49 protein-coding genes and 1 tRNA gene (2 of these 50 running past the window's edge) are annotated in these 56,637 nt (G+C 71.8%); 19 read left to right on the top strand and 31 right to left on the bottom strand.

Annotated elements, in window-relative coordinates; all coding sequences use genetic code 11:
- Positions 1-26, top strand: the 3' end of a protein-coding gene (locus ACQPZZ_RS32215) for a HesB/IscA family protein (RefSeq protein WP_432925292.1). The gene continues 250 nt to the left of window position 1, outside the view; 26 of the gene's 276 nt are visible here — the last part of the coding sequence; the start codon falls outside the window, past its left edge; its stop codon occupies positions 24-26.
- A gap of 19 nt (positions 27-45) precedes the next feature.
- On the opposite strand, the gene ACQPZZ_RS32210 is transcribed toward ACQPZZ_RS32215, so the two are convergent.
- A complete protein-coding gene (locus ACQPZZ_RS32210; protein WP_363646649.1) occupies positions 46-348 on the bottom strand; it encodes a hypothetical protein in 303 nt (100 codons plus the stop codon).
- Between the two features lie 33 nt (positions 349-381).
- A complete protein-coding gene (locus ACQPZZ_RS32205) occupies positions 382-5,859 on the bottom strand; it encodes a non-ribosomal peptide synthetase/MFS transporter (protein ID WP_432925290.1) in 5,478 nt (1,825 codons plus the stop codon).
- 506 nt (positions 5,860-6,365) lie between these two features.
- Here ACQPZZ_RS32205 and ACQPZZ_RS32200 point away from each other — a divergent pair.
- The 5 genes from ACQPZZ_RS32200 (at position 6,366) to ACQPZZ_RS32180 (ending at position 12,863) form a co-directional block, all read left to right on the top strand.
- On the top strand, positions 6,366-7,292 hold the full coding sequence (locus ACQPZZ_RS32200) for a TauD/TfdA family dioxygenase (protein ID WP_432925288.1): 927 nt from the start codon (positions 6,366-6,368) through the stop codon (positions 7,290-7,292).
- A gap of 25 nt (positions 7,293-7,317) precedes the next feature.
- Positions 7,318-9,390: an HAD-IIIC family phosphatase gene (locus ACQPZZ_RS32195; RefSeq protein ID WP_432925286.1), complete on the top strand. Its 2,073-nt coding sequence runs from the start codon at positions 7,318-7,320 to the stop codon at positions 9,388-9,390.
- Positions 9,391-9,395: 5 nt separating this feature from the next.
- On the top strand, positions 9,396-10,679 hold the full coding sequence (locus ACQPZZ_RS32190; protein ID WP_432925284.1) for a glycosyltransferase: 1,284 nt from the start codon (positions 9,396-9,398) through the stop codon (positions 10,677-10,679).
- Between the two features lie 28 nt (positions 10,680-10,707).
- On the top strand, positions 10,708-11,532 hold the full coding sequence (locus ACQPZZ_RS32185; RefSeq protein ID WP_432925282.1) for an SDR family oxidoreductase: 825 nt from the start codon (positions 10,708-10,710) through the stop codon (positions 11,530-11,532).
- 68 nt (positions 11,533-11,600) lie between these two features.
- Complete coding sequence (locus ACQPZZ_RS32180; RefSeq protein ID WP_432925280.1) at positions 11,601-12,863, top strand: GAF domain-containing protein; 1,263 nt, start codon at positions 11,601-11,603, stop codon at positions 12,861-12,863.
- Here ACQPZZ_RS32180 and ACQPZZ_RS32175 read toward each other — a convergent pair.
- Positions 12,856-14,010, bottom strand: a complete 1,155-nt coding sequence (locus ACQPZZ_RS32175; protein WP_432925278.1) for an NAD(P)/FAD-dependent oxidoreductase — start codon at positions 14,008-14,010, stop codon at positions 12,856-12,858. The genes ACQPZZ_RS32180 and ACQPZZ_RS32175 overlap by 8 nt on opposite strands.
- 156 nt (positions 14,011-14,166) lie before the next feature.
- Here ACQPZZ_RS32175 and adh point away from each other — a divergent pair, with 156 nt between their 5' ends.
- Positions 14,167-15,690 carry an aldehyde dehydrogenase gene (gene adh, locus ACQPZZ_RS32170; protein ID WP_432925276.1) on the top strand — a complete coding sequence of 508 codons (1,524 nt, stop codon included), beginning with the start codon at positions 14,167-14,169 and terminating at the stop codon, positions 15,688-15,690.
- On the top strand, positions 15,690-16,070 hold the full coding sequence (locus ACQPZZ_RS32165) for a DUF779 domain-containing protein (RefSeq protein ID WP_432925274.1): 381 nt from the start codon (positions 15,690-15,692) through the stop codon (positions 16,068-16,070). The genes adh and ACQPZZ_RS32165 overlap by 1 nt, the downstream gene beginning before the upstream one ends.
- A gap of 196 nt (positions 16,071-16,266) precedes the next feature.
- On the opposite strand, the gene ACQPZZ_RS32160 is transcribed toward ACQPZZ_RS32165, so the two are convergent.
- Entirely contained in the window at positions 16,267-17,784 is a 1,518-nt protein-coding gene (locus tag ACQPZZ_RS32160) for an RICIN domain-containing protein (protein ID WP_432925272.1), read from the bottom strand.
- Between the two features lie 266 nt (positions 17,785-18,050).
- Between ACQPZZ_RS32160 and ACQPZZ_RS32155 the strand changes: the two genes are divergently transcribed.
- A complete protein-coding gene (locus ACQPZZ_RS32155) occupies positions 18,051-18,695 on the top strand; it encodes a TenA family protein (protein ID WP_432925270.1) in 645 nt (214 codons plus the stop codon).
- On the opposite strand, the gene ACQPZZ_RS32150 is transcribed toward ACQPZZ_RS32155, so the two are convergent.
- Both ACQPZZ_RS32150 and ACQPZZ_RS32145 read right to left on the bottom strand, forming a co-directional pair.
- The gene (locus tag ACQPZZ_RS32150; RefSeq protein WP_432925268.1) at positions 18,692-19,132 is read right to left on the bottom strand and encodes an SRPBCC family protein; all 441 of its coding nucleotides are present in this window, start codon (positions 19,130-19,132) and stop codon (positions 18,692-18,694) included. The two genes, ACQPZZ_RS32155 and ACQPZZ_RS32150, sit on opposite strands and share 4 nt — an antisense overlap.
- Positions 19,133-19,175: 43 nt before the next feature.
- The gene (locus ACQPZZ_RS32145) at positions 19,176-20,279 is read right to left on the bottom strand and encodes a winged helix DNA-binding domain-containing protein (protein ID WP_432925267.1); all 1,104 of its coding nucleotides are present in this window, start codon (positions 20,277-20,279) and stop codon (positions 19,176-19,178) included.
- A gap of 46 nt (positions 20,280-20,325) precedes the next feature.
- On the opposite strand from ACQPZZ_RS32145, the gene ACQPZZ_RS32140 reads away from it, so the two are divergent.
- Positions 20,326-21,528, top strand: a complete 1,203-nt coding sequence (locus tag ACQPZZ_RS32140; protein ID WP_432925265.1) for a hypothetical protein — start codon at positions 20,326-20,328, stop codon at positions 21,526-21,528.
- Between the two features lie 57 nt (positions 21,529-21,585).
- Positions 21,586-23,592, top strand: coding sequence for a phosphocholine-specific phospholipase C (locus ACQPZZ_RS32135; RefSeq protein ID WP_432925263.1), 2,007 nt, complete (start codon positions 21,586-21,588; stop codon positions 23,590-23,592).
- Between the two features lie 21 nt (positions 23,593-23,613).
- Here the strand turns inward: ACQPZZ_RS32135 and ACQPZZ_RS32130 are convergent, their stop codons facing one another.
- Positions 23,614-24,174 (bottom strand): Dps family protein, encoded by a 561-nt coding sequence (locus ACQPZZ_RS32130; RefSeq protein ID WP_432934622.1) that lies wholly within the window; start codon positions 24,172-24,174, stop codon positions 23,614-23,616.
- Between the two features lie 116 nt (positions 24,175-24,290).
- Between ACQPZZ_RS32130 and modA the strand changes: the two genes are divergently transcribed.
- Entirely contained in the window at positions 24,291-25,031 is a 741-nt protein-coding gene (gene modA, locus ACQPZZ_RS32125; RefSeq protein ID WP_432925261.1) for a molybdate ABC transporter substrate-binding protein, read from the top strand.
- Here the strand turns inward: modA and ACQPZZ_RS32120 are convergent.
- Positions 25,012-26,475: an MFS transporter gene (locus ACQPZZ_RS32120; RefSeq protein WP_432925259.1), complete on the bottom strand. Its 1,464-nt coding sequence runs from the start codon at positions 26,473-26,475 to the stop codon at positions 25,012-25,014. The genes modA and ACQPZZ_RS32120 overlap by 20 nt on opposite strands.
- A gap of 81 nt (positions 26,476-26,556) precedes the next feature.
- On the opposite strand from ACQPZZ_RS32120, the gene ACQPZZ_RS32115 reads away from it, so the two are divergent.
- On the top strand, positions 26,557-27,393 hold the full coding sequence (locus ACQPZZ_RS32115; RefSeq protein ID WP_432925257.1) for an alpha/beta fold hydrolase: 837 nt from the start codon (positions 26,557-26,559) through the stop codon (positions 27,391-27,393).
- A gap of 8 nt (positions 27,394-27,401) precedes the next feature.
- Here ACQPZZ_RS32115 and ACQPZZ_RS32110 read toward each other — a convergent pair whose 3' ends face one another.
- From ACQPZZ_RS32110 to ACQPZZ_RS32095, 4 genes are read right to left on the bottom strand one after another with little or no spacing between them, the layout of a single operon-like run.
- On the bottom strand, positions 27,402-27,773 hold the full coding sequence (locus tag ACQPZZ_RS32110) for a hypothetical protein (RefSeq protein WP_363648037.1): 372 nt from the start codon (positions 27,771-27,773) through the stop codon (positions 27,402-27,404).
- 22 nt (positions 27,774-27,795) lie between these two features.
- The gene (locus ACQPZZ_RS32105; RefSeq protein ID WP_363648039.1) at positions 27,796-28,164 is read right to left on the bottom strand and encodes a roadblock/LC7 domain-containing protein; all 369 of its coding nucleotides are present in this window, start codon (positions 28,162-28,164) and stop codon (positions 27,796-27,798) included.
- A 38-nt stretch (positions 28,165-28,202) separates the two neighbouring features.
- Positions 28,203-29,033: a MarR family transcriptional regulator gene (locus ACQPZZ_RS32100; RefSeq protein ID WP_432925255.1), complete on the bottom strand. Its 831-nt coding sequence runs from the start codon at positions 29,031-29,033 to the stop codon at positions 28,203-28,205.
- A 14-nt stretch (positions 29,034-29,047) separates the two neighbouring features.
- Positions 29,048-29,419 (bottom strand): roadblock/LC7 domain-containing protein, encoded by a 372-nt coding sequence (locus tag ACQPZZ_RS32095; RefSeq protein ID WP_432925253.1) that lies wholly within the window; start codon positions 29,417-29,419, stop codon positions 29,048-29,050.
- A 213-nt stretch (positions 29,420-29,632) separates the two neighbouring features.
- Between ACQPZZ_RS32095 and ACQPZZ_RS32090 the strand changes: the two genes are divergently transcribed.
- Entirely contained in the window at positions 29,633-30,172 is a 540-nt protein-coding gene (locus tag ACQPZZ_RS32090) for a DUF523 domain-containing protein (protein WP_432925251.1), read from the top strand.
- Here the strand turns inward: ACQPZZ_RS32090 and ACQPZZ_RS32085 are convergent.
- Entirely contained in the window at positions 30,147-31,373 is a 1,227-nt protein-coding gene (locus tag ACQPZZ_RS32085) for a DUF4032 domain-containing protein (protein ID WP_432925249.1), read from the bottom strand. The genes ACQPZZ_RS32090 and ACQPZZ_RS32085 overlap by 26 nt on opposite strands.
- A gap of 56 nt (positions 31,374-31,429) precedes the next feature.
- On the opposite strand from ACQPZZ_RS32085, the gene ACQPZZ_RS32080 reads away from it, so the two are divergent.
- A complete protein-coding gene (locus tag ACQPZZ_RS32080; protein WP_432925248.1) occupies positions 31,430-33,004 on the top strand; it encodes a DUF885 domain-containing protein in 1,575 nt (524 codons plus the stop codon).
- Positions 33,005-33,013: 9 nt separating this feature from the next.
- Here the strand turns inward: ACQPZZ_RS32080 and ACQPZZ_RS32075 are convergent, their stop codons facing one another.
- Positions 33,014-33,673, bottom strand: coding sequence for a class II aldolase/adducin family protein (locus tag ACQPZZ_RS32075; RefSeq protein WP_432925246.1), 660 nt, complete (start codon positions 33,671-33,673; stop codon positions 33,014-33,016).
- Positions 33,674-33,720: 47 nt separating this feature from the next.
- On the opposite strand from ACQPZZ_RS32075, the gene ACQPZZ_RS32070 reads away from it, so the two are divergent.
- A complete protein-coding gene (locus ACQPZZ_RS32070) occupies positions 33,721-33,993 on the top strand; it encodes a 4a-hydroxytetrahydrobiopterin dehydratase (RefSeq protein ID WP_432925244.1) in 273 nt (90 codons plus the stop codon).
- A gap of 152 nt (positions 33,994-34,145) precedes the next feature.
- On the opposite strand, the gene ACQPZZ_RS32065 is transcribed toward ACQPZZ_RS32070, so the two are convergent.
- Entirely contained in the window at positions 34,146-34,574 is a 429-nt protein-coding gene (locus ACQPZZ_RS32065; RefSeq protein ID WP_363648055.1) for a nitroreductase family deazaflavin-dependent oxidoreductase, read from the bottom strand.
- A gap of 357 nt (positions 34,575-34,931) precedes the next feature.
- Entirely contained in the window at positions 34,932-35,489 is a 558-nt protein-coding gene (locus ACQPZZ_RS32060) for a hypothetical protein (RefSeq protein ID WP_432934705.1), read from the bottom strand.
- Between ACQPZZ_RS32060 and ACQPZZ_RS32055 the strand changes: the two genes are divergently transcribed.
- Positions 35,433-37,733, top strand: coding sequence for a DUF222 domain-containing protein (locus ACQPZZ_RS32055; protein WP_432934620.1), 2,301 nt, complete (start codon positions 35,433-35,435; stop codon positions 37,731-37,733). The two genes, ACQPZZ_RS32060 and ACQPZZ_RS32055, sit on opposite strands and share 57 nt — an antisense overlap.
- A 56-nt stretch (positions 37,734-37,789) precedes the next feature.
- Here the strand turns inward: ACQPZZ_RS32055 and ACQPZZ_RS32050 are convergent, their stop codons facing one another.
- Positions 37,790-38,668 carry a phosphotransferase family protein gene (locus tag ACQPZZ_RS32050; RefSeq protein ID WP_432925242.1) on the bottom strand — a complete coding sequence of 293 codons (879 nt, stop codon included), beginning with the start codon at positions 38,666-38,668 and terminating at the stop codon, positions 37,790-37,792.
- Positions 38,669-38,677: 9 nt separating this feature from the next.
- Positions 38,678-39,520 carry a spermidine synthase gene (locus ACQPZZ_RS32045; RefSeq protein WP_432925240.1) on the bottom strand — a complete coding sequence of 281 codons (843 nt, stop codon included), beginning with the start codon at positions 39,518-39,520 and terminating at the stop codon, positions 38,678-38,680.
- Between the two features lie 32 nt (positions 39,521-39,552).
- Between ACQPZZ_RS32045 and ACQPZZ_RS32040 the strand changes: the two genes are divergently transcribed.
- Positions 39,553-41,202 (top strand): penicillin-binding transpeptidase domain-containing protein, encoded by a 1,650-nt coding sequence (locus ACQPZZ_RS32040; RefSeq protein WP_432925238.1) that lies wholly within the window; start codon positions 39,553-39,555, stop codon positions 41,200-41,202.
- A gap of 5 nt (positions 41,203-41,207) precedes the next feature.
- Here the strand turns inward: ACQPZZ_RS32040 and ACQPZZ_RS32035 are convergent, their stop codons facing one another.
- Both ACQPZZ_RS32035 and ACQPZZ_RS32030 read right to left on the bottom strand, forming a co-directional pair.
- Positions 41,208-41,654 carry an Lrp/AsnC family transcriptional regulator gene (locus ACQPZZ_RS32035; protein WP_346229055.1) on the bottom strand — a complete coding sequence of 149 codons (447 nt, stop codon included), beginning with the start codon at positions 41,652-41,654 and terminating at the stop codon, positions 41,208-41,210.
- 10 nt (positions 41,655-41,664) lie between these two features.
- The gene (locus ACQPZZ_RS32030; RefSeq protein WP_432925236.1) at positions 41,665-43,020 is read right to left on the bottom strand and encodes a transaminase; all 1,356 of its coding nucleotides are present in this window, start codon (positions 43,018-43,020) and stop codon (positions 41,665-41,667) included.
- A gap of 227 nt (positions 43,021-43,247) precedes the next feature.
- On the opposite strand from ACQPZZ_RS32030, the gene lat reads away from it, so the two are divergent.
- Complete coding sequence (gene lat / locus ACQPZZ_RS32025) at positions 43,248-44,534, top strand: L-lysine 6-transaminase (RefSeq protein ID WP_432925234.1); 1,287 nt, start codon at positions 43,248-43,250, stop codon at positions 44,532-44,534.
- Here the strand turns inward: lat and ACQPZZ_RS32020 are convergent.
- From ACQPZZ_RS32020 to ACQPZZ_RS31970, 11 genes are all read right to left on the bottom strand, one after another.
- The gene (locus ACQPZZ_RS32020; RefSeq protein WP_363645855.1) at positions 44,521-44,769 is read right to left on the bottom strand and encodes a helix-turn-helix domain-containing protein; all 249 of its coding nucleotides are present in this window, start codon (positions 44,767-44,769) and stop codon (positions 44,521-44,523) included. The two genes, lat and ACQPZZ_RS32020, sit on opposite strands and share 14 nt — an antisense overlap.
- Before the next feature lie 109 nt (positions 44,770-44,878).
- Positions 44,879-47,158 carry a penicillin acylase family protein gene (locus ACQPZZ_RS32015; protein ID WP_432925232.1) on the bottom strand — a complete coding sequence of 760 codons (2,280 nt, stop codon included), beginning with the start codon at positions 47,156-47,158 and terminating at the stop codon, positions 44,879-44,881.
- 7 nt (positions 47,159-47,165) lie between these two features.
- Complete coding sequence (locus ACQPZZ_RS32010; RefSeq protein WP_432925230.1) at positions 47,166-49,430, bottom strand: FtsX-like permease family protein; 2,265 nt, start codon at positions 49,428-49,430, stop codon at positions 47,166-47,168.
- Complete coding sequence (locus ACQPZZ_RS32005; protein ID WP_432925228.1) at positions 49,427-50,107, bottom strand: ABC transporter ATP-binding protein; 681 nt, start codon at positions 50,105-50,107, stop codon at positions 49,427-49,429. The genes ACQPZZ_RS32010 and ACQPZZ_RS32005 overlap by 4 nt, the downstream gene beginning before the upstream one ends.
- A complete protein-coding gene (locus ACQPZZ_RS32000; RefSeq protein WP_432925226.1) occupies positions 50,104-50,628 on the bottom strand; it encodes a PadR family transcriptional regulator in 525 nt (174 codons plus the stop codon). The genes ACQPZZ_RS32005 and ACQPZZ_RS32000 overlap by 4 nt, the downstream gene beginning before the upstream one ends.
- A gap of 92 nt (positions 50,629-50,720) precedes the next feature.
- Positions 50,721-50,796, bottom strand: a tRNA-His gene (locus ACQPZZ_RS31995).
- A gap of 82 nt (positions 50,797-50,878) precedes the next feature.
- A complete protein-coding gene (gene orn / locus ACQPZZ_RS31990) occupies positions 50,879-51,475 on the bottom strand; it encodes an oligoribonuclease (protein ID WP_142557833.1) in 597 nt (198 codons plus the stop codon).
- Positions 51,476-51,509: 34 nt separating this feature from the next.
- A complete protein-coding gene (locus ACQPZZ_RS31985; RefSeq protein ID WP_432925224.1) occupies positions 51,510-52,580 on the bottom strand; it encodes a DUF2510 domain-containing protein in 1,071 nt (356 codons plus the stop codon).
- Positions 52,581-52,599: 19 nt separating this feature from the next.
- Complete coding sequence (locus tag ACQPZZ_RS31980) at positions 52,600-53,967, bottom strand: hypothetical protein (protein WP_432925222.1); 1,368 nt, start codon at positions 53,965-53,967, stop codon at positions 52,600-52,602.
- Positions 53,968-55,680 (bottom strand): protein kinase domain-containing protein, encoded by a 1,713-nt coding sequence (locus ACQPZZ_RS31975; protein ID WP_432925220.1) that lies wholly within the window; start codon positions 55,678-55,680, stop codon positions 53,968-53,970.
- Positions 55,681-55,800: 120 nt separating this feature from the next.
- Positions 55,801-56,637: the end of a serine/threonine-protein kinase gene (locus ACQPZZ_RS31970; RefSeq protein ID WP_432925218.1), read on the bottom strand. 1,521 nt of this gene lie beyond the right edge of the window; only the last 837 of its 2,358 coding nucleotides appear in the window; its start codon lies off the right edge, out of view; it ends in the stop codon at positions 55,801-55,803.

The raw sequence follows: 56,637 nt of genomic DNA, 5'->3' as shown, positions 1-56,637 counted from the left end.
GCCGCCCGACCTTCCGCCTGAGCTGAAACCTGTCCGAGCTGAAACCTACTGGTCGCCCTCGTCCTCCTCGTCGTCGGGCGGCAGGCCGGTGCCAGCGACCGTGTCGGCGAGCTGGTCGTCGTCGAGCCGTCCGGTCGGCGGCTGCCCGAAGGTCCCTCCTCCGGAGGCGCCGCCGCCCGAGATCCCCTTGCCGCCGACGATGCCGGCGGCGTCCTGGTCGGCCTGCTCCACCGATCCCTGCCGGGTGGCCCGGATGCCGGGCGTCCGGTTCTTGAACCGGGGATCGTCCTGCGCGTTCGTCGCCAGCTCCTCGGCGAGCTGCTTCGGGTTCATCTTCTTCTCGTCCATACGGGCCGCCGTACCCGGCGGCCCGCAGGCCATTCAGACCCCGGCGTGCCGGTTGCGCAGCGTCTCAAGGCCGACCAGGTCGTCCGGCTCGGCGTCCGGGGTCTCCTGGTCGAACCTCGCCAGGGCCGGGTGCCGCAGGGCGAGCGTGATCGTGAGCGCGATGGCGACGCCGCAGACGATGTACAGCAGGCCGATGCCGCGGCCCTCGCCGACCCCGATCACCCGGCCGACCGTGCCGGCCAGCGGGCCGTCCGCCCGCATCAGCGGCTCGAAGACCAGCCCCACCAGCCAGGCCTGTACGGCCAGGCCGACCGGCTGGGTCGACAGCGCGAGCATCCGGTTGATCGCGATCACCCGGGCGTGATAGCGCTGGGGCACCTTCGAGTGGATGATCGTCAGCCAGATGCCGTCGCTGATCGTCATCATCAGCGACATGCCGAAGGCGCCGACCGTGATGAGGATCAGCGACGGGCGCAGACCGGCGATCGCGCAGAAGACCCCGAGCACCCCGGCGGCCGCCAGCATGCCGAACATCCGCCGGTCGCGCGGGCCGCCCCACAGCGTGATGATCAGACCGCCGCAGACCGCGCCGATGCCCGCGAGCAGCGCCACCCGCCCGGTGTCGGCCAGCTCGCCGACCGACAGCACCAGCGGCGAGATCATGATGAAGCCGGTGAACAGGAAGAAGTTCACGATGAACATCGTGAAGGCCATGGCCCGAAGGCCCCGCCGCCGCAGCAGGTAGCGGAAGCCGTTGCGGATCTCGGCGGAGACCGTCTCCCTGCGCCGCCAGGCCATCGTGGCCGGGAAGCGGACGAGCAGGGTCACGACGAACGCGATCGCGTAGCAGACCACATTGGCGGTCAGGATGCCCTCGATGCCGATCAGCGCCAGCACGGCGACGGAGAACAGCGGCACCATGAGCTGGGCCACGGCGTTGCCGAGCTGGACGACGCCGCCGACGTGGTGCAGGTAGGCCTTGGGCGCGAGCTGTGGCCCGGCCGACTGCCAGGCCACCCGTTGCAGGGTCACCGAGATCGACAGCACCACCAGCAGGCCGTACAGCAGGGGCATGCTCAGCACGTCGCCCGCCATCAGCGCGAGCAGCGCCGCCTGCACGGCCAGCGACATGCCGTCGGCCGCCAGCATCGCCCGTTTTCGGTCGTACCTGTCGACGAGCGCGCCGATCAGCGGCGCGAGCACGAGCCCCGGCACCAGCCCGATGATGGCGAACAGGCCGAACTGCACCAGCGAGCCGCTCTTCAGGTACGCCCAGATCGGCACGGCGAACTCGGTCATCACGGCGCCGATCATGGAGACGATCTGACCGGTCGCCACCGTGAAGAACCGGCCGAGGCCGGGCTGCGGCCCGTCCGTGTCGGCCTTCCGGTCGGTGGACACGCGCTCCCGCCACCAGGTGGCCGTGTCGCCGGGCGCCGGGACGTGCCATTCCTCGGGGCGGTCCACGGAGGTGTGCGCGGTGGTGACGATCGCGGCCAGCTCCTCCGTGCGGTACCGCAGGAAGTAGTGACCGGCCTCGGCCATCACGACCAGCGCGGTGGTCTCCGAGACGCAGTGCCAGTCGCGGTAGCGCTCCTGGTAGAAGTCGGTCAGCGCGTCGCGGTCGCCGACGATCGAGATCACCGGGGCGCGCAACTGCGGGCTCTGCCGCTCCACGAGCTCGCTGAAGTAGTCCTCGCCGGCCCGGGCGTCCACCCGCATGGTGCCGATGATGTGGTCGACCTGCTCGGGGGCGAGGTCCTGTAGGTCGGCGCCCATCGCGCGCAGCCAGTTGGCGTGCGCGTTGGCGTTGTCCAGCGCCTTGCTGCGGAAGATCCGGCCGAGCAGGCCGTTGAAACCCTTGCTCGGGGTGGCGAACGGGAAGCTGCCACCGGTGTAGACGGCCTCGACCCGGCGCCCGGCCGCCTCCAGCCGCCGCGCGATCTCGGCGGTGAGCGCGCTGCCGACGCAGTGGCCGTACAACGCGACCGGGCCGCGCACCCGCTCGACGACCTCGTCGCACACGCGCTGGGCGGCCTCGTGGAACGGGATCGTGCTCTCCTCGACGCCCAGCTCGTGGCCGGGCAGGGCGACCGCGAACAGCGAGTGGCCGTCCGGCAGCGCGTCGGCCAGCGGCTGGTAGACCATCGCGCTGGCCCCGCCGTACGGGATGCAGACCAGCGACAGCGTGGGCGCCTTGACCGGCCGCGTGAGCTCGACCAGCAGGCCGCGCGGGCCGTCCTCGGCGGCGCCCTCCGGCGTCCCGTTGGCGGCGTCGATCAGCGCGGCCAGCTCGCGGACGGTGCGGTTGGCGATCGCGTCGAGCACGGTCACCTGGTAGCCGTCGGCGGGCAGCACCTGGCGCAGCTTGGCGACCATGCGGATGAGCAGCAGGGAGTGACCGCCGAGCGCGTTGAAGTCGCTGTCGATCGAGATCGCCTCGACGCCGAGGACCTCACACCAGACCCCGGCCACGGCGATCTCGGTCTCGGTCTCCGGCTCGGCCAGGTCCTCGCCCACCCGCACGACAGGATCGGGCAGCGCCTTGCGGTCCACCTTGCCGTTGGCGTTGAGCGGGATGGTCTCCAGCGGCACGAACACCGACGGGACCATGTATTCCGGCAGCCGCGCCGCGCAGTGGTCCGCCAGATCGTCCGGTTCGGACGCGGCGGGCACGTAGTAGGCGACCAGCCGCTTGTCCTCGGGCGTGAACGCGTGCACGGTGACGACCGCGTCCCGCACGCCGGGGTGGTCGAGGACGGCAGCCCTGACCTCGTCCAGCTCGATGCGGTAGCCGCGGATCTTCACCTGGTCGTCGAACCGGCCGAGGAAGGCGACGTCGCCGTCGCGCGTCCAGGCCACCCGGTCGCCGGTGCGGTACATCCGGCCATCCGGGGTGAAGGGATCCGGCAGGAACCGCTCCTCGGTCAGGTCCGGCCGGTTCATGTAGCCGCGGGTGACTCCCACGCCGCCGACGTACAGCTCGCCCGGCACGCCGACCGGCTGCAGCCTCCGGCCGGCGTCCAGCACGTACATCCGCATGTTGGGCAGCGGACGGCCGATCGGGACGACCTCCACCAGCTGGGCGTCCCGCACCGGGTAGACGCAGGTGCCGACCGACGCCTCGGTGGGGCCGTACTCGTTCACCAACCGGCCGGGACCGAGCATCTCCAGCCACCGGTTGGCCATCGAGCCGGGCAGCGCCTCGCCCGCCACGACGATCTTCCCGGCGAGCGCGGCGGCCTGCCCGGCGTCGATCTGGTGACCGAGCACCTCCAGGTGGCCGGGCGTGCACTTGATGAAGCTGTACGGCCCGCCGGCCGCCAGCAGCGCGCCCAGCTCGCCCATGTCGAAGTCCTGCGGCAGCACGGTGACGCGCTGACCCACGACGAGCGGCGCCCACAGGTTGGGCACCACGAGGTCGAACGCCACCGAGCCGAACAGCGGGGCGCCGCCGTCGCCCTGGGAGGCCAGGTCCTCCACGGCCCACCACACGTGGTTCACCAGCCCGCGGTGGGTGACCTGCACGCCCTTCGGCTTCCCGGTGGAGCCCGACGTGAAGATCACATACGCCATCCGGTCGATGTCGTAAGGCACGCCCACCGGCTCCGTGGGCAGGCCGTCGAAGACCCCGCTCTCCACGTCCACGACCTCGACGCCCTCGAACAGGTGCGCGTAACCCGCCGAGGTCAGGACCAGCGGGGTCGCGGCGATCGACAGCATGTCGCGGACGCGCTGCGCGGGAAACTTCGGGTCCATCGGCAGGTAGGCCGCGCCCGCCTTCCACACGCCCAGCAGGCAGGCGATGAGGTCCGGGCTCCGGTCGAGCAGCACGCCCACCGTGTCCTCCGGGCCGACGCCACGCTCGCGCAGCAGGTGGGCGACCTGGTTGGCGCGGGCGTGCAGCTCGGCGTACGTGGTCGTGCGGCCCTCGAAGGCCACCGCCACCGCGTCCGAATCCGCGTGCCGCTCCAGCAGCTCGGGCAGCGCCACGTCCGGGTACGGCCGGGCCGAGTCGTTCCACACGCCGAGCACCCGCTCGCGTTCGGCGTCGGTGAGCAGCTCCAGGCCGGCCAGCGGGGTGTCGGGGGCGGCGGCGATCCGCTCGGCCAGCGCCCGGTAGTGCCCGGCCAGCCGGGCGACGGAGTCCGCGTCGAAGCGGTCCTTCTGGTAGGTCAGGTAGAGCTCGGGGTCGCCCGTGCCGTTCAGGTGCACCAGCAGCGCGAGGTCGTAGGTGAAGTCGTCGACCTCGTGCTCCCAGACCGACGCCGTCAGCCCCGGCCAGCGCCCGCGCTGGTCACGGAAGACACGCAGCGAGAAGCCGACGGTCGACAGCGAGAAGTTGCGCGCGTCCCGGTCGCTGAGCGCCCCGGTCAGCTCGGAGAACGGCAGGTGGTTGGCGAGAGCCTCGCCCAGCCTGCGCCGCACCCCGGCCGCCGCCTCCCGGAACGAGGGGTCCCCCGACAGGTCGGCGCGCAGCGGCAGGGCGTTGACGAAGCAGCCCACGAGGGGCTCCAGCTCCACCCGGCGCCGGCCGCCGTTCACCGTGGCGATCGTCAGGTCGTCCTGTCCCGTGTAGCGCGCCAGCAGCATCGAGAAGACCGTGAGCAGCGCCACGAACGGGGTGGTCCCGGGGCCGCCGGCCTCCCGCAGCGCCGCCAGGACCTCGTCCGGCAGCGTGAACAGGTGACAGTCGCTCCGGTTGCCCTCGGCGACGGCCTGGCCGTCCCGCGCGATGGGGAGCTCCACCGCGCCGGCGCCGTCCAGCCGGTCGCGCCAGTACGCGAGCCGCCGCTCGCGCTGCTCGCCGCTCAGCTCGCGCCGGGACCAGGCCGCGTAGTCGGCGTACTGCAGCGGGGGCGGGGCCACCTCGGCGGGACGGCCCTCGTGAGCGGTCGCGTAGACGCCGGTCAGCTCGTCCACGATGATGCCGACCGACCACCCGTCGCACGCGATGTGGTGGCAGACGAACATCAGCACGTGGTCCTCGTCGGCGAGCCGGACCAGCGTCGTACGGTGGACCGGCCCGGTCTCCAGGTCGAAGCGCTCGACGGCGGCCCTGGAGGTGATCTCCCGGGCCCGGCGCTCCCGCTCGGCCTCCGGCAGTTCCCGCAGATCGACGACGTCGAGCGGCGCCGGCCCCGGGTCGAGGACGATCTGGCGGGGCTCGTGCCCGTCGCCCTCATAGACCGTACGTAGGATCTCGTGGCGTTCGACCAGGCTGTCCAGGGCGACGGTGAGGGCCCGGGTGTCGAGCGGGCCGGTGAGCCGCAGGCCGATCGTGGCGTTCGGCGCCGGTGCGCCCTCGGCGAAGCGGGCCCCGAGCCACATCTGGGTCTGCTCGTGGGAGCAGGGGGCGGGTCCCTCGCCGCGCGGGGCGATCGCGTCCGCGGCGGCGGCCCTGGCGGCCCTGGCGGCCCTGGCGGCGAGCAGCCGGCGCAGCGCCTCCTGCCTGCGGGGGGAAAGCGACGCTATTAGATGCTCGTTATCAGTCGTCGGCGATATCGTCACCGAGCGTTCTCCTCTCTGCGCAGTAATGCGCAGGACCAACTGACCACGCAGAAAAGTGGTTGAACGAGAAAACGCTTTATCGTCGATTCCGCAGGACCTCGCCGCGTATCCCGCCGCGTTCCGGGCCGAGATATGTGGGAGCGCTCCCACGAGAGTGATTGTTTCACGATACGGGATACACGTTGGGTAACGCAAGCCTCACTTCTACCTGCGGTCCGGAACGAAGAGTAAGGGGAAATCGACCTTCCGTCACTAATTGCGAGCGGCGGAACATGGGCTCTCGCCGGGGCTGTCGGCGGACACAGGTACATGTCGGATAATTTGACTTCTAGAGTCGGTGTACCGGATGAAACATGTTTCTTGCGCATGGCCCGATTCTGGTTCTATGTTGGCCGCCGGAATCTTTTCTTCGCAGGGGCGCCGCCTATTCGAGGGCCCGCCTGCCTCCTTGATTCGACTTTTCCCCGTGCTCGGCCGCGGCCGGATCCCGCGCAGAAGGAGGACGCATGGACGAGTTCTGGAAGCCCCTGGAAATAACCCCGGACGGCTCCGCCGCCACCCCCGAAGGGCTGATGGAACGGCTGCGCGAAATCAACCTGGGCGACCTGCTGGTCCGCGAGAAGGCGCTCGTCTTCCGCGGGTTCGGTGTCACGCCAGGGACCCTCGACCCCGTGATGGACATGCTGCTGCCCAACCGGCTGGCGTACGTCCACGGCAACTCGCCCCGCACCAAGGTGGGCGGCAACGTCTACACCTCGACGGAGTATCCGCCCGAGTACACGATCTCCATGCACAACGAGCTGTCGTACTCCGCCACCTGGCCCTCCCGGCTGCTGTTCTACTGCGAGAAGGCCGCCGAGAGCGGCGGGGCGACTCCCGTCGTGGACGGCGTGCGCTGGCTGGAGTCGCTCGACGACGAGGTCAGGGAGGCCTTCGCCAAGGGCGTGCGCTACACCCAGAACCTGCACGCCGGCCGGGGGCTCGGCAAGAGCTGGCAGGAGACGTTCGAGACCGAGGACCGCGACGAGGTCACCGAGTTCCTCGACCGCATCGAGGCGGACTGGCAGTGGCGGCCCGACGGCGGCGTGCGGATCTCGCAGATCAGGCCCGCCACCACCCGGCATCCCGTGACCGGTGCGGAGGTGTGGTTCAACCAGGCCGACCAGTGGCATCCCGCCTCGCTGGGGGACGAGACCGCCGCCATGCTCGCCGAGCTCATGCCGCCGGAGGAACTGCCGCAGTCGGTGACGTTCCCGGACGGTTCCGCGATCCCCGGCGACTACGTCGTCCAGGCCCGCGACCGCGGCCTGGACAACGCGGTGGACGTCGACTGGCGGGAGGGCGACCTGCTGCTCATCGACAACGTGCTGGTCGGGCACGGCCGCCGGCCCTTCACCGGCTCCCGCCGCATCCTCGTGGCCATGTCCGACTGATCACGCTCTCGAAAGGGAAACCACAGTGGACAAGATCGGGCTTGGGGTCGCCGCGACCTTCACCGCCGAGCCGCTCGGGGACGCCCTGCGGTTCTGGCTCGCCGAGCTGGACATCGAGGGAGGCGTCGGCTTCGCTCCGTACGACCAGGTGTTCCCCTCGCTCCTCGACCCGGGCAGCGTGCTCGGCCGGGCCGGTGCCGTGGCCGTCCTCGTCCGCGCGGAAGACCTGCACGGGAAGCTGAACGGGGACGCGCAGGGCGGGACCGGCGAGCTGGACGCCGTGGCCACCGACCTCGCCGCCGCACTGCGGACCTCGGCCCGCGCGTCCGGCACGCCCCACGTGCTCGTCGTCTGTCCTCCTTCGCCCGAGCACGGCTCGCCCGAGGCCCACGCGCGCCTCGCGGCCGGCCTGGTCCGGGAGTTCGAGGGCGACCGGACCGTCTCCGTGCTCACCTCGGCCGAGCCGTACGAGCCGGGGCCGGAGGCCGTCCACGACGCCTTCGCCGACCGGACCGGCAACGTCCCCTACACCGAGCGCTACTTCGCCGCGCTGGCCGCCGCGGTGGTGCGCCGCCTGCACGCCATGACCACCCCGCGTCCCAAGGTCGTCGCCGTGGACTGCGACGGCACGCTCTGGGACGGCGTGGTGGGCGAGGACGGCCCCGGCGGTGTGGTCATCGGCCCGCAGCGGTTGGAGATCTGGCGGGAGCTGGCCCGCCAGGTCGCCGCGGGCAGACTGCTGTGCCTGTGCAGCAAGAACGAGGAGAAGGACGTCCGCGAGGTGTTCGCCCGGCATCCGGAGCTGCCGGTCGGCCTGGACGACGTCGCCGCACTGCGCATCGGGTGGGAGGCCAAGTCGCGGGCGCTGCGCTCGCTCGCCGCCGAGCTCGGCCTCGGGCTCGACTCCTTCGTCTTCCTCGACGACAGCCCCGTCGAGTGCGCCGAGGTCCGGGCCGGCTGCCCCGAGGCGCTGACCCTCCGGCTCCCGGCCGACGCCGCCGGGGCGGCGGACTTCCTGCGGCACTGCTGGCCGCTCGACCTGACCGGGGTCACCGAGGCCGACCGCGAGCGCACCCGGCGCTACCAGGAGGAACGGCGGCGTGAGCAGGCCAGGAACGAGATGTCCCTCGCGGACTTCTTCGCCGCGCTCGACCTGCGGGTGACCATCACCCCGGCCGGCCCCGAGCACGAGGGCCGTGCCGCTCAGCTCGCGGAGCGGACCAACCAGTTCAACCTCTCGGGGACGCGACTCCCGGACGGCGGCGAGAAGTTCGTCGTGGACGTGCGGGACCGCTTCGGGGACTACGGGATCGTCGGCCTCACCGGCGTACGGGTGGACGGGGACACGCTGCGCGTAGGCGCGTTCCTGCTGAGCTGCCGGGCGCTCGGGCGCGGGGTGGAGCACCGCATGCTCGCGCACCTGGGGGCGCTGGCGCGGGAGCGCGGGCTGGCCTGGGTGGCCCTGGCCTTCCGGCCGACCGAGCGCAACCAGCCGGCCAGGGACTTCCTCGCCACACTGCCGGCGACGGTGGATCCGGACGGCGAGGCCGCGGCCTGGTACGTCCTCGACGCGGGCGCCGCGGCGGCCGTCGTCCACTCGCCGGTCCCTGTTGAGGAGAGGGCAGCGGGGCCCGCCGAAATCACCGGGGCCACACCGGCGGCCGTGCCCGCGGGCTGGGCGTCCGTCGAACGGATCGCCACCCGGCTGACCGGCGCGGACGCGATCCTGGACGCCATGCGGGCCACCCGCACCGTGACGGAGGTGGCCGGAGCGAGCCCCGTCGAGGCGGCCGTCATGCGGATGTGGGCCGAGCTGCTCGACGTGGCGCCGGCCTCGGTGGGCGACGGCTTCTTCCAACTGGGCGGGCACTCGCTGCGGCTGGTGCAGTTCATGGCGCGGGTGCGTGCCGAGTTCGGCGTCGAGCTGCCCTTCGACACGCTCTACACCACCTCGTTCACGGTGGCCGAGGTCGCCAAGGTGATCGAGGAGCGGCAGCTCGCCGACACCGGCGACGAGGAGCTGGCCGGCCTGCTCGACGAGCTCGCGGGCCTGTCGGACGAGGAGATCGACGCCCTGCTCGACTCCGGGAACGGCTGATCCGCATGGCCACGATGCTGCTGAGCACCCACGGCACCAACGGCGACGTGCTCCCGTTCGTACGGATCGGGCGCGAGCTCGCGGAGCGCGGCCACGAGGTCATCGTGATGACGCACTCCTGGTTCGCCGACCGGATCGCCGCCGCGGGCCTGCGGCACCTGCCCATCGACACGGCGGAGGGCTACGACCGGCATCTGGACGACGCCCGGCGATACATGCTCGATCCGCTGAAGGACCCCGACGGGGTGCTCGCGCTCTACCGGCGCAACGGCCTGTTCGAGTTGCTCGCCGACGAGGTCCGCATGATCGAGGCGCACTACCGGCCGGGGGACACCGTGGTGGTCGCCCGGCACACCTCGGGCATCGCCGCGCTGATGGCGGCCGAGCTGCGCGGGGTCCCGGTGGCGCTGGTGTCCGTCACGCCTCACCAGTACGTCTCGCTGCCGGTGCTCGCGGACCTCTTCCGGCGCGTGCTCGGGGAGGGATACGACGAGGTCTTCCGGGCGTTCGGCCTGCGCCCGGTCCGCGACTGGACCGCCTATCTGACGGGCGTCAGGACCCAGCTCGCGCTGTGGCCCGAATGGTTCGACGCCGCGGGCCAGCCGGCGCCGGAGGGCGTCGTCCGCTGCGGGTTCGTGCTCGGCGACACGGCGGAGGGGCCGGTCCCCGGCTGGGCCGAGCCGCCCGTGCTGATCACCGGCGGCACCGGGCAGGTGCTGCACGATCGCTTCTACGAGGTGGCGGCGCGGGCGTGCCGGCGGATCGGCAGGAAGGCCCTGCTGGTGAACCGGCACCCGACGTTCCAGCCCGAGTCGCTGCCCGACGGGGTGGAGTGGGTGCCGTCGGCGCCGTTCGCCACGGTCATGCCCCATGTCGCCGCGGTCGTCCACCACGGAGGGATCGGCACGCTCGCCAGGGCCTTGTCGTCGGCGACCCCGCAGGTGCTGCTCGCGCACGGTGTCGACCGCCCGGACAACGCCGAGCGGCTGGACCGCGCACGCGTCGCGGAGTGGCTGCCGGTGTCGCGCTGGGACGAGGAACGGACGGCCGCCCTGCTGGCGCGGGCCCTCGACTCCGCGGCCGACGGCGGCTACCGGGAGCGGATCGCGCCGCTCGCGGCCGACGCCGCGTCGGAGGACTCCGTGCGCGTCGTGGCCGAGCACGCCGAGGCGCTGATCGGCGCCGACGCGCTCCTGACGCGGCCGGATCCGCGTGAGCGGCTGGCGCGTCTCACCCCGGAGCAGCGCACGCGCCTGGCCGCCATGGCGCGCGCCCGCCGGGGCGTGTGAAGGAGGACCTCCCGGGTACGCCGGGCCCATGGTGGACACGACGGCGCCGATTTCACGCTTCGACTACGACAGGGTGGCGATCGTCACCGGGGCCGACTCGGGGATCGGGCGGGCGACCGCGGTGGCGCTCGCCGCCCATGGCTTCGACGTGGGCGTCACCTATCACCAGGACGAGAAGGGCGCGCTAAAGACGGCGGAACAGGTCGCGGAGCAGGGACGCCGCGCCGCGATCCGGCGGCACGACCTGATCGACCCGGTGGCGGCGGCGGCCGTGATCGACGAGCTCGCCGACGAGCTGGATGGCCTCGGAGTGCTGGTGAACAACGCCGGCACCGGCACGGCCGAGCCGCTGCTGGAGATCGACTACGACCGGTGGCGGTCGGTTCTCGCGGTCGACCTCGACGGGCCGTTCCTGTGCTCGCAGCGGGCCGCCCGCCGGATGATCGAACGCGGCGCGGGCGGCCGGATCGTCAACGTGACCAGCGTCCACGAGGACTACCCCCGCCTCGGAGCCGGGCCGTACTGCGCGGCCAAGGGTGGTCTGCGCATGCTCAGCCGCACGCTCGCCCTGGAGCTGGCCAGGCACGGCATCACGGTCAACACCGTCGCACCGGGAGAGATCGCGACTCCGATGACCGGGCAGGAGGACCGGCCGCCGCGGCCGGACACCCGGCCCGGCTACCCGCTCGGCCGCCCCGGCGACGCCCGCGAGGTCGCCGAGGTGATCGCCTTCCTGGCCGGACCGGCCGCGTCGTACGTCACCGGCGCGTCGCTGTTCGTGGACGGCGGGCTCGGCCTGATGGGCCCCCAGGCCGCCGGCGACATCGACAAGGACCTCTGGGCCTCCGCCTGACGGGCCCTTGTCGCGCGCCCCGGGCGTGGGTGACGATGGCGCCTGAAGACGCGGAGAGTGAGGGCGCCGTGACCAATCCATGGCTCGCGCTTGAGCCCGGGGCCGACGCGGCGGAACGCACCGGCGAGCTGCGCCGTGCCCACGAACGCTTCCTGTCGGCCGGCGCGATCGACGGGCCCGTGCGCGCGGTGGTGGCCGATTCGTGGCGGCGCTCCGCCCGGGCGGTGGATCCGGACGCGCTCGCGCCGCTGGAGCTCACCGACGCCGAACTGGAGGAGTATCGCGACGCGCATCCGCTGGCCCGGGTGCTGCCGCTGTTCCGCGACCTGCTGGGCGGGATCGCCGACGACGGACGGCACCTGCTCGCGGTGTGCGACGCGGCCGGCCGGCTGTTGTGGGTCGAGGGCCATCGGGGAGCGCGGGCCCGGGCCGAGCGGATGAACTTCGTCGCCGGGGCCCGGTGGGACGAGTCCCACGCCGGCACCAACGCCCCCGGCGTCGCCCTCACGGTCGGCCATCCGGTGCAGATCTTCGCGGCCGAGCATTTCGCCCTGCCGGTGCAGCCGTGGACCTGCGCCGCCGCACCCATCCACGATCCGCACACCGGCCGCCTGCTGGGCGCGGTCGACGTCACCGGCGGCGACAACCTGGCCAGTCCGTACAGCCTGGCCCTCGTGCAGGCGGCGGCCCGCGCCGCCGAGGCTCATCTGGCTACAATCCCGGCTCCGGCGGTGGCGCCCGCCGTGACGCTCACGGCCCTGGGCCGGGACGACGCCGTGCTCGCCGAAGGGGCGCGCCGCATCAGGCTCGGTCCCCGGCACAGCGAGATCGTCGTGCTGCTGGCCTGCCATCCGGAGGGGCTGAGCAGCGACCAGCTCAGTGCCGAGCTGTACGGCGGCCGCATGCTGAATCCCGTCACGCTCCGCGCGGAGCTGTCGCGGCTGCGCCACCGGCTCGGGCCGCTGCTCGACTCCCGTCCGTACCGGCTGCGGGTGCCGGTGCGGGCCGACTTCCAGGCGCTCGCCGAGCACCTGGCCGCCGCGGACGCCGGCGCCGCGCTGCGGGCCTACCGGGGGCCGCTCCTGCCCGGCTCGGACGCGCCCGGCGTCGTCTGGCAGCGCCGCCTGCTCGACGACGGCGTACGCGACCTGCTGGTGGCCCGGCGCGACCCCGGCCTGCTCGAACGGTGGACGCGCGCGCCGTGGGGGAGGGACGACATCGTCGCCTGGCAGGCGCTGCTGGCCGCACTGCCCGCCGGATCCCCGGCCCGGGCGCGGGCCGCCCGGCGGGTGCGCGACCTCGACGCGGAGTACGGCCTGCCGTTCAGGTGAGATTCCCGAGCCAGCGGAGGGCGACCGCCGCCGCCAGGCGGGGTGGCACGGTGCCCGCCCCGAGCCCGACGTCCACGAGCAGGTCGAACACCTCGGTCCGCCGGGCCGCGACGGCGATCGCCGCGTCGATGAAGCCGGGGGAGCGGGCGGCCAGTGCGAGCACGTCGGTGGTACGCAGATGCCGCCCGAGCGCCCGGCGCAGCCCACGCCGGTAGGCCCGCAGCGGATCGCCGGGCGAACCGACCGCGGACTCGGCGGCCAGCCGCCCCGACAGCAGCGCGTAGTAGATTCCCTCGCCGGTCAGCGGGTTGACGAGGCTCGCCGCGTCGCCCGCCAGCAGCACCCGGCCCGCTCCCGGCACCGGCCGCCCGCTGGACAACGGCAGATGATGGGCCCGCAGATCGCGGACGGGTGAGCCGATCTCACCCAGCTGAGGCAGGAGCCGGCGCAGCCGACCGTGCAGGATCTCGCGGCCAGGCCGGTCGTCGTCGCGCAAAGCCGGCAGCAGCAGGCCGTAGCCGACGTTGGCCGTGCCGTCGCCCACCGGGAACGACCAGGCGTAGGCCGGCCAGGCTTCCCCCTGCATGACGATGACCTGCACGTCGTCGTCCGGCGGCACGTCGGCGTATCCGCGCACCGCGATGGCGGTGTGCCGGTCCGGGCTCGGCGGGACGCCGATCAGCCGCCGTACGGCCGAGTTGGCGCCGTCGGCGGCGACGACCGTGCGGGCGACCAGGTGGCCGTCGAGCACGACGTGCTCGCCGAGGGTGGTCAGCGTACGCACCCGGTGGCGGCGGACCTCCACGCCGCGCGCCCGCGCCGCCTCGACCAGCCGGGCGTCGAAGACCCGGCGGGGCACCACGTGGTTGGGCCGCGCGACGACGGCCGAGACGTGGGCTCCACCGGGCGACGTCACCGACAGACGCGGCGCCGGGCGGTGGTCGTCGAGCAGGCCGGGCAGCCCGAGCAGCGCGAGCTCCTGCCGTGCGTGCGCCGCGATGCCGTCGCCGCAGGCCTTGTCACGTGGGAAGGCCGCCCGGTCGAGCAGCAGCACGCGGCAGTCCGGATCGAGCTGCCTGGCCCGCAACGCGGCGGCGGAACCCGCCGGGCCCGCACCGATGACCACCAGATCCCAGACGTCGTCCACGCCGTCCAGCCTGCCACCGTCCGCCGGAATCCGGCCGGTGATCTTAGGCGAGATTTGGCAGTAGGACGGCGGGGAACGGGGACGCAACATCTTGGCAACGTGCCCGCGACTAACGTCCGGGGCGTCCGACCCACACCCTGTCCGGGAGGTCCTCTCATGACCCGTTACGCCGCGCCGGGACAGCCGGACGCCCTCATGGCGTACGAGCAGCGTTACGACCACTGGATCGGCGGTGAGTACGTCCCGCCGCAGCGGGGGCGGTACTTCGAGAACCCCACGCCGGTGACCGGTCAGACCTTCACCGAGGTCGCGCGCGGCACGGCCGAGGACGTCGAGCGCGCGCTGGACGCCGCGCACGGCGCCGCCCCCGCCTGGGGCCGTACGTCCACGACCGAGCGGGCGAACGTCCTCAACCGGATCGCCGACCGCATGGAGCAGAACCTGGAGCGGCTCGCCGTCGCCGAGACCTGGGAGAACGGCAAGCCGATCCGGGAGACGCTGGCCGCCGACATCCCGCTGGCGATCGACCACTTCCGCTATTTCGCGGGGGCGATCAGGGCCCAGGAGGGCAGCCTGTCGGAGATCGACGCGGACACCGTGGCCTACCACTTCCACGAGCCGCTCGGCGTCGTCGCACAGATCATCCCGTGGAACTTCCCGATCCTGATGGCCGCCTGGAAGCTCGCGCCGGCGCTGGCCGCCGGCAACGCCGTGGTCCTGAAGCCGGCCGAGCAGACCCCGGCGTCGATCCACTACTGGATGAGCCTGGTCGCCGATCTCCTTCCGCCGGGCGTCCTCAACATCGTCAACGGGTTCGGCGTCGAGGCGGGCAAGCCGCTGGCCTCCAGCCCGCGGGTCGCGAAGGTGGCGTTCACCGGGGAGACCACCACCGGGCGGCTGATCATGCAGTACGCCAGCGAGAACATCAAGCCCGTCACGCTGGAGCTCGGCGGCAAGAGCCCCAACGTCTTCTTCGACGACGTGTCGTCCGCCGACGACGAGTTCTTCGACAAGGCGCTGGAGGGCTTCACGATGTTCGCGCTCAACCAGGGGGAGGTGTGCACCTGTCCCTCACGGGCACTCATTCAGCAGGGCCACTACCGGCGGTTCCTGGAGGCCGCGGTCGAGCGTACGGAGAAGATCGTCCGCGGTCACCCGCTGGACCAGGCCACCATGGTCGGCGCCCAGGCGTCCAACGACCAGCTGGAGAAGATCCTCTCGTACCTCGACATCGGCCGGCAGGAGGGCGCCAAGGTGCTCACCGGCGGGCACCGCGCCGACCTCGGCGGCGAGCTGTCGGGCGGCTACTACGTCGAGCCGACGATCTTCGAGGGCGCCAACCACATGCGGGTGTTCCAGGAGGAGATCTTCGGGCCGGTCGTCTCGGTGACCTCGTTCACCGACTTCGACGACGCCATCAAGATCGCCAACGACACGTTGTACGGCCTCGGGGCGGGCGTGTGGACCAGGGACGTCAACAAGGCGTACCGCGCCGGCCGGGCCATCCAGGCCGGGCGGGTCTGGACGAACTGCTACCACGCCTATCCCGCCCACGCCGCCTTCGGCGGATACAAGCAGTCGGGCATCGGCAGGGAGACGCACAAGATGATGCTCGACCACTACCAGCAGACCAAGAACCTGCTGGTCAGCTACTCGCCCTCGAAGCTCGGCCTCTTCTGATGCCCGAGGTGTCCCGCGTGGACCTCACCCCCGCGGCCGCCGGCCTCATCCGGCGGCTGCGGGCGGCCCACGGCCCGCTGATGTTCCACCAGTCCGGCGGCTGCTGCGACGGCAGCGCCCCGATGTGCTATCTGGAGGGCGAGTTCCGCACCGGCTCCTCGGACGTGCTGCTCGCCTCGCTGACCGTCGAGGGCGTCGACGAGCCGGTCACGTTCTGGATGTCGGCGAGCCAGTTCGAGCGCTGGCGGCACACCCACCTGACCGTGGACGTCGTCCCCGGCCGGGGCAGCGGCTTCTCCCTCGAGGCGCCCGAGGGCGTGCGCTTCTTGATCCGTTCCCGCCTGCTCACCGACGCCGAACGCGCCGCCCTCGACGGCTGACCGGCCTTGCGAGAAGAGCTCCTCCCGGTATCGGTCGTCCTGATCACAGCGTGACGTGACAATGTCATGCTGAGTAGTGTCTCCGCTGTGTTCGCGTACCTCGGTCTCGTCGACTGACAGGCGAAAGGAGGCCGCGGCGGGGTGACCGCGGCCTCCGGGGCTGCACAGGGACGTGCCGATACCCGTGGGACTGGGACTAGATCTTGCCGGTGCCCGCGTTGGCGAGGACGTTCGCCTTGACGCCGCTGGGGTTGTCCACCGTGTACGCGTACGGGATGGAGGCGACGCTGCCGGAGGTCTGCGGCGTGCCCGAGTTCACGAAGTAGTTGTTGCGGGCGACGATCGACCCGCCCGGCGACGAGCCTTCGGAGGTGTGGGTGGGCTCGGCGATGTTCTCGAAGTAGTTGCCCTCGACGAGCACCCCGGCGCCGCAGGTCGAGGCGATGCCGTAGCTGTAGTCGGTGTAGGACGGGTTCTTGTAGTAGTAGTTGTTGAACACGTGGACCGGGTTGCCGAAGCGCACCCTCGGGTTGCGCTGGGCGCAGGTCTGGAACGCGTTGTGGTGGTAGGTCACGCGCAGGTGTCCGGTGTCCTCGGAGCCGTTGTTGTCGCTGTGGCCGACGAGCGAGCACTTGACGTGGTCGTGCAGCGTGTTCCAGGAGACGGTGACGTAGTCGGAGCCGTGCGTGATGTCCAGCAGGCCGTCGTAGTAGTCCGTGCCGTGGCCGGTGTCGCTCGACAGGTCGTTGTGGTCGAGCCACACGCGCTTGGCGTTGTCGAGGTGGATCGCGTCGCCGTTGCCGTTGCCCGCCTGCACCTTCGAGATCTTCAGGTTGCGCACGACGACGTTGGAGACGTCGCGGATGTTGACGCCGCAGCCGGTCAGCCCGGAGCTTGAGCCGACGCCGACGAGGGTGGTGTTGCCGCCCACCCGCACGTCCTCGGAGCAGGTGAAGTTGCCGTTTATCTGGACGGTCTTCGCGGCGTCGCCCTTCACGGCCGTGGTGAGCGCGGTCAGGGAGGTGACCGTCGTCGTGCCGCCGCCCGCGCCGCCGGTCGTGCCGCCGCCCTGCGTCGCCCAGCCGATCAGCCCGGTGGTGGGCGGAGTGGTCGGGCCGCCCGTCGGTGTGGCGCTCGGCGAGGCCGTCGGGCTGCTCGTCGGCGTGGTAGTGGGCGTCTGCGAGGGGGTGGATCCGGCCGGCTGGAGGGTCCACTGCTTGGTGGCGGCCGAGTCGCAGGAGTTCTGCTGTGCCAGGGCGCCTGAAGACGTGGAGTTGTCCTTGGTGTTCAGGCACTTGTCGCTGTTGGCGTTGACCACCCGATAGGCCGAGCCCGAGGCGGTGAGTTCCCAGGTCTGCGACGAGGAGCCGGTGCACGACTCCTGCTGGACGGCCTTGCCCGCGGAGGTGGAGGCCCCGGCGACCCCGGCGCACTTGCCGCTGTTGCCGGCGGCCATGCGGAAGCCGCTGCCCTGGGTGGACAGGTTCCAGGTCTGGTTGCTCGCGCCGTTGCAGCCGGAGACCGTGAGCTGCACGCCGTCGGAGCCGCTGCTGCCCGGAACCGTGAGGCACAGGCCGCTCGCGCCGTTCACGATCCGGTAGGCGCCCGCGCTCGGCGCCGCGTTGGAGACGCCGGTGAAGACGCCTCCGACCAGGGCGGCGACCCCGACAAGGGTGCCGACCACCCCGACTCCGGTTCTGGTTGTGGTTCTCAAAGCCGAGCTCCTTGCATGTCGTGCAGGACCCCTGACCGAGGGGGTTACTCCTGGTCCCGCGAGGGCGGGTTCATGAATGAGAACAGCATTCATGAGGAGGAACAACACGCATTAAATTACGGACCTGTTAAGTGCCGGTCAACGGATTCGTCCGGGTGGGTTTCCCTCTGCCCCGAGCGCTCAGCACGGTTCGGCAGGTGGAGGCGGGCGGCGGGTTTTGAGATCATTGTGAAACGTTCACGCCGGGACACGGGGAGAGATGGCGGATGACCGAGGGATCGAGTACGCCGTTCAGCGCATGGCTGCGGTCGGAGAGCGAGCCGGACTGGACCGCGGTGGTCACGCACCCCTTCGCGGCCGCGATCCACAGCGGCACCGCGGACATGCGCCGCTACCTGGAGCAGGACTTCCAGTTCGTGGACGCCTTCACGGCGCTGCTCGGCGCCGCGGTCGCCGCGGCCGACACCTTCGAGTCGCGGGTGGCCGTGGGCCGCTTCCTCGGGCAGACCGTCGCCGACACCGAGCGCGGCTACTTCCACCGCGCGCTCGACGCGCTCGGCGGCGAGCTCACTCCGCCCGCACTGGAGCCGGTGACGATCGAGTTCCGGGCCCTGATGGACGAGGTGCGCCTGAGCCAGGACTACCCGCTGATCCTGGCGGTGCTGTGCGTGGCCGAGTGGACCTACCTCGGCTGGGCCTCGCGGACCATCGGGTCCGCCGAGAGTTTCGTCCACCGGGAGTGGATCGACCTGCACAGCGGGCCGGAGTTCGAGGCGTGGGTGGGCTTCCTGCGTCGTGAGCTTGACCGGCTCGGCCCTGGCCTCGACGAGGACGGCCGGGCCGGAGTGCTCGACGTCTTCCGCCGGGCGACCGCCCTCGAACGCCGCTTCTTCGACATGGCGCTCGATTAGGCACGCAGGGCGAGGGCGGCGAGGCGGCGCAGGGACAGACGCAGGAAGAACGCGCTCACCGGCCCGGCGGCCCGCCAGCCGATCCGCCCGGCCAGGCCGAAGGGGACGTGGAGCTGTTCCTCCCAGACGATCCTGCTCCCGCCGCCGGGACGGGGCAGCACGTGGAACCGGCCGATGCCGCGCACGACACGGCCCGTGTGGCGGACCTCCACCTCGTGCGGCGGACGCCAGCCGGTGACGTCCATCGTGTCCACGAACGACAGCGGGCCGACTCCGGTGGCCGCCGCGAGTCTGCTTCCCCTGCTGTGGCCGTCTCCGGCGACCACCCACGCCCGGGTCAGCACCATCCACTCATGGTGCCGGGGCCAGTCCGTCAGCACGGCGAAGACCCGCTCCGGGCTCGCCTGCGCGTCCACCGCCACTGAGAGGGTCTCCACGCCATAGGTCCTACCCCGGAAAGCGCCCATCCCGGAGAGGGTTCTATTCCAGGAAGCGGATGTCGCGCGCGGTGGCGTCGCCGGCCACGAAGCCCAGCAGGCGCTCGCCCTCGGCCGCGAGGGCGTCGCGCGTGGCGGCGCCGAGCGGCGCGAACGGCTCGATCTCCAGCACCGCGGTCTCCCCGGCCTGCCCGCGCCCCCGTTCGACGCGCCCCCGTTCAATACGCCACAGGCCCGCCACGAAACCGTCGACCAGGATCGTCGCGCGGATGATCCCGTTGATCGTGAAGACCCGAGGGCGGTGCTCCTCGGCCATCACGCGTGTCCGGTCGGCGTGCGAGAGCAGCAGGTTGTCGAACTCCCCAAGGAACCGCACCGGCGCCTCGGCGTCCGCGCCGGGCAGCGGCGCCCCGGGCAGGTCGAACAGCTCCACCCCGTTCTCGTCCCGGTACGTGACCAGGTCGAGGCCCTTCATCACCGAGCGCAGCCCGGTCAGGCCCGACCAGGCCTGCACGTCCTTCACCGACGCCGGCCCGAAGGCGGCCAGATAACGCAGCACCATGTCGCCGGCGGCCGAGCCGTCGCCGAGCGGGCGGCCCAGCCATGACTCGGCGGGGACGTGCCGGGCCTGGCCCGAGGCACCCCACACCCCGCGCGGCGGGACCTGCACCAGCGGCACGACCGCGCGCACGGCCTGGGCCAGCGCGTCGCGGCCCGGCCACCGCTCGCCGAGCAGCTCCTCCAGCTCCGCGAAGCTGAGCGGCCGCTCCTCCATCAGCTCACGGGCGACGCGCGCCACCTCGCCGAGATCCACCCCGTCCAGCAGCCGGCCGCGCGACGTGCGCAGCAGCCGGTCGAGGAGCGGCTGCAGGACCGGGCGCAGGGCGAGGCAGTCGTCGGCGCTGACAAGGTGGATGGTGCCGCGCATCAACGCGATCCGTACGGCGGTGCGCTCGGTGAGCAGTTCGGCCAGGTCCTCGTGCCGGAAGTTCCGCAGGCGGGTCCACAGGCCGACGTAGGCTGAGAGAGGAGCCTGCGACTGCATGCCCACCAGGTGCTCGATCGCGGCCAGGGCCTTGACGTCGCTGGGGCGCAGCAGCATCTGGCGGTCGAGCAGGGCGCGGTTGAGCTCGCGTCGGGTCAGCACGCCGCAAACGTACTGCTCGGCACCGACAGAACCGGGGGTGCCGCCAATGATCGCCATTGACGTCCCGCTGTGGGCCGCACGGCTGAGGGCACTTCGCCGCGGCCGGCTGTGGAGCCGCCGGGACCTGGAAGAACGGCTGATCGAAGCCGCGGGGGAGACCGAGCCCGGGCTACCCTCGGACGCGGTGCGCGCGTGGGAGGCGGGGGAGCGGCGGCCGGACGCCGGCCACGCCGAGCTGCTGTGCCGGGTGTTGGGCATGGACGAGGCGGACCTGTTCGTCGGCGCGTCCTCCGGCACGACCCTGTGGCACCACGTCACAGGGATCCCGCTGGTGCCCGGGCTCTTTCCCGAAGAGGAGGAGGAACGCGTCGGGCGGGCGATCGAGCGTCCGGCCCGCGCCGACACCGGCACGATCCGCTACTTCGAGCGGCTGACCGGCGCCTGCGCCGCGCCGGACAGCAGACCGGCCGACGTCGCCGCCGCGCTGGGGCCGGTCCTGGCGGGCGTCGAGACGTTCCGCAGGGACGCCGCGCCCCTGGTACGGCGGGCACTGCCGGCGCTCGCGACGCGGGACGCGGAGCTGATCAGCCGCATGGAGCACGAGGCGGGCGACGTGTCCGGCGCGCGGGCCTGGTCGGACCGCGCGATCCGGGAGTCTCGGGAGTCGGAGGACCCGCTCGCCGAGATGTTCGCGCTCCTGCAGCGGGCGGGCCTGGTCGACGCGGCCGGCCCGGGCGAGGTCGTCGCGGCGGCCGTCGCCGCCCGTGAGCGTACGGGCGTCCCGGCGGAGGTCGAGAGGCTGTCCCGGCGGTACGAGGCACGGGCGCACGCTCTGAGGGGTGAGGTGGAGCTGTGCCACCGTTGCCTGGAGGAGTGCCTGGAGGAGCCGGAGGAGCCGGAGGAGCCGGAGGACCCGGACAGGACGGGGGAGCCCACCGGCCGCGAGGCGCCCGTCGAGACGCCGGCGGAGCTGTGCGCGGGGTGCCTGGTCGATCTCGGCCGGCCGGGCGGCGCCATCGCGATCCTGGAAGGCGAGCCGGCCCCGGCCGCGCCCGGCTACCTCACGGCGTACGTGCTGGCCCGCACGGCGCACGCGTACGCCGAGGCGCACGAGCGGGACCGGGCGGCCGACCTCGCCCGGCGGTCCCTCACCCTGGCCCGCCGCGCCGGGGCCGCCCGCGCGCTGCGCGAGCTGGGCCGCGTCCACCTGCCGCCGCCCGCCGAGGCGCGCCGGCGCGTACTCGTGTGAAAAGGGGCCGCTGTTAGGTTGTGGGCGTTTCGCGTGATTCCTGATGAAGGGGCGCCCATGCCGGCCGGATCCTCTCTGCCGCCTTCCCTGCTCCGGGCGCTGGCCCGGCCGGTCCCCCCGGGGAGCCTGTCCGACGTCGAACACGTCGTCTTCGTCATGCTGGAGAACCGCTCGTTCGACCATTACTTCGGCCGGATGCGCGGGGTGCGGGGATTCGGGGACCGCAACGCGGTGTCCACCCGGGCCCGGCGGCCGATCTTCGAGCAGGACGGCGTGCTGCCCTTCTCCGTACGGGAGGCGGCCGAGCGGGCGGGGGCGGACCCGATGCTGCTCGACACGCACGACCACACCTGGCTCGGCACCCAGAACGCCTGGGCCATGGGCTGGAACGACGCCTGGGTGCCCAGCAAGGGGCCCGGCTCGATGGCCTACTACGACCGGCGCGACCTGCCCTTCCACTACGAGCTCGCCGACACGTTCACGATCTGCGACGCCTACCACTGCTCGCTGCTGACCTCGACGACGCCCAACCGCAACTACCACATGTCGGGTTACACGGGCTACGAGCCGGGCACCCGGCAGCGCGCGCTGGACAACGTCGCGTCCGAGGGCGCGGAGGGGCATCCGGGCTACGACTGGGTCACCGTGCCCGAACTGCTGACGCGGGCCGGGCACACCTGGCAGGTGTACCAGGAGTGGGACAACTACGAGTGCAACAACCTCGAGTTCTTCCGGCCGTTCATGGCCGTGGCGGACCGGATCGGGCTGGGGAGCATGCGCTCCTTCTACGAGAAGGTCCGGGCGGCGGAGAACCCCGCGCCGCTGCTCGCGGAGCTGGCGGAGCGGGTGGCCGCCCTGGAACCGGCCGACCGCGACCTCTACGACCGGGCGCTGCGCCGCGCGCCCGCGGGCGGTCTGGGGGACTGGTTCGCGGCCGACGTGGCGGCCGGGCGCCTGCCCGCGGTGTCGTACGTCGTGCCCTCGCTCGCCGACTCCGAGCACCCAGAGGGGTCGTCGGCCGTGGAGGGCGGACGGGTCGTCCACAAGCTGCTCGACGCGCTGGGGTCGCATCCCGAGGTCTGGGCGCGGACCGCCCTGTTCGTCACCTATGACGAGAACGACGGCTTCTTCGACCACGTGCCGCCGCCGGTCCCGCCCGACGGCACCTCGGAGGAGTTCGTCGGCGGGCGTCCGATGGGTCTCGGCGTCCGCGTCCCCATGATCGTCGTTTCGCCGTGGAGCGTGGGCGGCCACGTCTGCTCCGAGACGTTCGACCACACCTCGACCGTGCGGTTCCTGGAGCGCCGGTTCGGGATCACGGCGCCCATCGCGGCATGGCGGCGCCGGGTGGCGGGCGACCTCACCTCAGCGTTCGACTTCACCTCCCCCTTCGATCTCACAGCCCCCATGGCCCCGCCTTCCGTGGAGACCGCGGCCACTCCGCGGCCGGCCGGGAACCGGTGGTATCCGCAGGTGCCCGCCGAGCAGCGGATGCCGGTGCAGGAGCCCGGAGTCAAGCCCGCACGCGCGCTGCCGTACCAGCCGGACGCCGACGCGGTCGTACGGGCGCGGTCCGTGGAGATCACGATGCGCAACTCCGGTGCCGCCTCGGCCCACTTCATCCTGTACGGCCACCTGGGCGAGCTCGCCAGGCCGGCGCACTTCGACGTGCTCGGCACGGCCGAGGAGGCGGTCTACTTCCCCTGCCCGTCGTACGACCTGGTGCTCGTCGGGCCGAACGGATTCCGCCGGGAGTTCCGCGGCGGGACGTCCGACCCGGTTGAGGTCACCAGCGCGGTCGACGCCGGCGCCCGCACCCTCGTGATCGCCGTGGCGAACCCCGTATCCCTGCCCGGCGCCTTCCCCGTCGAGGTGTCGGTCACCCCGCTGGCCTATGACGGCGTCGCGCGTGCGGTCCGGATCGCGCCGGGAGACACCGCCCGCGTCGGGTGGCACGCGCCCGCCGGGTGGTACGACCTCGTGATCGGCGTGGCGGGGCACGACGGGTTCGCCCGGCGGCTGATGGGACACATCGAGAACGGCCGCCCGAGCGTCACCGGGTGACGCTCGGGCGACGTGGGAAAGTCAGGTGCGGACGAGCGGTGTGTCCACGAGGTGCTCGGCGAGGAACCACGCCTGCAGCTCGCCCGTGCGGATGACCTCGGAGACCAGCAGGTCGTTGGTGCCGTCGTCGCCCATCTCGTCCGCCCGGGAGGCGGCGTCGTGCGCGGCGACCAGGATGGTCTCGTGCGCTTCCAGGAGCCGGGAGAGCATGGCGGGCACCTCCTCCACGCCGTCCGGCGGCCGCGGGATCACGGTCATCTCCGCCACCTGACGCGGATCGCCGACCGCGACGCCGCCGAGGGTCTGGATGCGTTCGGCGATCGCGTCGATGATCGGCAGCTGCTCGCTCGCGTGCTTGTCCAGGAGCAGGTGCAGCTGGTAGAAGGTCGGCCCCCGCATGAGCCAGTGGTGCTTCTTGTACAGGCTGTAGAGGATCTGCGTGTCGGCGAGGATCTGGTTGAGGCGCTGACAGGAGTATTCGCGCGTTTCCCTCGGCAGCCCGACCGGGAAGTCGCGCACGGTCCCGAACCCCTGTATCTCGGTGCCCCTCTGATGAAGCCAGGGCTGACTGCTCTCACGCATTCTGGAGGAAGGGTTGACGCTCAAGATGTCTCTCCTCACTCGGGCGGTTTATGTCCAATAGGGAGTCTTTCGCCAGGCATGACCTCTAAACGCCTTCTTAGGGCATATATCCCAAGGTGAACCATGTCACACCGCCCCTGGCGCTCGCGCTGCTGCTGCTCGCCCTGACCGGCTGCGGGGGTGGCGGTGGAAGGCAGACGCTCACCGTGTTCGCCGACACCTCGCTCACCGGGACGTTCGGCTCGCTCGGCAAGGCGTTCGAGGCCGCCCACCCCGGCGTCGCCGTCCGGTTCGACTTCGGCGGCAGCCCCGCGCTGGCGCGGCGCATCGTCCGGGGAGCCCCGGCCGATCTGTTCGCCGCGGCCGGTCCTGCGGCCATGCGCGGGTCGGGGGCGCCCGCCCCGCGGGTCTTCGCGCGCGACAGCCTTCGGATCGCCGTGCCGGTCGGCAACCCTGCCCACGTCACGGGCCTGAAGGACCTGGCCGCTCCCGGCGTCAGGGTGGCCCTGTGCGCGTCGCCGGCGCCATGCGGGGAGGGCGCCCGCACCGCGCTCGCCGCCGCCGCAGTGACCGTAACGCCGGTCGCCCGGGAGCAGGACGCCGCCAAGGCGCTGGCCAGGGTGCGGCGCGGCGAGGCGGACGCGGCGCTGGTCTACCGTACGGACATCAAGGCGGCGGCGGGAACGGTGGAGGGCGTGGACTTCCCCGAGGCGGCCAAGGCGGTCGAGGACTATCTCATCGCGACCGTCCCCGGGACCGAGCGGCTCGCCCTGACCCGGGAGTTCGTCGACCTCGTCCTGTCCAACGAGGGCCGCAGGGTCCTCGCAGACGCGGGATTCACCCCCGTGACAGGGTGACCTGCGGGCTTTCCGAGAGCCTGGCCGCCGTACGCTCGGCCGTGGCCCTGGCCCAGCGGCCCGTGGTCAGGAGGGCGACCGCCAGCACGATCAGGCCGTACAGGGCGTTGACGCGGAAGGCCGAGTGCGCGGCCGGGACGAAGGCGCCGTTCGCGGCGGCGCCCGAGACCACGGCGTTCGAGACCACGGAGCCCGAGACCACGGAGCCCGAGACCACGGAGCCCGCGATGGCCACGCCGAGAGACTGGCCGACCTGCCTGCTGGTCGAGGCGACCGCGGCGGCCACGCCCGCCTGCGCGAGCGGCATCCCGGAGACGGCGGTGTTGGTGATCGGGGGGTTGAGCATGCCGAACCCGACGCCGAAGACCAGGTAGATCCCGAGTAGCAGGGGGAGCGGGGTGGTGAGCGTCACCTGGGACAGCAGCGCCCCGGCGGAGGTCAGGCACACGCCCGCGACGATCAGGGGCACGCGCGGGCCGCGGGTGCCGACGAGCCGGCCAGAAAGCGGCCCCACGATCGTCGTGGTCACCGCGACCGGCAGCGTGCACAGCCCGGCGGCGAGGGCGGACAGTCCGCGATTGCTCTGCAGATAGAGCGTGTTGAGGAACAGGAAGGCCCCCAGGCCGGCGAACCCCGCCACCGCCATGACGGCCGCGCCCGAGAACGGCGCGCTGCGGAAGAACCGCATGTCGATGAGCGGTTCCGGTCTGCGCAGTTCGCAGACGACCAGCGCGACCAGGGCCGCCGCCGCGACGGCGAAGCAGACGGCGCTCACCGCGGGGCCGGCGGCCGGACCCTCGATGATCCCGTACGTGAGCGTGCCGAGCAGGACGATGACCAGGATCTGCCCGGCGGGGTCGATCCCGCGGGCCGACGGCGCCTTGGACTCGGGGACGTAGCGCCAGGTCAGGAACAGTGCGAGCAACCCGATGGGCACGTTGATCCAGAAGATGGCCCGCCAGTTCACCGCGTCGGTGAGCAGCCCGCCGACGACCGGTCCGAGCGCCATGCTGACGCCGACCACGCCGCCCCACACGCCGATCGCCTGAGCCCGCTCCCTGCGGTCGGTGAACGTGTTCGTGATGATCGACATGGCCACCGGGTTGAGCATCGACCCGCCGACGGCCTGGACGATCCGGGCGGCCACCAGCCAGCCCAGGCTCGGGGCGAGGCTGCACAGCAGCGACCCGGCGGTGAAGATCACAAGGCCGGTCTGGAACGTGCGGCGGCGGCCCACGCGGTCGGCCGTCGAGCCGGCCAGCATGAGCAGGCTCGCGAGCGTCAGCGTGTAGGCGTCCACCGTCCACTGGAGGCCGGAGACCGGCGCGTGCAGGTCGTGCCCGAGCGACGGCAGGGCGACGTTGACGATCGTGTTGTCGAGAGACACGATCAACAGGCTCATGCAGCAGATGAGAAGAACGAGTATCCGCCGTCGGCGGGTCATTTGCGACACCACACCACACAACCGTACAGATCCGGTCATGACCCGCTTGCGGCAGGGCAAACCGAATGTAATTCTGCTCGCATGCGTGCGACGGCGAACGGCATCGAGATCTGTTACGAGGTGTTCGGCGAGCCCGGGGGACGTCCCGTCGTCCTCATCATGGGGCTCGGAGCACAGATGATCAGCTGGCCAGAGGAGCTGATCGGGCTGCTGGTCGAGTCCGGCCACCGGGTCGTCCGGTTCGACAACCGGGACGCCGGCCTGTCCACCCACTTCACCCCGGCGGACGGCCAGGCGCCGGTCACGTCGTACCTGCTGGACGACATGGCCGACGACACGGCCGGCCTGATGGACGTGCTGGGCTGGGAGAGCGCCCACGTGGTGGGCGCGTCGATGGGCGGCATGATCGCCCAGGCCCTCGCCATCCGCCACCCCGCCCGGGTGCGTACGCTGACCTCGATCATGTCCACGCCGGGGCCCCGGGTGGGACAGGCGACCGAGGCGGCCATGACCGCGCTGACGGCGCCCGCCCCGCAGGACCGCGACGAGGCGCTCGCCCGCGCCGTCGAGACCGCGCGGGTCATCGGCTCTCCCGGCTACGAGATGGACGTCGAGCGCGTCACCCGGGTGGCCGCGGAGGCCTACGACCGGGCCTTCGACCCCGCGGGCACCGCCCGGCAGTTCATCGCCATCCGGAGGTCGGGCGACCGTACGGAGGGACTGCGCGGGCTCTCGGTGCCCGCGCTGGTGATCCACGGCGAGGACGACCCGCTGGTCACCCTCGAAGGCGGGATCGCGACCGCGGACGCCATCCCCGGCGCGAAGCTGCTGACCTTCCCGGGGATGGGCCACGACCTGCCCCAACCGCTCTGGCCGGTCATCGCGGAGGCGATCACGGAACTCACCGGCCGGAGCTGAGCGCGGGCTCAGACCTCGAGCTTGTCCTCGATCGCGCGGAGCTGGTGCCGGGCCATCGCGAGGTTGGCCCGGTTGCGGTCGAGGGCGAGGTAGAGGAACAGCCCCTTGCCGCCGCGGCCGGCCAGCGGCCGGATGATGTGATACTGCGTGCCCAGCGTGATGAGGATGTCCTCGATCCCGTCGTTGAGCTTGAGCGCGTCCATCGCGCGGAGCTTGGCCTTGACCACCTCGGTGTTGGCCGCGGCGGCCACCTGGAGGTCGAGGTCCTTGGAGCCGCCGAGCGTGCCCAGCGCCATCCCGCTCCCGTAGTCGGCGACCGCCGCGCCGATCGCGCCGTCGATGGTGAGCATCTCCTTCAGGGAGACGTCCATGTTCGCCATGTCTCTTCTCCTGTCTCGGTTGTCATCCGCGTTCGACGATTGCGGCGATCTTGTTCGCCGCCCTGCGTCCCTCGATCCGGAGCAGGCCGAGGTTGGCGCCCTGGCCTGCGAGAACGGTGAGGACGAGCGTGGGGCCCGCGGCGTAGCACGCGGTGTGCCCCTGGGCGCCGGAGATCAGCGTCTCCTCCAGCCGCCCGATTCCGGCGAGATCGGTCATCTTCCGGCTCAGCGACAGCAGCGCCGACGTGAGCGCCGCGGTCTGCTCGGTGCCGGCGGCCAGGTCCGTCGTCACGAGCATGCCGTCGACCGTGCAGGTGAGCGCTCCGGTGATCTCGGGCGCCCGCTCGCGCAGGACGATCAGCTCCTCGTGTATGTCGTGGCGCAGGTCCACAGAGACACCCCTTCCGGCCCGCTTGAGCCACCCGATCACTACAGCGCCTCCAGCGCGTCACGCAGCCTGAGCAGCAGGTTCACGTCGGCCGCGTCGCCGTTGACCTGCGGCAGTCCCCCCGAGCCGGCCCGCTGGGGCGCCGGCGGCGCGGACGGCTTGGACGTGCGCTTCGGCAACGCCGCCGTCCCGCCCGCCATCCCGCCCGCCGTCCCGCCCGTCGCCACCAGCCCGGCCGCCGCGAGCTCCCGTACGGCCAGCAGCGTGGAATAGGCGGGACGCCCGAGGCGCCGGGCCAGGTCGGCCGGTGTGGCGGTGGAGTCCGCGGCGAGCAGCAGCTCCCACTGCAGCCGGGTGAGCAGCGCGTGCGTGCCCGGGATCCGCCGCAGGGGCGTCACCGGACGCGCGTCCAGCTCGGCCGAGGGCCAGGCCCGTTCCAGCCGGGCCCGGCGCCTCGCGCATTCGCGCAGCAGCCCCGGCACGTCGAAGAACCAGTGGACCCCGAGCCAGTGAGCGTCGCCCTCCTTGAACCTGGTCCTGATCGTTCTCGGCGCGAGCAGGAAGAACGCCGCGTCGAGCGTGGCGGACAGCACGCAGAACTCCAGCTCGCCCCGGCTGAGCACCCCTCTGTCCACGAGCAGGGCGCCGCCGCCGCCGGGGCCGGCCTCCTGCCGCGTGCGCCGCATCCCGTTCGCGCTGATCCGGCCCGACGCGCCGATCAACTCCTCCACACCGGGCGTGGCCGCACACTCCACGTACGCCACCCGGCCGCGGGCGTAGTAGACCGTGCCCTCCTTGCCCACGCGCAGCGAGCCGGTGGCCTCATCCTGGGCGAGGCCCGTGAGCACGGCGTCGAGAGTCGGGGCGGCCACCGGTCAGACTCCCATCAGGACGCGACCAGCTCGTCCGTGATGGTGCGCAGCCGCCGGCGTGCCAGGGCGAGGTTCGACCGCTCCACGTCCAGGCGCAGGCACAGCAGCAGCGGGCCGTCGAACATCATCTCCATGGGCCGCACCAGGTGATAGGCCGTGCCCGTGGTGACGATCACGTCCTCGATCCGGAAACCCGTCTCCTGGGACGCCATCGCGATCCCGTCGAGCGTGGCGCGGTACGCCTCGCTGAGCCCCGCGGCCGCCCTCCCGGGATCGGGAACCCCCTTCCCCGCGACGGCCATGCCACTGGTGTGGTCCACGAGAATGGCCCCGAGCGCCCCCGGGATCGACATGGCCTCGGAGAGGCAGTCCTCTATCCCGATCAACCCGCAACTCCTCGCCTCGCCTCGCCGATACAGCGCGGCCAACATTAGAGGAGCAGGTGGATGGCCACCCCGAGTCGAAAACGGCTCGGATAAATGGATTAGTCCGGCAGAATAAGAATTGTTCCTCTCGGAATGGTAATCCCGATTTTCGTGAAATTTCTTCATCTCGGGGGCGGGCGCGCCCACCCACCGTACGGCGGCCAGAATGGGGGCGTGGAACGGATTCTGGTCAGCGCCTGCCTGCTCGGCAGCCGGGTGCGGTACGACGGCGGGGCCAAGACGAGCGACGACGAGCTGCTGGCCCGTTGGCGTGCGGAGGGGCGGCTGGTGCGGTTCTGCCCCGAGGTCGAGGGAGGGCTGCCCGTTCCCCGTCCGCCCGCCGAGATCGAAAGCGGCGCGGGCGGCGCGGCCGTCCTCGCGGGCGCGGCCCGGATCCTGACGCCGGAGGGCGACGACGTGACCGCCCCGTTCCTGTCCGGCGCGCGGCAGGCCCTCGCCGTCGCCCGCTCCTTCGGCGTACGGGTCGCGATCCTCAAGGAGGGCAGCCCGTCGTGCGGATCGCTGCGGATCTACGACGGCGGCCACCGGGGGAGGACCACCCCCGGGCAGGGCGTGACGACCGCGCTGCTGGAGCTGAACGGCATACGCGTCTTCGGCGAGGACCGGATCGCGGAGGCCGCAGCCTATCTGGAATCTCTCACGGAGACGGCTTCTACGGAGACGGCTTCTACGGAGACAGGGGATCGGCCGTGACGATGACTGCCTTCTCGTCCGGCTTGTGCACCAGGACGTTGTCCACGTAGGACCGCACCGCCGCCTCCAAGCCGACGTCCTTGCCCGCGGCCTCCGACATGTACCAGCGGTGGTCGAGCACCTCGTGGAAGAGCTGGGCCGGCTCCAGCTTGCGCCGCAGGTCGGCCGGGATCGCGTTCACCACCGGCTGGAACACCTCGGCCAGCCAGCGATGGGCCACGATCGCCTCGTCCTCGTGCCGCAGGCCGGTGGACACCCGGAACGAGTCGAGGTCGTTGAGCAGCCGCCTGGCCTGGTTCTCCTCCACGTCGAGGCCGGTCAGGCGCAGCAGGCGGCGCTGGTGGTGCCCGGCGTCCACGACCTTCGGCCGGACGATGAGGCGGGAGGTGCCGGCCTTGCGGCGCACCATCATCTCGGCGACGTCGAAGCCGAGGGAGTTGAGGCGGCGCACCCGCTGGTCCACGCGGTGCCAGTCGACCTCCTCGATGATCTCGTCCTCGGTCAGCTCGTCCCACAGCCGGTGGTAGCGCTCGACGAGTTGCTCGGCGAAGGCCAGCGGGTCGATGGTCGGGTGCAGCAGCCCGCCCGCCTCCAGGTCGAGCATCTCGCCGTAGATGTTGACGTGCGCCACATCGATGTCGTGGGCCCGCTGGCCCTCGCTGATCGCCGCATGGAGCTCACCGGTCTCGGCGTCCACCAGGTAGGCCGCGAACGCCCCGGCGTCCCGCCGGAACAAGGTGTTCGACAGCGAGCAGTCGCCCCAGTAGAAGCCGGTCAGGTGGAGCCGTACGAGCAGGACGGCGAGCGCGTCGAGCAGGCGGATCAGCGTGTCGGGCCGCACCGAGCCCGACAGCACGGCGCGGTACGGCAGAGAGAACTGCAGGTGCCGGGTGATCAGGGCGGAGTCCAGTTCGGAGCCGTCCGGGGCGGTCCTGCCGGTGACGACGGCGACCGGCTCGACGGCGGGGGCGTCGTGCCGCGCCAGGTCCCACAGCAGCTGATACTCCCGCTTGGCGTACCGCGTGCTGATCTCCTTGATCGCGTACACCCGGCCGCTGAGCCGGGCGAAGCGCACCACGTGCCGGGAGATGCCGCGGGGCAGCGTCACCAGGTGGTGGACGGGCCACTCCTCCAGGGGAACGTCCCACGGCAGGCGGATCAGGTCGGGGTCGCTGGGGGCGCCGGTGATCTGCAGGGGCACCAATCGCTCCTTTTCTGGGGGCTTCCACACAAGTGTCGCGGATAGAGTCGGGCGCTATGACGCTGGTGGACGAGTTCATCGACTGGTACCTGGCCGAGAACCCGGTCAGGGCGGCCCTCCTCGGGGCCGACGGATACGACCGCACGCTGGGCGACCTCAGCGAGGCCGCCTTCGTCGCGCGGGAGCGGGCGGCGGAGGAGTGGCTGCGCAAGCTGTCGGAGGCGACGCCGGAAAGCCCGGAAGACGAAATCGACAGGGACCTGGTCGCCGCGCACCTGCGCGGGCAGATCGCGCAGGCCCGCTGGCCGGAATGGCGGCGCGAACCGGCCGCCTACCTCGGGGTGATCTTCGGGTCGATGTTCACGCCGTTCCAGCAGCGCCTCAAGCCGGAGGCCGAGCTGGTCGACGCCGCCGTCGCGCGGCTGGCCGAGGTGCCCGCCGTGCTCGCCGCCTGTCAGGCCAACCTGGACCCCGAGCTCGCCGCCGACCTGCTGGTCAAGCGCGGCCTCGACCAGGCCCGTACGGGACGCCGCTTCCTGACCGAGACGCTGCCCGCGCTGGTCGGCGACCCGGATCTGCGGGCGCGGCTGGCGGGGGCCGCCGAGCCGGCCGCCGACGCGTTCGACGCGCTGGTCCGCTTCCTGGAGGGATTCGAGGCCCGGGGCACCTGGCGGATGGGCGAGGAGCTCTACTCCGCGCTGCTGCGCGAGCAGGAGATGCTCGGATATGGCGCCGCCGAGCTGCACGAGAAGGGCCGTCAGGCCTGGGCCGAGCTGGACGCGCGGATGACGGAGGTCGCCGCCCGCCTCGGTTCCGGCAGCTGGCGGGAGGCGATGGAGTCGCTCATGGACGACCATCCGCCGACTCTGGAGGCCATGCGCGCCGAGTATGAGGCCGAGACGCAGCGGGCGCGCGAGTTCGTTCGCGAGCGCGGGCTGGTGACCTTCCCCGAGGGGGAGCTGTGCCGGGTCGAGCCCTCGCCGGAGTTCCAGCGGCCCATCATCGCCGTCGCCAGCTACCTCGCTCCGCCGCCGCTGTCGTCCTCGCGCGACGGCGTCTTCTTCGTGCCGTACACCCCCGACGGCTTCACCGAGGAGCAGGTGCGGCAGCGGCTGCGGACCAACTCGCGCGCCCAGATGCCCTCGATCAGCGTGCACGAGGCCTACCCCGGCCATCACTGGCACCTGTCCTGGATGGCCGGCAACCCGCACCGCGCCCGCAAGATCTTCCGTACGCCCTACTTCGTTGAGGGCTGGGGGCTCTACGTCGAGAAGCTCATGCACGAGCAGGGCTACTTCGACACGCCCCAGACCGAGCTCGCCCACCTCGACTGCCGCATCTGGCGGGCCGCCCGGATCGTGGTGGACACCGCGCTGCACTGCGACGACATGTCGATCGAGCAGGCGGAGGAGTTCCTGACCACGAAGGCGTCGCTGTCGCCGGGCACCGCGGCCGGTGAGGTCAGCCGCTACTGCGCCTGGCCCACGCAGGCGCCCTCCTACCTCACGGGCGCCCTCGAGATCGAGCGGATCAGGGCCGAGTACGCGGGCGACCTGCGGACCTTCCACGACACGATCGCGGGCTCCGGCGGGCTTCCGCTCGGCCTCGCCAGGAAGGTCGTGCTGGGCTGACCGGTTTCGTCAGCCGGCGAGGGCGCGCTCGATGACGGCGGTGAGCTGGTCCTCGGTGAGCACCGAGGGCCGGCCCACGCCGAGGGCGCGGACGTAGACCTCACACAACCACTCCAGCAGGCGCGTCGCCTCGAACGCCTGCTCCAGGCTTTCCACGCCGTTCATGCCGCCCCCGATGGTCACCGCGCCGTGGCTGGCCATCAGGGCGGCCTGCCTGCCCTCGATCGCGGCGATGACGTTGCCCGCCAGCTCGGGCGTGCCGTACGTCGCGTACGGGGCCACCCGGACCGTGCCGCCGAGCAGCAGGGCGTTGTAGTGGATCGGCGGCAGCTCGGCCATGGTCGAGGCGACCACGGTCGCGAAGACCGAGTGGGTGTGCACGACCGCACCGGCGCCGGTCGCCTCGTACAGCGCGAGATGCATGGGCGTCTCCGAGGAGGGCTTGCGCTCCCCGTCGACGACCCGTCCTCCGAGGTCGACCACGGGGCAGTCCTCCGGGCGCAGCCGGTCCAGCGCCACACCCGAGGGCGTGACGACGACCAGGTCGTCCCGCCTGGCGCTCAGGTTTCCGGAGGTCCCGATCACCAGCCCGAGGGCCGCCGCCCGCCGGCCGTACTCGCACAGCTCACGCCGAAGATCGTCCAGCTGCTCGTCCACCTGCTCATCCACGCGGGCGAATCTACACAATGGCCGGTGTTTCGTGATGTCCTGATCCCATGTACGAGGCTTCCGACTGGCGCCGCGAGGGGGACACGATCCGCAGGACCGTGGTCGCCCGGGATTTCCGTACGGCCATCGCGATCGTGAACGACATCGCCGAGCAGGCCGAGGCACTGAACCACCATCCCGACATCGACATCCGGTGGCGCACCCTCCACCTGGCGCTGACCACCCACGACGCCGGTGGCCTGACCGACCTCGACTACAGGCTCGCGGCCCGCATCGACGCCATCGTGGCCGACCACGAGGCGGGGCCGCCCGCGTCCTGAACCGTGTCCGGCCCGCAGCGCCGTCTCCGGATCACGACGGGCCGGTCTGGCGGGCGTACCTGTACCCCTGGTGAGCCCGTCCCGCGCCGTGGCCGTCGCGGGGCGCCCGCGCGCTGCTGATCTGAGCGTGCGGGGTCTCGGCGTGCGGGGTCTCAGCGCTCAGGGTCCTGGCGATAGAGGGCGACGACGGGGATGACGCGGGACGTACGCGCCTGGTAGTCGGCGAAGACCGGGACCAGCTCGGCCTGGCGGGCGTACATGCGATCGCGCTCGTCGCCCGTCAGCGGCACGGCCGTGGCGGTGAACGTCTCGATCGCCGCTCCGTCGCCGGCCTCGACGGTCACCGTGGGATTGGCCAGCAGGTTGTGATACCAGTCCGGGTGGCGTGGCGCACCCGCGTAGGAGGCGAAGATGAGAAGCCTGTCTTCGTCGGGCAGGCAGGCGACCGGGTTCGTCCGGGCGATACCCGTTTTGGCGCCCGTGGTCGTCAGCAGGATCAGCGATTTTCCCTCGAACGCCCCGCCGACCTTGCCGCCGTTCGCCCGGAACTCCTCGATGATCTTGTCATTCCATTCGGACATGCTGCGATGACTCCTGAACCTCGATGTATCCGCCCCGATGGCGAAACTATTCAAAGATCAACATAGCCAACGGATCACGACCTGAGCCCGGACGAGTGGGTCCAGGCCATCCTGCTGCCGATGCCACGTCTCGCGGACGCCCCGGCCTGGCGCCATCTCATGCCTCTTGTTCGACCGGCCGCTCATGCGGAACCGGGGCGCTGTAAAGCGGCACATGGGCGCAATTAGCGCCAGTGCCGGTACCGGTATGAATCGTGCATAAAGCTCACGCCTGGCAATTCTGTCTTCTATTCGCGGGCCTGTGATTCCACCTTATTGGCTCGTCGACTTGCCGTGCTCTTGTGGGTGCTGGAAGAATTAATACAGGTTTTCGAAATATCGCGAGGAGGTGTGATGAATCTGTCCGACGGTGATCTCGTTCCTCCTCATCGTTCGAATAATGGTGATGACGGCTGGTGGGATCGGCTGACTGCCGATTCTCCTTTGTGGTCGACGGAGGGTTCGCTCGCCCGCGACGACACTGTGGAAAACGACGCGCCGATTGGCGTCGGGACCATGGGCGGTCAGGCCGCCGATGGCTGTGCCGCGAGCGCCGGACCCGGTGGTGCCGGTAGCGCCAGTAGTGCCGCCGATGATGGCGGGCAGGGTTTTGGCGGGCAGGGTTTTGGCGGGCAGGGTTTTGGCGGGCAGGGTTTTGGCGGGCAGGGTTCTGCCGGGCCGGGCGGGGCCGGCGCAGGCGATCGCCGGAGTCGGTCGTCGTGGGTGTTGGTGGCCTCGTTGCGGGAGTCGGCGCAGGCGTTGGCGCTGGCGCCGGTTGCGGACGATGCCGGTGTCTGCCTGGCCGAGGCCGAGGGCTTGATGTTCGCCCGGGATCGGATTACCTCGGCGTTGGCGGATCGGGTGGGGCGGGTGCATCGGGCGGGGCAGGCTAGGCAGCATGGGCATGCCTCGACCCGCAGTTGGTTGCGCACGGTGGGTGGGTTGAGTGTGGCGGGGGCGGGCCGGCTGCTGACGTTGGGCGTGCAGTTGGCGCGGTTGCCGCGGGTGCGGGAGGCGTTTGCGGGCGGTGAGCTGTCGGCGGGGGTGGTGGAGGCCATCTGTATGGCCACCGAGCATCTGACCGGTGAGCAGGTGGGGCTGGCCGAGCCGATTTTGTTGGAGTTGGCGGGCCGGGCGGGGCCGGCGGAGGTGGCCAGGGCGGGCCGGTATCTGCGGGCGGTGCTGGACCCTGATGGGGACGAGCGTGATGAGCGGGCCGATTACGGGCGGCGGTTTCTGCGGGTCCGCCCGGGTAAGGGGGGTGGGCTGGAGGGGGAGTTTTATCTGCCGCGTGAGGCGGCCGCCCGGTTGCGGGCGTTGCTGGACGCCTATGCCCGGCCCCGGGCGGAGGGTGATGACCGGCCGCTGCGGGTACGTCAGGCCGATGCGTTGATCGCGTTGCTGGAGCAGAAGATCGTCGCCGAGCTTCTGGTACTGGTCAACGCCGAGTCCCTCCCCACCGACCCCGCCACCGACCCCGCAGTCCCTGACCCGGTCGACGATCCCGTCCCCGACACCGTCCACGACCAGGGCGACCAGGGCGACGACGTCAACCACCCCGGGGGCGCCACCGACGCCGGTGACACGGAGGACGTCGGCGCCAGCGACACCGAGGACATTGAGAACCCCGAGGACATTGAGAACCCCGAGGACATTGAGAACCCCGAGGACACCGGCACCAGCGACGCCGCTGGCTCGGATGACGTGAGTGACGTGGATGATGCGGGTGGCGTGGACGTTGTTGACGCTGACGGCCGGGGTGATGACCTGTGCGATCGCACGGAGACCACCGAGCCTGCCGCCCCCGAGCTTGCAGAGCCCGAGCCCGCCGCCCCGGAGTCGGCCGCCCCCGAGCTCATCGAGCCAGTCGAGTCCTTCGGTCCTGCCGAGGTGGTCGAGCCCGCGCTCGGTGCGCCCGGCGAAGCCGAAGGGAGGGACCCGATCGCTCCTGGCGCCGATGCTGCGGACCTCGGTGACGCCGTCGGGCTCGGACAGGCGAAGGGCGACGAGGCGGAGAGCAAGCAGCAGGAAGGGACGCGGTCCGAGGAGACGCGGTCGGAGGAAGCTCGGTCGGAGGAGGCTCGGCCGGAGAAGGCGCGGTCGAGCGAGTTCCAGCAGAGCAAGCCACGACAGCACACCCCACAGCAGAGCGAGCCACAGCGGAGCGCGTCGCAGCAGAGCGCGTCACGGTCGGATAGGTCGCGCTGGGATGAGTGGCAACCGCCGGATCCTCCTTCCGGGGGCACCTCTGCCCGTCACGCCCACGCCGGGCCTCGGCCCGCGGGGGAATCCCGGCATGGGCTGAGCACACCTGACGCCCACGGCGGCGTGCGCGGCCGGCAGCGCCGGCATGGCCTGGGCACGTGCGAGGACCACGGTTGTGAGGACCACGGCCACGGGCGCCGGGGGCACGGCGAGAGCGCGTGCGGGTGCGGTGGTGGGGCACGACGCTCGTCGAGCGAGCCGCCGGGGACACCACCGGGACCACCGGAAGGAGCACCGCAGACGCCGCCCGCAGGGCCGGATCCAAAGCAGGGGTCAGCCCCGGTGACAGGGCTGGGTCCAGACCCGGCGACAGAGCCGGGGGCAGATTCGGGGCAAGGGCCGGTGCCAGGGCCGGGAGCAGATCCAGGGGCAGACCCGATGACAGGGCCGGGAACATGGCCGGGAACATGGCCGGGGGCCGTGGTGGGGGCGTTGCCGGGCAGGGCGCCGGGGTTGCTGCTGGCCACAGGGCAGGTGCTGCCCGTCTCCGGCGTGCACCGCCTGGCCCGCACCTCCACCCTGGTACGCCTGGTCATGAACGCCGACGGACAGGTGCTCGACATGGGCCGAAAAGTCAGGCTGGCCACCCCGGCCCAGCGACGGGCGGTCTTCGCCCGCTACGCCACCTGCTGGATCGACGGCTGCCCCCTGCCCGCCACCATGTGCCAGATCGACCACGCCGACAACTGGAGCACCGGCGGGCTCACGGACCTGAAACTGCTCGGCCCGGCCTGCCAGTTCCACAACCGCGACCGCTACCAGCACCCCGAGCGCTACACCCGCCACACAACCGGCAAAGACCGCTGGACCTTCACCTACCACCACCCCACCCGAGCCCGGAGGCCACGGGAATGACGACCACGACGCGAGGGGGTGGATGCCGTGACCACAGCGATCCCTCCGGGATGGAGTCAGCGGTAGCCGGTCAGGCCGTCCGCCAGTTGCGTGTCGTCGCCGTCCCGTTGCGCGGACAGGGCCTGCTGCAGGGCGAAGGTGGCGCGAATAGTGGCGATGCGGGTGGTCATGGCGCTGTCCGACCAGCCGCCCAGTGCGAGCACCCGATGCAGGAAGCGTGCGCCATAGCTGGCGTGAACGGCTGCCAGATCCTCGGCGGGATCCCCGATCGTGACCTCATCCCAGTCGATCACCGCGGTGAGCACCGGCAGCCCGTCGTGGCACTCCCACAGGACGTTCTCGGCGCCGAGATCACCGTGCACCAGCGCGTGGGCGACATGAGGAAGGCGGTCGAGTGCCGCGAGTTCCTGCTCGGCTCGTTGGCGCCCCTTGCCGGACATGAGCCCGAACAGTTCGGAGCGGACGTCCGCTGCGAACCGTCGCCACCGATCTTCCTGTGGTGCCGGCAGGGCCGCACGCACCTTCTTTCCCGCGCCGCCTGCCCCAGCGCCGATCCTGGCCAGTCCGGTCAGGAGCGTGACGTACTGCGCCGCCGCGGCCTCGGCCACCTGGGGATTGTCGAGTGCGGCGGCCGCGAGCGGGGCTCCGGGCACGCGGCTGAGGAGGAGAAACGGCGGTTCGTCGCTGCCGTGCTCGCCGCCCTCCGCCAGCGGCCGAGGCGTGGCGAAGCCGAGGCCGAGCCCGGCGAGCAGGCGCAGGACAGCGGCCCTGTGCGGCAGTCGGGCGGCCGCCGCTGCCGTGCGAGGCAGGCACACGACACGGTCTGCGCCGATCACCACCTGGTGAAACTGCCCGTGGCGGACGCTGAGATCGTCCGGTTCGACGCCCGGCAGCAGTCGGCTCAGCAGCGCGCGATGCGCCTGGGCGATCTCCATCGGTGCCGGCTACTCGAACAGGCCGGGTGGGGGGACGGGGGCGAGCACGGCGTCACCGTCGCAGATGGGGGCGGCCCCGGCGACCAGCCGGGTCAGGTCCGTGTCGGCCACGCATCGGGCCTGGGTGAGGCCGCCCGCCGCCTTCCTGGTGAGCGCCTCGACCGGCAGGTCGCCGGGCGAGGCCGCCAGGATGACGTTGCCGAACCTGCGCCCGCGCAGGATGCCGGGCTCGGCCAGCAGCGCGACGTGCGGGAAGACGCGGCTCGCCGTGGCGGCGACCCGCTTGACGAAGGGCAGGCCCTTGCCGTCCGCCACGTTGATCAGCGCGGTGCCGGAGGGGCGCAGGACACGGGCGATCTCGGCCATGTACTGGACGGTCGCCAGCTCGACCGGCATCGTCGCGCCCGTGAACGCGTCGAGCACGAACAGGTCGGCCGAGTCGTCCCCGAGGTCAGCGGTGGCCGCGCGGCCGTCCACCACCCGGACCTTGAGCCGGGGCACCGACTTGAGGCTGAGCTGGTCGCGTACGAGCTGGACCAGCGCGGCGTCCGGTTCCACGACGATGTGCCGGGAGCCGGGGCGCCGCGCGGAGACGTAGCGCGGGATCGTGCAGGCTCCGCCGCCGATGTGGACGGCGTCGAGCGGGCCTTCGGGCAGGCAGTCGATCACGCTGGCCATGAGCTGGGTGTACGAGAAGTCCAGATAGGTGGGATCGGTCAGGTCCACGTACGACTGGGGGACGCCGTCCCTGATCAGCATCCACCCGTCCGGCCGGTCGAGGTCGCGCAGGAGCTCCACCTCGCCGAAGGTCACCGGGTAGCGGCCTGGCAACGGTTCTCTGCTCCTTGCCACCTATGGCTCCTTTCGCGTGATATGAGAACCGTATGCGGAACAGGGCCCTGCTCGCCCTCGTCATGGTCGCCGCGGCCATCTTCGTCTTCGGCGTTGCCGGACTCATTGTGTCCGGCAGGCAGGAACCGATCGCGGACTTCGTCGCCGCGCCGCGGGGGACGCCCGCACCCGCCGGCCCGCAGACGCTCCAACTTCGCCCTCCGGAGCCATCCCCCGTGAGTTCCCCGGAAGGCTCTCCGGGCGAAACGGCCGCCGCCTATTTCCAGGCCTGGGTCAAGAGCGACTACGACGCCATGCGAGATCTGGTCGAGGACCCTCCCGACGACTTCGCGGATCAGCACCGCGCGTTCGAGGATGCCGCCCTGTCCAAGTCGTTGCGGATCACGGTCGGCAATTTCGTACGCACCGGGGACGAGACCGCCGACGTTCCCTTCACCCAGGAGCGCAACGAGCAGGAGGCCGGCACCTGGCGCTTCGAATCCCGCCTGCATCTGGCCGTACGCGACCTCACCTGGAAGGTCCTCTGGACGCCGGCCGTCCTGCATCCGGAGATCCAGCCCGGCGGCGGTCTCGTCAGGACGGAGCCGGAGCCGGGGCCGGGGCCGCTGCGGCCGGTGACGAGGGGAGGGCGGGAGTTCCCGCAGAACTCGGGCGCCGAGGCGTACCTCGACAACCTGATGAACCAGGGGGTCGCGCCCGCGACGGGCGTGGCCGTTGGGTGGGCGCTGGAGATCGACAATCCGGGCATGCCGGCGAAGACCGTCCTGTCCTACAAGCCCGAGAAGCGGCCGGTCGGCGTACGGACCACGATCGACTATGAGGTGCAGGCCGCGGCGGCCCGAGCGCTCGACGGCGTGCAACGGGCCGCCATCGTGGCCGTACGGCCGTCCACGGGGGAGGTTCTCGCGGTCGCCGACCGGCTGGGCGGTCTTGGGGCGTTCGAGAACAAGTATCCCCCTGGCTCGACGTTCAAGACGATCACGGCGGCGGCGCTGCTCACCAACGGGCTGTCGCCCGACAGCACGGTGGAGTGCCCGGCGTCCTACCAGATCCCGTTCAATCGGTCGATCTCCAACTATCAGAACGAGAACCACGGGGCGGTGACGCTGCGGCAGGCGTTCGCCTTGTCGTGCAACACCACGTTCGCCCGGCTGACCGTCGAACGGCTGAACGGTGACACGCTGGTCGACCAGGCCAGGGCGTTCGGCTTCGTGCAGGGGGAGAGCGCCGGCACGAGCACGTGCGGCAGCCTGCAGCGGCCGGAGAACCAGGACGCGCTCGCCGAGGACTCCTTCGGACAGGGCACGGTGGAGGCGACCCCGTTGTGCATGGCGCTGGTCGCCGCCGCGGTGGAGAGCGGCGAGTGGCGGCCGGCCCGGCCGCTGGCGGACGAGGCGCCGCAGGGGGAGCTGCCGCAGAGCGTGCCCCTGCCGTCCACCGTGGCGGAGGGACTGCGCTCGCTGATGAGCGCGGTCACGATCGACGGGACCGCCGCCGGTGCCGGCCTTCCGCAGGGGGTCGCGGGAAAGACCGGCACCGCCGAGGACGGGAAGGGCGGGCAGGACCACGCCTGGTTCATCGGCTACCGGGGTGACCTCGCCTTCGCCGTCTTCGTCGAGCACGGCGGCACCGGCCGTGGCGCCGCCGTGCCCATCGCCGCCCGCTTCCTCAAAGCCCTTTAGGACGTTCAGACGCCGGGCCAGGCGAACCGGTGGGTGTGAATGCCGAAGTAGGTGAACGCCTCGGCCCGGGTGACGCCGGGCACCCGCTTGACGTGGTCGTTGAGCACGGTGAGCAGCTCGGCCGGCTCCCGGCACACCACCTCGGCGAACAGGTCGAACGAACCCGCCGTGAGCACCACGTAGATCACGCCGGACAGTTCACTGATTCGGTCGGCGACCTCGTGCACATCGCTGTCGACGCGGACGCCGATCAGCGCCATGACCGGCAGGCCCAGCGCCATCGGGTCGGTGACGCCGACGATCTGCACGACGCCCTCGTCACGCAGCCGCTGCACCCGTTGCCGTACGGCGGGCGCCGACAGGCCGGTGGCCTCGGCGAGCGCGGTGTAGGAGGCCCGGCCGTCGCGCTGCAGCTCACGCAGCAGGACCCGGTCGATCTCGTCCACGTTCACGCGGCGGGGCTCATGCGACCAGGTCCGCCACAGCCGCGGCGAACACCTCGTGGTGCAGGTCGACGTCGGCCTCGGTGGTGGCGGGGGACATCAGGGCCATGTTGTGGAACGGTGTGAGCAGCACGCCCCGGTTGGCCAGGTAGACGTGCAGGTAGTCGTCCAGGTCGGGGTCGCCGGCCGCGTTCGACTCGCCGCCGTTGCGGGGGGCCGGGCTGGCGAAGCGATACTCGGCGCGCGCCCCGAGCTGCGTCACCGACCAGGGCAGCCCGTGCGCGTCGATCACCTCCTGGACGCCCTTGGCGAAGCGGGTCGCCAGCTCGGTCATGGCGGCGAACGCGTCGTCGGTGAGCACGTGCTCCAGCGTGGCGCGCATCGCGGAGACCGACAGGGCGTTGCCGGCCAGCGTGCCGCCGACTCCGCCCATGTCGACCAGGTCGAGGCCCTCCATCGCCTCGATCCGCGTCGCGACCTCGGCGGACAGGCCGTATCCGCCGCTGGGGATGCCGCCGCCGATCGCCTTGCCGATCGTCACGATGTCGGGGTGCAGGTCCCACGCCTTCGTGCAGCCGCCCGGGCCCGCCGAGAGGGTGTGCGTCTCGTCGTTGATCAGCAGGCTGCCGTATCGCCGCGTCAGCTCCCGTACGCCCTCCAGGTAGCCCGGCTCGGGCAGCACGATCCCGATGTTGGTGAGGGCGGGCTCCATGAGGACCGCCGCGACGTCGCCGTACGCCAGTTCGCGCTCCAGCGAGGGCAGGTCGTTGAACTCGACGACGCGCGAGGTGACGGTGGGGTCGACCGGCGCGCCGACGTTGCCCTCGCGGGAGACCTGCTCGCCGTCCGGGCCGACCACGAGCAGCACCTCGTCGACGCTGCCGTGATAGCAGTAGCTGTTCACGAGGATCTTGGGTCTGCCGGTGATCGCCCTGGCCAGCCGGATCGCCCACCGGTTGGCGTCCGTGGCCGTCAGCGAGAAGCTCCAGTACGGCAGGCCGAACCGGCGGCCCAGCTCCGCGCCGACCCAGGCGGCGTCCTCGGTCGGCATCATCACGGTGGCGCCGCCCAGGCGGCCGAACCGGTCGGCCACCGCCTCGACGGTCGCGCGGGGGGAGTGGCCCGCCATCGCGCCGGTGTCGCCGAGGCAGAGGTCGACGTACTCGTGGCCGTCCACATCGGTGACGCGGGCGCCGTGAGCCTCGGCCAGGTACAGCGGGAAGCCCGCGGCCGTCTTGTTCATCCACGTCATCGGCACGCCGCCGAACAGGTGGGCTCTCGCCTGCTCGTACGCGGCGGCCGAGCGCGGGTTGCGCTCCCGGAACGCGGCGCGCTCGCGGTCGAGCAGCCGGGCCAGGCGACTACGGTCGATCATCATCCCTGCCTCAGAAAAGATCGCTGCAATCCGTGTAGAACCACGAAATCTAAAGCAAAGGTACACAAATGGTTCTGAATCGTCATCCAGCCGGATGGCGGTGGACGCTGGACCTACCTCTGTGGACTGAAAAACGTTCTCTCCAGGTGCGATTTGAGCGAAAACTATTCACATAGGCGGCCGGATGTGAGGGAATAATCTCGTTTCCAGCCTGACGCGGAGGCGACATGGACCCCACCGCTGTGCACGACGCCCTCGCACGGCACCTGCTCGTCGACGGCTACCGCCTGGTGCTCGACCTGGACAGGAGCGCGGGCTCCTGGCTGGTCGACGCCCGTGACGGGCGAAGATACCTGGACTTCTACACGTTCTTCGCCTCGTCGCCCCTCGGAGTGAACCCGTTCGCCGACGACCCGGAGTTCGTCGCACTGCTCGGCCGGGTGGCCGCCAACAAGCCGGCCAACTCCGACATGTACACCGTCCATCTCGCCGAGTTCGTGGAGACGTTCCGGCGGGTGCTCGGCGACCCCGAACTGCCGCACCTGTTCTTCGTCGAGGGCGGGTCGGCGGCCGTGGAGAACGCGCTCAAGTGCGCCTTCGACTGGAAGAGCCGCTGGAATGAGGCCCACGGCCGTCACCCCGGCCTCGGCACCCGCGTCCTCCACCTCACCCGGGCCTTCCACGGCCGCGGCGGCTACACGCTCTCGCTCACCAACACCGACCCCGTCAAGACCGACAGGTTTCCCCGGTTCTGCTGGCCGCGCGTCGACGTCCCCGCCATCCATCTCGGGGACGTCGAGCGGGCGGAGAAGCGGGCGCTGCGGCAGGCCAGGGAGGCGTTCGAGCGGTTTCGCCACGACATCGCCTGTTTCATCGCCGAGCCGATCCAGGGCGAGGGCGGCGACAACCACATGCGCCCCGAGTTCCTGCAGGCGATGCAGGCCCTCTGCCACGAGTACGAGGCCCTGTTCGTCCTGGACGAAGTGCAGACCGGCGTCGGGCTGACCGGCACTCCCTGGGCGTACCAGCAGCTCGGCCTGGCCCCCGACATCGTGGCCTTCGCGAAGAAGGTCCAGGTCGGCGGCATCATGGCGGGCCGCAGGGTGGGTCTCGTGCCCGACAACGTGTTCCGGGTCAGCGGCAGGATCAACTCCACCTGGGGCGGCGGCCTGGCCGACATGGTGCGCTCCCGCCGCATGCTGGAGATCATCGAGCGCGACGGTCTGATCCCGAGGGCGGCCATCCTGGGCGAGAAGCTGCTGGGCGCCCTGCGGGGCCTGGAGGCCGACGGTCTGGTGACCAACGCCCGCGGACGTGGGCTCATGTGCGCCTTCGACGTCCCTGCCGGCCGCGGGGACCCCGGCGGGCTGGTCGCCCGGCTCCGGGAAGACCGCGCCATCCTGGTGCTGCGCTGCGGCGAGCGGTCCGTACGGCTACGCCCTGCCCTGTCCGTCCAGCCCGACGAGCTTGAGTACGGCCTGGCCGGCCTGCGGGCCGCTCTTACCGAGGGGTGACCGGCGCCGATGGCGCGGGTTCGCCGCGCCACCGGCAGATGGCCGCCATCCTCGAGTCCACGCCCAGCTTCGCGTAGATGCGGTTGACGTGGTTTTTCACGGTCTTCTCGCTCAGGAACAGCAGTCGCGCGATCTCGCCGTTGGAGCGACCGGTCGCGATGAGCTCCATGACCTCGGTCTCCCGCTTGCTCAGCCCCGGGTCGTGCCCCGGGGTGGTGCGGTCGTCGATTCTCATCCGGCCTCCGGAAGACGATCAGAGATCGCCGAGGCCCCCGCACGGCGGTTGTGAGGCAGCATAACCCGCAACGTCCACCTTTGGGGAAAAGTGCACTGACTTGACCGGGTCAGCGCCCCCCGTGGACCGCGACGGTCTGGAGATGCGGATCGGCGGCGATCTCCGCCGCGGTGAAGCGTTCGGTGACCCATCCGCCGCGCGAGAACAGGGCCGTCTGGTCGGTGTGGTGGGGCGAGTCGGGGTTGGCGGACAGGGAGTAGGTGAGGACGGTCCGCGTGCGCGGGCCGCTTCCGGTGAGCTCAACGGCCATCATGAAGCTGGATCCGGTGTCCACCTCCGGGTAGCGTCCGTTCGCGCCCAGCGGGCCGCGCATGCGTACGCGGTCGAAACAGCCCTCCCCTTCGGTGCAGCCGGGGATCGGGATCGAGGAGTAGCTCTGCGCCTGCCCGGGGGTGAGCGTCAGCGGGATCCGGTTGGACCGGAAGTAGCGCACGGCGTCGGCGAGGGCCTGCCGTACGCCCGGGTCGTCGCTCTTGAGACCGCTCGGGGTGGTCAGCGGACGCGCGGGGTCGAACGGCACCCGCCAGGGGCTGAAGACCGGGTCTCCCGGCTTGGTGGGACGGCCCAGCCGGGTGAAGAACTCGCGCCACAGGACGGCGCCCTCGCCGTCGAGGGTCGCCCGCCCGTCCCACTTCTCGAGCACTCGGCAGGCCTCATGGAGCTCGGGGCGGGAGCGGCACATTGTGCGCAGGTCGTCGCGCATGAGCTCGAAGGTGAGGTTGCGCTTGCCGTGCACGGTCGCCTGCAACGTCTGCAGGGTGAAGCCGGGCGCGCCGAGCCCGTCGGTCCCGGACAGCCGCCGGCCGATCATGTCGAGGCTGACCCGGGGACGGGGCTCCAGATCGGTGCCCGTCTCGCCGTACGCCTTGGGATAGCCGGTGAGCGGCTTGGCCGGGTTGGCCATCCAGTAGGTGTTGTTGGAGTTGGCGACGTAGTCGGCGCGGACCAGCTTCGGCTGGTTGCCGGGCCCGAAGACGCCCGGCACGACGGCGTCGCCGTCCCTGCCCCACAGGCACGCGGAGGTCGAGCCGTCCAGGACGTACGCGTCGAGGCCCGGCATCGGCGAGGACGCGGCGCAGCGCTTGGCCTGGGCGTCGGTGACGTGGGGGACGACCGAGGTGTCGGCGAAGTAGGCGGTTCCGCTCGCGTCGGTGGCGAGGGTGTGGACGAACGGCATCCCCTGATAGGTCCGCTGGGCCTCGCGCAGCTCGTCGAGGCTGCCCGCCCTGGCCATCGCCAGCCACTCGTCGGCCGCCCGCAGGTTGGCGGCGTTGGCGTCGGCCAGCGCGTACGCGGCCTCGCCGGTCTGCCCGACCGCGAGCACCGGGCCGTAGCGGGAGGTGCGGAGCCTGTGGCCGGAGACGGTGCCGTCCGGCAGGGTGACCTCCACCTCCTGCTCGCCCATCGGCTCCGCCCGGCCGTCCACAAGGTAGCTGCGGTCGTCCGCGAGCTTCAGCCGGTAGACCGTGAAGCGCTGGGCGTGGGAGACGGTGTGGGCCCAGGCGACCGTGGCGTTGTGGCCGATCTGCACGACCGGGGTGCCGTACAGGCTGCCGCCGGAGACGTCGAGCACGCCGGGGATGGTGAGCTGGACCTGGTAGAAGCGGCGGATCCCCTGCCAGGGGAAGTGCGGATCGGCCAGCACCATCCCGCCGCCCCCGCGGGTGGCCTGACGGCCCAGGGCCCAGGCGTTGCTGCCCGCCGCCGGCCTGGGCTCCGGCGCCCCGGCCTCGTCCTCAGGTTCCGCGATCCCGGTGATGGCCTCCTTGAACGAGGAGCTCGACACCATGCGGCTGAGGTCGAGCAGGTTGTTCCACATGTCGGTGGCGGTGATCGGGCCGACCCACGCCTTGCCCCGGCATCTGGGGTCGGGCAGGTTCGCCACGCCGGTGTCCGCGAGGTAGCGGTTGTATCCGGCGACGTAGCCGTCGACCAGGCGCCGCAGCTCGTCGCTCGGGCCGATCGGCGCGGGCCGGGTCAGCAGCCGCCGTACGACGCCCGAGCCGGCGACGCTCCTGTAGTAGACGTCGCTGGCGAGGTTGGCGACCGGCTTGACCGGGTCGTCGGACTCGGCGTCCGGGCCGAAATAGCGGGAGCGTTCGCCGCGCAGCGTCACCACCCAGGAGGCCAGCGTGCACAGGTTGTCCTGGGCGAAGGCGTAGCCGTACCCGAATCCGAGGCCGCCGTAGTCCTTGGCGGTGACGTGCGGGATGCCGTACTCGGTGCGCCGGATCGTGGCCGAGTAACTCCCGTCGGCCGCCGTGGCAGGCGCCGCCGCGACGGCGGGGGCGAGTAAGGCCAGCGTGATCACCAGTGGCCTGAGCTTCATCGGTCTCCTATTCGAAACGCGCGTTGTCGGGCGTGGTCATGCGCCGCAGCAGCGGCAGCGTCGTGAGGATCACCAGGAGGGAGGCGGCCAGGCCGCCGCCGAGAGAGGCGAAATAAACCGGCCCCGGCAGTGCGATCGACGCGCTCTTCATCGCGAGGGCGTCGATGAGAGGCTCGGCCACGCCGAAGCCGGCGCCGGCGGCGAGCGCGGCGGCCAGCACGAGCGGCAGCGCGGACTCGAGCAGCACCACGGCTGCCAGGGTGCGTGTGGGCGTTCCCGCCAGCCGCAGCAGGGTGAACGGCTGCCTGCGCTCCACCAGCCCGCCGCCGGCCGCCACCATGAGGCCGCAGGCGCCCGCGACCAGGGTGAGCCCGACCATGGCCAGCGCGATGTTCTCCGCCCGGGTGTACAGATCGGCCCTGACCCGGGCGACCTCGGCGAAGGTCATCGGCGCTTCGACCGTGTAACCGGCCAGCAGGGTGCGCAGCCGCTCCAGCGACGCCGGGTCGTGGGTGCCGACCATGACGGCCGCCAGGTCGAGCCCGTCGGCGGAGGCGGGCGGGCTGTCCGGGCCCGCCAGCGGAAGGAGCCTGTCGACGGTGAGGGGGTTGTCGGCGCCGACGATGCGGGCGAAGTTGCCCGCCACGGCCCGGGCGCCCCCGCCGTCGATGTTCCCCCTGCCGTCGATGTGCCCCCTGCCGTCGATGTGCACAGGGCAGCGGCCGAGCACGGGGAAGCGGCCCAGGTCGGCGCACTCGACGACGTACGGCGCGGGCGGCGGGCCGTCGGGCCGTGGGGGGACCTTCTCCATGTCCGCCCGCGCATAGATCGGCAGCACCTCCACGCCCTGATGGGCGCGCAACCGGTCGAGCAGCTCCGTCCCCGCCCGCGGTGACAGGCCGGAAACGCCCGGCCGGTCGAACCTGGCGCCCAGGACGTCGTTGAGCGTGCCCCCGGCCACCTTCTGCTGGCCGGCGACCACCGTCGGCACGAGGGCCGCGATCGTCGTCCCGATGAAGACCGCCAGCACCAGCCCGCTCACCGACCTGAAGGCGGTCTTCGGATCGGCGGCCAGGCGCCGCGCGGCCAGCAGCGTCGCCCCGCCCCGGGTCAGCCGGGCGGCCAGGCGCGCGGCGACCATGGTCAGCCAGGGCCCGGCCAGCATCAGCCCGATCATGATCGACGCGAGCGCGACGACGGCGAGCAGCTCGTCGGGCTTGCCGTTCCGGTATACCGGGCCCGCGAACATCCCCAGCCCCACCAGCAGCGGGATCACCCGCCACGCTCGCGGCGGGGACGCGACGGTCCTCCTCGCCACGCCGAGCGGCGAGATCCGCACCCGGCGCAGCGACCACAGGGCGGCGAAGGCCGCCACGACCGGCACGCCGCCGAGCACGGCCGCGTACTGCCAGGCGTGCGGGGCGACCAGCTCGGGGAAGAACCGGGCACCGGTGATCCGCACCCCGGCCACGGCAGGCCGTACGAGCTGGAAGATCGCGAGGCCGGCCAGCGCGCCGGCCAGCGCGCCCAGCGCGGCGTCCACCGCCGCGAGCGCGTTGATCTGCCGCGTGGTGGCGCCGACCAGGCGGATCGCGGCGAAGCGGGTCTCGCGGCGAGCCGCGGCCAGCCGGGTGGCGGTGCCCACGAGCACCAGCAGCGGGACGATCAGCCCGACGGCGGCGACGGCGAAGCCGAACCGGTAGACGTCCGCGCTGTCGTCGGCCGCGGGCTGGGCATCGATCACGTCGACCTGCCTTGCGCCGGGCAGGGCGGCGACCTGATCCGGCGTCCGCCCCACCACGACGACCAGCTCGTCGGGCCCGGACAGTGCCGCGTCGCCGATCAGCCCGGCACGCGTGCCGGGGAAGCGTGCGGCCAGCTCCTCACGCGGCGCCGAGTCCAGCAGCGCGGCCAGCGCGGGCGAGGCGTAGTACTGCCCCGGGCCGGGCATGCGGGTCAGTCCGGGGATGACCGGCGCCCGCGTGCCCAGCGCGGCGGCGTCGAGCCTCTTGATCGTCCGGCCCTTGTAGAAGTCCTCGTGGTAGTTCCACAGGGCGCCGTCGGCCGTCGAGTCGAGGGCCCAGCCGCTGGGCGCCGAGCCGTTCGTGCACTCCCAGCAGGGACGGCCGCCCGTGGCCTGGAAGGCGTTGAACAGCGACAGCGTGGCCAGCAGCACCACGACGCCGGCCGCCACCCCGGCGACGATCAGCGCCAGCCTGGCCGCCGCCTCCCTGCCGCTGCTCAGTGACAGCCGCAGGCCCAGCCGGATCATCGGACCAGTCCGCTCGTGTACGGGTCGGTGACCCGGCCGTCGCGCACCACGACCTCCCGGTCGGCGCAGGCGGCCACCCGGGCGTCGTGGGTCACCACGATCACGGTGGCGCCCTCCTCGCGGGCCAGGCCCACCAGCAGGTCCATCACGTGCTCGCCCGTGAGCGTGTCCAGCGCGCCGGTCGGCTCGTCGGCGAACACGATTCGCGGCCGGGTGACCAGCGCTCTGGCGATCGCCACACGCTGCGCCTGACCGCCGGACAGCTCCCCGGTGCGCCGGTCGCCCAAATCGGCCAGCTCCAGCCGCTCCAGCCATTCGGCCGCCCGCCGCTCGGCGTGCTTCCTCCTCGTACGGCCCAGCAGCAGCGGCAGCATCACGTTGTCGGCCGCGGTCAGCTCCGGCACGAGCTGGCCGAACTGGAAGACGAAGCCGAAGGCGGTGCGGCGGAGTTCGCTCCGGCGTCCGTCGTCGAGGGTGTCCAGGCGGCGTCCGTCGAACCAGACCTCGCCGCTGTCCGGCGTGAAGATGCCGGCCAGGCAGTGCAGAAGCGTCGACTTGCCGGAGCCGCTGGGCCCCATGACGGCCAGCACCTCGCCCGCGGTCACCGACAGATCCGCCTCCCGCACCGCGGGCGTGCTGCCGTAGGAGCGGCTGACCTTCCGAGCCTCGATGATCACGTTGCACGCACCATCTCGGCCAGCGCCCCCAGCCGCGCCTGGGTGACGTCGATCCACCGCAGGTCCGCCTCGATGTGGAACATGGCGTGGTCGGCCAGCAGGGCGTCGGTCAGGGCGCCGCCGCGCTTGACCTCCGCCAGTTCCCGCATGCGCCGCATGTGGGTGGCGCGCTGCGCGTCCAGGTAGCCGGCCGCGTCACGGCCGAGCATCAGCGCCAGCACGACCTTGGTGAACAGCACCGTCTGCAGGTACGGTTCGGCCGCGACCGGTTCGGCCAGCCAGGTGGCGACCTCCTGCCTGCCCATGGGGGTGATGGCGTACCGCTTGCGGTCCGGCCCGTCGCCCGGCTCGCTCTGGCCGGCGACCTTGCCGTCCCTGGCCAGGCGGCCGAGCGTGGAGTACAGCTGCCCGAAGGGCAGCGGTTTGCCCCGGCCGAAGAACGTGTCGTAGTCGCGTTTCAGGTCGTATCCGTGGCTCGGCTCCCGCTCAAGCAGGCCGAGTAACGCGAGGGGAACGGTCATGCCGATGACTATACCTCGAGTGTATATACGGAGGTGATAATTGCCCAGGAAAAAACGAACGGCCGGTCCGTCGGGACCGGCCGTTCGTCATATGGGGTGAGTGATGGGACTTGAACCCACGACATCCAGGACCACAACCTGGCGCTCTGCCAGCTGAGCTACACCCACCATGTCCGCCGTTCGCGGCGTACGAAGAAAGTGTAGCGGCTTTCGGGAGTCCTCCGCGCCCCCAATGCCGCGCACCTCCGTCTCACGATCCGGAGACGGCCTCCGCGACCTCGCGGGCCGTGGCGGAGTCGGGCCCGGGCTGCGGCACGAAGACCGCCGCGCGGTAGTAGCGCAGCTCCCGGATGCTCTCGGTGATGTCGGCCAGCGCGCGGTGCCCGCCCTGCTTCTCCGGCGAGGCGAAGTAGACCCGGGGATACCAGCGGCGGGCCAGCTCCTTGATCGACGAGACGTCGACCATCCGATAGTGCAGGAACGTGTCCACCAGCGGCATGTCCCGGGCGATGAAGGCGCGGTCGGTCGCGATGGAGTTGCCGCACAGCGGCGCCTTCTTCGCCTCGGGCACGTGGGAGCGGATGTAGTCGAGCACGACGGCCTCGGCCTCCGCCAGGGTCACCCCCGTCGCGAGCGCACGCAACAGACCCGAGGCCGTGTGCATCTCCCGCACGACCTCGGACATCTGCTCCAGCGTCTCCGCGGGAGGCTTGATGACGACGTCCACGCCCTCATCCAGCTGGTTCAGCTCGCCGTCGGTGACGATGCAGGCCACCTCGATGAGCGCGTCGCGGCCGAGGTCGAGCCCGGTCATCTCACAGTCGATCCAGACCAGCGGGTCAGTCATGGCTTCAAGGGTAATGCTCATGCCTGATGGGACGTCACTGAGATCGGAGCGAGTCCTCCACACGCTTGATGACCGACTGGTCCAGGTTGTCCGGCACCGAGATGTACAGCATCGCGGGACGGGCGTTCTGGCCGCGGTCCACGAGGATGATCTCGCCCTTCTCCTTCTTCCACTTCAGGCCGTTGGCCTCGGCGACCTTGGTGAAGTCCATCTCGAATTCGATGACCCAGCCCTGCTTGCCGCTCACGGTCAGCGCCTCGTTGCGGAGGATCTTGCGCTCGTGCGGGATGCCGTAGAAGACCGGGTCGTAGGTGAGCAGCAGCGCCTGCGACAGCTGCCCGAAGCTCTGCGCGCCGCTGTAGGGGAAGATCTGGGGCACCTCGGCGGTGTACAGGCTGCCGACCCACTCACTGCCTCTGCCGTCGTAGTTCGACTGGGACGTCACGTGGCAGGCGCTCGTCCACAGCGGCATCCTCTGGTCGGCCGGGTTGTTGACGTCCTTCGACTCCGGCACCTGCCACTTGCCGCCCGGGAACGCGTACGACAGGCCGGTCACCGGGTCCTGGATACGGTCGCCGGACGGCTGGGGGAGCTGGGGCAGCGGCGGGGCAGACTGCTGCGGTTCCGGCTGGGGCGGCACGGTCTGGTCGAGCTGCGGCGGAGCCGTCGTGGTCTCCGGCCGGGCGATGGCCGAGTCGGCGCGATCGCGCAGGACGATGACCGCGCCGCCGATGACGAGCGCGAGCATGACCACCGCCGCGATGCCGCCCACGACCCAGGGCCAGACCGGTGTCGTACGCCGCGGCGGGCCGAACTCGGGCACCGGCAGCTGCGCCGTCTGGTTCGGAGGTCCCCACGGTCCGCCCGGCTGCTGGAACTGGGGCTGCGGCTGCGCCCACTGAGGACCCTGCTGAGGACCCTGCTGAGGACCCTGCTGGGGGGCCGGTTGAGGAGCCGGCTGCGGGGCCTGCTGAGGAGCCTGGGGCGGTGCCCCTGCCTCCTGCCCGGGCGCGTGGGTGGCGTCGGTCCACTGGGTGCCGTCCCACCAACGGAGGAGAGGGGAGCCGTACGGGTCCGGATACCAGCCGGCGGGGGTCGTCGTCATGCGCGCCACACTAATGAAGTCAGCATTTATAGGTGAAACTTGCCTTGTCCTGGATCGGCTTCCCGGTCGTCGTGGGGGACAGGACACGGAGCGTGGCCGTGCCCTTGAACGATCCCGATCCGGCCACCTTCCAGTGGAGAGGGAGATTCACGGACGTGTCTCCCGGGGAGATCCGCTGCTCCTGCTCGATCGGCTCGCGGTCGTCGCTCCGGATCCACACGTAGCGAATCGACCCCGCCTCGCCGTTGGTCGTGACGACGCCCACGAAATCGGCCCTGCCGTCGCAGCGCACCGTCTTCTTGGGCGCCTTGACGTCGACGTCGCTCACCGCGAGCGGCGCGGCGGACGTCTGCCGCAGCCAGAGGATCACCGCGGCGATCAGGATCGCCAGCAGCAACGTCCCCGCCCACGCCGCCCTACGCCTGCGGGGCCGCCGGGGAGCCGCCACGCCGGCCTGCTGCGTGGTCGTGATGGCGGCGGAGGTCTGCCCGGACCGCCAGATCTGCGCCGCCGTCGTCTCGGTCGGCACCCCCGGCCCGAACCGCATCATCACGTCGCCGGGATCGTCCACCGCGTCCGGCAGGTCGAGCAGGGTCACGGCCTCCCCGCCGGAGGAAGCGACGGGGGGCGGCCCAGAAGACGGCCCAGAAGACGGCCCAGAAGACGGCACAGAAGACGGGGGTGCGTGGAAGCCGCGTGCGGCATGGGCCAGCCCGTCCCGGCCCATGCCGGGGAAAGCGGCGCGCTCGGCGATCAGAGCGTCTCGCACGGAGGCCAGGCCCTGGCCCACGGCGGCGGAGGCCGCCCACTGCAGCACCGCCGCGGCATGCCCCCGCGCGCAGTTCGCGGCCAGTGTTCCGGCGAGCGCGGCCCACGCCGCGACGTCCTGCTCCGCCGGCGCGTGCTCTCCCCTCAGCGCCCGCAGCAGGCCGCGCTCGGCCAGCAGCACCGAGCCGTCCTCCCCGATCACGATCGTGCCGGGATGCAGCGCGCCGTGGGCCAGCCCGGCGGCGTGCACGGCGAGCAGCGTCTGTGCGGCCTCCAGCAGAACGGTCGCCGCACCGCCCGCGTCCAGCGCGCCGGCGGCCGTCAGATCGGCGACGGCCGGCGTCGCCCGGGCGGTGATCAGCCAGACCTCGTCACGCGCGGCCACCAGGTCGATCACGGGCAGCAGGCCGATGGGTCCGCCCCCCTGGAGACGGATGTCGGCGCCGGCCGCGGCGGCGAGCCGTTCGCGCGCCTGGGGCGAGGCGACGGCCTGGGGATCGAACCGCAGCACACCGGACGGCCTCCCGTCGGGGGCGACGGCGTCCGCCCAGGTGCCGATCTCGCTGAGCCGGGTGCGGCCGGTGAGCCGGTGCCCCGCGACCGTCACGCCTTCTCGCATCTACCGCCGCCTTCGGTGCCGTCCGCGCCTGCGTCCCATGGCCAGTGTGGCGGGAAGGAAGCCGGTCGTCACCACCCCGGCGGCGAGAGCGGCCATCGGCACCGCCGAGGGATCCTGACCCGGGGCGGTGGGCCCGAGCGTCAGCACGGGCGGCTCGATGATGGTCGCGGTCGGCGGCGTGGGCTGCCTGGTGGAGGGCTGGGTCGACGGCTGGGTCGACGGTTGCCTGGTGGGCTGGGTGGGGGGTTGCCTGGTGGGCTGCCTGCTGGTCGGGGTGGGGTCGGGCTGCCTGGTCGTCTGCGGGTTGCGGGGCGGGTCCACCGTGACCGACTCGTCCGAGGGAACGGGCTCGGGCGAGGGCTTCGGCTGCCGCGTCGGCTTGGCGGTCCGCGTGGGCTTGGCCGTCCGTGTGGGCTTGGCCGTCCGTGTGGGCGTCGGCCTCGTGACCGGCGAGGGGCTGGGCCTGCGGGTCGGCCGCGTGGTCGCGGTGGGCCGCACGGCCGGCGTCGGCGGCGCGCTCGTCTCCGGGCTGGTGGCCTCCGGGGTCGGGGTGGCTTCCTCCGGCTCCTCGGTGGGGACGTCGGCGGAGTCGTCCTCGCTCTCGTCCTCGACCTCGATGGACGAGGGATCGGCCGCGGGCGTGCCGGGCGTCTCGATCGTCGTTCCGGCCTGCAGGGTCGTTCCGCTCATGCTCTGGACCAGCGCCACCGTTCCGCCCGCGATCACGACCATCCCGGCCAGGGTCAAGCCGATCTTCATGCGGGTACGGCTCAGCAGGCCGCCGAGCCTCGTCTCGGCCAGCGCGCTGCCGGCCTCGGAGGCCTTCTCCTTCTTCAGGGGGAAGAACGCCACGAGCAGCCCGGCGAGCGCCGAGAGCCGCCGCCGTCCGCGGTCCTCCCACCCCGGGCCGTACGCACCGGCGGCGACGATTTCGAGCTCCCGCAGGAACTCCTCGGCCGACGTGTACCGGTCCTGCGGCCGCTTGGCCATGCCGCGCTCCACGAGCTCGCGCAGCGGGGGCGGCACCTCGTCGACCGGGGGAGGGGTCGCCTGGTGCTGGCGGGCCAGCGCGGCCATGTTCTGCGCCCGGAACGGACGGCTGCCGGTGAGGCACTCGAAGAAGACGACGGTGGCGGCGTAGACGTCGCTCGCCGGTCCGGCCTTGCCGCCCGACCACTGCTCCGGAGCCATGTACGGCGGCGTACCGGCCGCCCTGACCCCCTCGCCGGCCTGTGCGGCGATGCCGAAGTCGACGAGCTTGCTGCTGCCGTCGGCCTCGACCATGACGTTCTCGGGCTTGTAGTCGCGGTGGACCACGCCGATGGAGTGCGCCGCCGCCAGGCCGAGCAGCGAGCCCTTGAGCACGGTGAGCGCCGCCTCGGGACCGGTGGGGCCCTCCGAGCGGAGCATCGCGCGCAGCGAGACGCCGTCGATGAGTTCCATGACGATGGCGGCGCCGCGCGCGGTCTCGACGTACTCGTAGAAGCGCGCCGCGTGGGGGTTGGGGTCCATGGCGGCGAGGAGGCGGGCCTCGTGCCGGAACCGGGCGACGAAGTGGAGGTCCGTCATCATTTCGTCGGACAGGTACTTGATCGCCACGGGCAGGCCGTCGGCGTCGTGCCGTGCGAGCACCACCCGCCCCGCGCCCCCCGTGCCGAGTTCGCGGATTTCCGTATAGCCGGGGACGCGCCAGGCGTCCGTCTGGCCGTACATAACGGTCTGTCTCCTCATCGCCTGGGCCCCCGCCGAATGACGAGACCGTAGCTTAGTGACGACCTTGCGCTTGCGATGAAAAGTCATGATTTAGTCAGATCGATGTGTCAGCGAGCCGCGTCATTTGACGCAGAGCTCCGCCTTCTGGGTGAGGGTGGAAGCACCGCCCGCCGCGGCCGGGGAGGTCGACGCCGTCACCCCGTAGGAGTCGCAGACCCAACCGGAGTAGGTGTACGTGGCCGTGACGGTGTAGGCGGTCTTGCCCGACAGGGTCAAGGTCCGGGTGGCCTCCGTGGCGCCGGCGGTCGCCCACGCGAGGTTCAGTCGCACCGGCGAGGTGTTGCCGGCGGTGACGGCGACGGTGGCCGTCGCGGTCCTGCCGTCGAGCGTCAGGCGCTGCACGCGTACCTGACCGACCGAGGCGGGGCAGGTCACCTTCACCGAGCCGGACGCCGCGCCGCCCGCGGCCGCGGGAGCGGTCGAGGCGCTGAGCGTGACGGTCTCGCCGCACGGGCGGCGCGAGAAGGTGTACGACAACGTCCGCGTGTAGGTCCTCGCTCCGGACAGGTGGACCGTCTGCGTGCCGCCGCCCGCGGAGGGGGCGGAGAACCGGCCGGTCAGGTCCACCGGGCCGGTGCCGTCGGTGGTCACCGTCACGGTGGCTGTCACGGTGGCTGTCGCGGCCCCGGCCGACGCCGAGGACACGGCCGGTGTGCCGACCTTCACCGCGGTGACGGAGGTCGGGCACGACGGCGCCTTCGCCGTGGCGGTCTGGGCGCCGCCCGGCGCGGCCGGGCCGGTGGTCACGCTCATGCCCCAGGTGCCCGAGCAGACGCGGCCGAGGTCGCCGGAGACGGTGCGGGTGTAGGACGTCGCGCCGCTGAGGGTGAGCGTGCGGGTGGCGGTCACCGTGCCGTTCGCGGTGAAGCGCACGGTCAGGGTCACCTTGCCCGGCCC

The sequence above is a fragment of the Microbispora sp. CA-135349 genome (assembly GCF_050947365.1).
GTDB lineage: Bacteria > Actinomycetota > Actinomycetes > Streptosporangiales > Streptosporangiaceae > Microbispora.
The sequence above is the reverse complement of the archived record's forward strand: the minus strand, read 5'-3'. Positions and strand labels throughout refer to the sequence as shown.

What these genes read in the sequence shown, in the direction of transcription:
- ACQPZZ_RS32210 (WP_363646649.1), bottom strand. Translation starts at nt 348, where the DNA reads ATGGACGAGAAGAAGATGAACCCGAAGCAGCTCGCCGAGGAGCTGGCG.
- ACQPZZ_RS32200 (WP_432925288.1), top strand. Translation starts at nt 6,366, where the DNA reads ATGGACGAGTTCTGGAAGCCCCTGGAAATAACCCCGGACGGCTCCGCC.
- ACQPZZ_RS32190 (WP_432925284.1), top strand. Translation starts at nt 9,396, where the DNA reads ATGGCCACGATGCTGCTGAGCACCCACGGCACCAACGGCGACGTGCTC.
- ACQPZZ_RS32185 (WP_432925282.1), top strand. Translation starts at nt 10,708, where the DNA reads ATGGTGGACACGACGGCGCCGATTTCACGCTTCGACTACGACAGGGTG.
- adh (WP_432925276.1), top strand. Translation starts at nt 14,167, where the DNA reads ATGACCCGTTACGCCGCGCCGGGACAGCCGGACGCCCTCATGGCGTAC.
- ACQPZZ_RS32165 (WP_432925274.1), top strand. Translation starts at nt 15,690, where the DNA reads ATGCCCGAGGTGTCCCGCGTGGACCTCACCCCCGCGGCCGCCGGCCTC.
- ACQPZZ_RS32155 (WP_432925270.1), top strand. Translation starts at nt 18,051, where the DNA reads ATGACCGAGGGATCGAGTACGCCGTTCAGCGCATGGCTGCGGTCGGAG.
- ACQPZZ_RS32140 (WP_432925265.1), top strand. Translation starts at nt 20,326, where the DNA reads ATGATCGCCATTGACGTCCCGCTGTGGGCCGCACGGCTGAGGGCACTT.
- ACQPZZ_RS32135 (WP_432925263.1), top strand. Translation starts at nt 21,586, where the DNA reads ATGCCGGCCGGATCCTCTCTGCCGCCTTCCCTGCTCCGGGCGCTGGCC.
- ACQPZZ_RS32130 (WP_432934622.1), bottom strand. Translation starts at nt 24,174, where the DNA reads ATGCGTGAGAGCAGTCAGCCCTGGCTTCATCAGAGGGGCACCGAGATA.
- ACQPZZ_RS32120 (WP_432925259.1), bottom strand. Translation starts at nt 26,475, where the DNA reads ATGACCCGCCGACGGCGGATACTCGTTCTTCTCATCTGCTGCATGAGC.
- ACQPZZ_RS32115 (WP_432925257.1), top strand. Translation starts at nt 26,557, where the DNA reads ATGCGTGCGACGGCGAACGGCATCGAGATCTGTTACGAGGTGTTCGGC.
- ACQPZZ_RS32110 (WP_363648037.1), bottom strand. Translation starts at nt 27,773, where the DNA reads ATGGCGAACATGGACGTCTCCCTGAAGGAGATGCTCACCATCGACGGC.
- ACQPZZ_RS32080 (WP_432925248.1), top strand. Translation starts at nt 31,430, where the DNA reads ATGACGCTGGTGGACGAGTTCATCGACTGGTACCTGGCCGAGAACCCG.
- ACQPZZ_RS32070 (WP_432925244.1), top strand. Translation starts at nt 33,721, where the DNA reads ATGTACGAGGCTTCCGACTGGCGCCGCGAGGGGGACACGATCCGCAGG.
- ACQPZZ_RS32065 (WP_363648055.1), bottom strand. Translation starts at nt 34,574, where the DNA reads ATGTCCGAATGGAATGACAAGATCATCGAGGAGTTCCGGGCGAACGGC.
- ACQPZZ_RS32055 (WP_432934620.1), top strand. Translation starts at nt 35,433, where the DNA reads ATGTTCGCCCGGGATCGGATTACCTCGGCGTTGGCGGATCGGGTGGGG.
- ACQPZZ_RS32060 (WP_432934705.1), bottom strand. Translation starts at nt 35,489, where the DNA reads ATGCACCCGCCCCACCCGATCCGCCAACGCCGAGGTAATCCGATCCCG.
- ACQPZZ_RS32050 (WP_432925242.1), bottom strand. Translation starts at nt 38,668, where the DNA reads ATGGAGATCGCCCAGGCGCATCGCGCGCTGCTGAGCCGACTGCTGCCG.
- ACQPZZ_RS32040 (WP_432925238.1), top strand. Translation starts at nt 39,553, where the DNA reads ATGCGGAACAGGGCCCTGCTCGCCCTCGTCATGGTCGCCGCGGCCATC.
- ACQPZZ_RS32030 (WP_432925236.1), bottom strand. Translation starts at nt 43,020, where the DNA reads ATGATCGACCGTAGTCGCCTGGCCCGGCTGCTCGACCGCGAGCGCGCC.
- lat (WP_432925234.1), top strand. Translation starts at nt 43,248, where the DNA reads ATGGACCCCACCGCTGTGCACGACGCCCTCGCACGGCACCTGCTCGTC.
- ACQPZZ_RS32020 (WP_363645855.1), bottom strand. Translation starts at nt 44,769, where the DNA reads ATGAGAATCGACGACCGCACCACCCCGGGGCACGACCCGGGGCTGAGC.
- ACQPZZ_RS32015 (WP_432925232.1), bottom strand. Translation starts at nt 47,158, where the DNA reads ATGAAGCTCAGGCCACTGGTGATCACGCTGGCCTTACTCGCCCCCGCC.
- ACQPZZ_RS32010 (WP_432925230.1), bottom strand. Translation starts at nt 49,430, where the DNA reads ATGATCCGGCTGGGCCTGCGGCTGTCACTGAGCAGCGGCAGGGAGGCG.
- ACQPZZ_RS32000 (WP_432925226.1), bottom strand. Translation starts at nt 50,628, where the DNA reads ATGACCGTTCCCCTCGCGTTACTCGGCCTGCTTGAGCGGGAGCCGAGC.
- orn (WP_142557833.1), bottom strand. Translation starts at nt 51,475, where the DNA reads ATGACTGACCCGCTGGTCTGGATCGACTGTGAGATGACCGGGCTCGAC.
- ACQPZZ_RS31985 (WP_432925224.1), bottom strand. Translation starts at nt 52,580, where the DNA reads ATGACGACGACCCCCGCCGGCTGGTATCCGGACCCGTACGGCTCCCCT.
- ACQPZZ_RS31980 (WP_432925222.1), bottom strand. Translation starts at nt 53,967, where the DNA reads ATGCGAGAAGGCGTGACGGTCGCGGGGCACCGGCTCACCGGCCGCACC.
- ACQPZZ_RS31975 (WP_432925220.1), bottom strand. Translation starts at nt 55,680, where the DNA reads ATGTACGGCCAGACGGACGCCTGGCGCGTCCCCGGCTATACGGAAATC.